The following is a 50,597-nucleotide window of genomic DNA, read 5'->3' as shown; positions in this document are numbered from 1 at the left end:
TGCCAGGCATCAAATAGAAGAACCCCGTACCGTAAGGTGCGGGGTTTTTTGCTTTGTGCCCGCCAAAACATGCCGGATGGCGGCTTCGCCTTATCCGGCCTACAAAACCTGCAGGCCGCACGATCCCACGGCAAAGAGAAACAAGAATACTAAAGAAGGGATTTATAAACGCAGAAAAGCAAAAACCCAGCCATAGGCTGGGTTCTTTAAATAGTGGTGCCCGGACTCGGAATCGAACCAAGGACACGGGGATTTTCAATCCCCTGCTCTACCGACTGAGCTATCCGGGCAACGGAGCGCATTAAACCGCAATCACGCTCTAGCGTCAACATTATTTCGGGAAAAGCTGTTCAACTGCTTAAGTTTGCGGCAATCTGGCGGTTTACGCGTCGAATACGGCAAATTTAACAGGTTCGCTTACGTCAATGCCCCGCCCATACGGCACTGAGCAAAGCGCAGAATATCTTCCGCCAGTCGGTGCGCCGTATCTACGTCGGCCTGGCTACGGTTCACCAGCATGCGGCTCAGGCAGCCCTCCAGCACCAGCTCCATCTGTTTCGCCACCATTGCCGGGTCATCCACTTCCAGCGTGGTCAGCAGCTCGTGGGTGAAGTCATGCGCCGCCCGTTTTTGCTGATCCGCCAACTGGTGGATAGGATGACCTGGGTCGGGAAAATAAGTGCAGGCGGCGATGAACAGACAACCCGGGTAACGGTTGTTGCTGACGCATTCCGTCAGGGCGGTATAGCGCGCCAGCAGCTTTTGCTCCGCGGTCAGTTCTTCATTCAGCATCAGTTGCCTGCGCCAGACATCAACCTGCTGGCTGAGATAGCGCAGGGCATCATAGAGTAGCGCCTCTTTATCCGGCCAGAAGCGCTTAAGTTCATCCAGGGGATAATCGATACGGTCGGCTACCATCTCAAGCGTGGTGCTGGCGATCCCTTGAATCTCAAGCAGTTGCAGGGCTTGTCCCAGTACGTCTTCACGTTGCACGGTTATCTCCTCCGCTATTCCCAACGGTTTGTCCCGTTTAAAGTGTTGTTTACGGTTGGCGATTGCGCAAATGCGCGCTAAATGCCGCTGCATCCATAAACCCGGTTACACGCTGCTCTGGCTGCTCCTGGCCCTGCTGATTGAAGAACAGAATGGTTGGCAGCCCGAGCACGTTAAGCTGCTTCAGCAGAGCCTTATCCTGCGCATTATTGGCGGTCACGTTCGCCTGGAGCACAACGGTCTCTTTCAGGGCGTTTTGCACCTGTGGATCGCTAAAGGTATATTTTTCAAATTCTTTGCAGGCGACACACCAGTCGGCATAGAGATCGAGCATCACCGGTTTGCCTTTTGCCTCAGCCAGGGCGCTGTTAAGTTCATCTACATTTTTTATCGGGGTGAAGTTCAGGTGTGCTTGCGTCTGACTCACCGGCGTTCCGAACGCCCAGTCCTGCAGAGGGCGTACGCTCACCAGCGCGGCAGCCAGCAGGAGGATTTGCACCAGGCGCATCCACGCTTTTTTCGCTCCCAGGCTGACGATAAACGCCCAGGCAAAGAATGCGACGCCGAGCATCGCCCACAGGCGCAAACCCCAGGCGTCGCCGACGATACGCTCAAGGAGAAACACCGGCAGCGCGAGGATGACAAAGCCAAACGCGGTTTTCACCGTCTCCATCCACGGGCCGCTCTTCGGCAGCAGTCGATTGCCGAAAACTGTGACCAGAATCAGCGGCAGGCCCATGCCCAGGGCATACAGATACAACGTTCCGCCGCCGAGCCACATATTGCCGCTCTGGGCGATATATAGCAGGATGGCGCTCAGCGGTGCGGTGGTGCAAGGGGAACAAATCAAACCGGCGATGGCTCCCATCGCGAATACCCCACCCGCCGAGCCACCCTGCTGGCGGTTACTCATCAGCGTTAAGCGAGTCTGCAAAGCCGACGGTAATTGCAGGGTAAACAGGCCGAACATCGACAGTGCCAGCAGGATGAAGACCACCGACAAGCCAATAAGCACGTAAGGATGCTGCAGTGCGGCCTGGAACTGTAACCCGGCAGCGGCAACCACAAGGCCAAGGGCTGTGTAGGTCAACGCCATGCCCTGCACATAAATAAAGGCCAACAGCAGGGCGCGTGCGGTGGAAAGCCGTTGCTTACCACCCAGCACGATGCCAGAGATGAGCGGATACATCGGGAGCACGCACGGCGTAAAGGCAATGCCAATACCGATCAGCAAAGCCCAAAGCGCTGAGAACGGAAGGTCTGTGCGCTCTTCGCTCGTCTCGCCCGAGGGGAGAGGGGAAACGGCGGCAGCCGCTTTCACTTCGCTGAGCGGCACAACCTTAGTTTCCGGTGGATAGCAGAATCCCGCGTCCGCGCATCCCTGATAGGTCACCGTCAGCGTCGCGCCTTTATCCGCCTGATTCACCGTAACGGGCACGCTTAAGCGCTGGCGGTAGATTTCACTCTTGCCGTAGAACTCGTCCTCGTGCCACTCGCCGGCGGGCAACTGCAATGCGCCCACGTTTGCCTGGGCAGGCGTAATGCTGACCTGCTTGCGGTAGAGGTAATAACCTTCTTTCACCTGCCAGGTTAGATTGAGATCGTGCTGGTTCTGCTGAAAGTCGAAAACAAACGCCTGGTCGGCAGGAATAAAGTTTGAACGGCCGGGCGCGTCAAACAACCCGGCAAAAGCTGACGTGCTGCACAGCAGCAGGATCAGCGTAAAGAAGCGTTGAGCCATGAGAGATAGTCGTTATCACCGTGGACCACTGGCAGCACCAGCAGCTCCGGGGTTTGGTAAGGATGATGAGATTTGAGGCAGTCCAGAAGTGCCTGCTGATTCGCCAAATTGGTTTTGAGCAACATCTGGACTTCGTACTCCTGCTCCAGTTTGCCTTCCCAGTAATAAAGGGAGGTGGCTCCGGGGAGGAGCGTCACGCAGGCAGCCAGTTTTTCGGCCAGCACTTTGGCGGCGAGATCCTGGGCAGAGGCTTCATCAGGGGCGGTACACAGTACGACAACAGCATCAGGCGTGTTCACAAGTCGACCTCCTCATCACGAAAGGCTTCACTATATCACGCAAGGCGGTTGGTCATTAATGAAACGGGCCGCAGAGCGGCCCGATTTTAACTATTTTTACAACCACTCACCGTTTACAGGACCACACCGCCAATGATAAAGCCGAGGATCACGCAAAGTGAAATGGCGACTACGCCTGGGATCAGGAACGCGTGGTTAAACACATACTTACCGATACGGGTTGAGCCGGTGTCGTCCATCTCCACTGCCGCCAGCAGGGTTGGGTAGGTTGGCAGAACGAACAGGGCAGAAACCGCCGCGAAAGAGGCAATCGCCGTCAGTGGGGTAACGCCCAGCATCAGTGCCGCAGGCATCAGCGCTTTGGTGGTCGCCGCCTGGGAGTAAAGCAGGGTAGCGGCAAAGAACAGCACGACCGCAAGCAGCCACGGATAGTTGTGCAGCAGGTCGCCGGCTACGGTCTGAATATCGCTGATGTGCGCTTTCACGAAGGTATCACCGAGCCACGCCACGCCGAGGACGCACACGCAGGCGCTCATACCGGATTTGAAGGTGCTGGCGTTCAGCACTTCGCTGGTGTCAATTTTACAGGTGATGCTAATCAGCGTCGCGATGGTCAGCATAAATACCACAATCGCTTCGTTACGTGGCAGGACCGGGTTCTGGATCAGGCCCACGGTATCGCTGATGGCGGTCGCATAGAACATGACGGCGACGATACCAATCAGGAACAGCAGCACGGAGCGTTTCGCGTGTGGCTTCAGCTCGAAGACCTGGCTGCCGCGCAGCCTCACTTCACCCTTGGCAAGGCGTTCCTGATAAACCTGATCGTCTTTCAGTTCAGCGCCGAGGAAGTTACACAGCACGGCGGTAATCATCACCGCAATCAGCGTCACCGGGATACAGATCGCCAGCAGCGTCAGGTAGCTCACGCCCATCGGCTCAAGGATACCGGCGAAGAAGACCACCGCAGCGGAAATCGGCGAGGCGGTAATCGCAATCTGGGACGCCACTACGGCAATAGAGAGTGGACGAGACGGACGGATACCCTGCTCTTTCGCCACTTCGGTAATCACCGGCAGCGTAGAGAAGGCGGTGTGGCCCGTACCGGCGAGAATAGTCATAAACCAGGTCACCAGCGGGGCAAGGAAGGTAATGTATTTTGGATGGCGGCGCAGCATACGCTCCGCCAGGCTCACCAGGTAGTCCATACCGCCTGCCACCTGCATGGCGGCGATAGCGGCAATAACTGCCATGATGATTTCGATAACGTCAAACGGGATTGCGCCGGGTTTAATCTGAAAGATAAGGGTAAGAACGAGCACCCCGAGACCGCCGGCAAAACCGATGCCGATACCCCCGAGTCTTGCTCCCAAATAAATCGCCAACAAGACGATGACGAGTTCTGCTCCAAACATAAGGACCTTCCTTGCTTATTAACAAGTTGATATTGAATTGTTGTATTTTGGTAACGCCTAAAAAGAAAAAAGGCACGTCACAAGTGACGTGCCTTAAGAAGCCTAGCCTGAACGGTTACTGTTCGCTTTCATCGGTATATCGTTTTGCTTTATATGCCGGGTGCATCAGGTTCTGGGCCGAGAAGATATCGTCCAGCTCGGCTTCGGTCAACAGCCCGCGCTCCAGCACCACTTCACGTACGCTCTTACCGGTTTCGGCACAAATCTTACCGACGATGTCACCGTTGTGGTGACCGATGAACGGGTTGAGGTAGGTGACGATCCCGATGGAGTTATAGACATAACCCTCACAGACTTCTTTATTCGCTGTGATGCCGTTAATGCATTTTTCCAGCAGGTTGTAGCAGGCGTTCGTCAGGATGTGGATAGATTCAAACATCGCCTGGCCAATCACTGGCTCCATCACGTTCAGCTGCAGCTGACCCGCTTCAGAGGCCATGGTCACGGTTGTATCGTTGCCGATGACTTTGAAGCAAACCTGGTTCACCACTTCTGGCACAACCGGGTTCACCTTGGCTGGCATGATGGACGAACCGGCCTGCAGTTCTGGCAGGTTGATTTCGTTCAGGCCAGCGCGCGGACCGGAAGAGAGCAGGCGCAGGTCGTTACAGATTTTGGACAGTTTCACTGCCAGACGTTTCAGGGCGCTGTGTACCATGACGTAGGCGCCGCAGTCTGAGGTAGCTTCAATCAGGTCTTCAGCAGGCACAACCGGCAGGTTAGAGACTTCAGCCAGCTTCTGTACCGCCAGCTGCTGATAGCCATCCGGGGTGTTCAGACGCGTACCGATGGCGGTTGCGCCCAGGTTCACTTCCAGCAGCAGCTCGGAGGTGCGCAGCAGGTTTTTGGTCTCTTCGTTAAGCAGCACGTTAAACGCGTGGAATTCCTGGCCGAGCGTCATCGGCACCGCGTCCTGCAGCTGGGTACGACCCATTTTCAGGATGTCCTGGAACTCAACCGCTTTACGCTGGAAGCCATCACCCAGCTGGTTGATCGCATCCACCAGTTTCACTACAGAGGCATACACCGCGATACGGAAGCCGGTAGGGTAGGCGTCGTTGGTGGACTGGCATTTGTTAACGTGGTCGTTCGGGTTCAGGTACTGGTATTCACCTTTCTGGTGACCCATCAGCTCCAGGCCAATGTTTGCCAGTACTTCGTTGGTATTCATGTTGACGGAGGTGCCCGCGCCGCCCTGATAGACGTCAACCGGGAACTGGTCCATGCATTTGCCGTTGTTCAGCACTTCATCGCAGGCCGCGATAATCGCATTTGCCGCGCTTTTAGGAATGGTTTGCAGCTCTTTGTTGGCCAGTGCTGCGGCTTTCTTCACCATCACCATGCCACGGACAAACTCAGGGATGTCACTGATTTTGCTGTTGCTGATGTAGAAGTTTTCAATCGCTCTCAGAGTGTGAACACCGTAGTAGGCATCCGCTGGAACTTCCCTGGTACCCAACAAGTCTTCTTCGATACGAATGTTGTTTAACATGTGAACCTTCTTTTCAAGCTGCCGATGGATTGTACTAAACACACAGTATTTATGTGGTTTTGAATATTTTCTGGCCGACGATTATTCCCTCAATCAGCCAGATGTTCGAGATCATATGCTGATGATAGCGAATTGCCGTAAGCTGGATCACTTATTATCGAGCCGATTCCATGATAATTATTAATCTGTGAAATGGGTCACCGCTTTAATATTTCCAAAAAAAATATCCGTGCAAACTGATTGAATTTTCGCTAACCGTCACCATTTCATACAAACGCGCGTCGCGAACACATTCAGACAGGGGCCCGACGGCCCTTGCCACACAGGAGATGCCAGTGCGCTGGATACCGTTTATTGCTTTCTTTCTCTATGTTTACATTGAGATTTCTATTTTCATCCAGGTTGCCCATGTGCTGGGCGTCCTGCTGACGCTGATTCTGGTGATTTTCACCTCCGTCATCGGCATGTCGCTGGTGCGTAATCAGGGTTTCAAAAATTTCCTGTTAATGCAGCAAAAGATGGCCGCAGGCGAAAGCCCGGCGGCGGAGATGATCAAAAGCGTATCGCTGATTATTGCGGGGCTGCTGCTGATCCTGCCGGGGTTCTTCACTGATTTCCTCGGCCTTCTGCTGCTTCTGCCGCCGGTGCAAAAGCACCTGACTATGAAGCTGCTGCCGCATCTGCGCTTTAGCCGTATGCCCGGGGGCGGGTTTAGCACCGGGCCGGGCGATACCTTTGAAGGGGAGTATCAGCGTAAGGATGAGCAGCACGACCGTTTAGACCATAAAGACGATCGGTGATGTTGTTGCCCGGTGGCGCTTCGCTTACCGGGCATCCGACAGCAGACCGCGCTTCGGCAAAAACAGCCACAGCCCTGCCAGCATGACAATCGCGTACAGACTCTTCCAGCCCACCATCGCCAGCAACAGCAGGCAAAGCATGCCCCCGACGACTGCCAGTGCTTTATAACGACCTTTCAGCAAACGACATCCCGCCAGCATGCACAGCAGATAAATCATGATGAAAATGCCGTTGGCGTAGACGATCAGCGCGTCCAGATTGATCTTCAGTACGTAGATACACAGCGTGCTCAACACGCAGCAGCCCAGTACGGCATTCAGGGCATTCAGCGGAAGCTGGCGTTTAGACAGGCGCGCGAGGCGATTCTCAGGTTTGTCGAGCGCCTGTGACCACACCAGCCGGGCAAAGCTCTGGATATAAATATTCAGGCTGGCAAAACAGGCCAGATAGCCGATGACGCAGGCGATCCACAGCGCCTTCACACCGAACAGTTTAACCACGATACCCGGCAGCGATGCCGCGGCGGAGAGATCTGCACCGAACGCGTTGAAGTGTAATATCAGCACGGTGCAGGCCCAATAGACCGTACCTGCCAGCAGCAGGCCTATCATCAGCGCGCGGGGAAAATCACGCTCAGGCTGCTTAAATTCAGAGGCCAGATGGGCAAAGGCTTCCAGGCCCACAAAACACCAGAACATGACGGAGAGCGCGGCGAAAAGTTGTGAAGGGTCGACATCTGTCATCGCCGGGAAGGGAATTTCCTTGATTGTAATATCGCCCGCCCACCAGATAGCGGCAATGAGCGCGACAATCAGCACCGAAACCAGCGTCTGCAGGTTGGCGCTGGAGCTGGCTCCGCGAGAGCCTACCCACCAGACGATTGCCAGCGTACCCAGTTCGGCCAGCAATAACTGCTCGTTATGCCAGCCAAACAGCGCCTGACCAAAGCCGGTCGCAATATGCAGCGCCGCAGGGAGACCAACCGGAATGACGGAGAGAAACAGCCAGCCGGTGACGCGCTGCAGTCGCGGACCAAAGGCCAGGCCGACAAAGTGCGCCACGCCGCCCGCGCTGGGGAAATGCCGCCCCAGGATGGCAAACACAATGGCTATCGGGAAAACCAATACAATCAGCGCTGGCCACGCCCACAGGCTGTTATTTCCAGCCGCCAGCGCCGCCAGCGCGGGTACGGCGAACACGCCCGTACCTAACAAGGAGGTTGAGAGCAATCCAACGCCCTGCGCCAGCCCCAACTCCTGCTTGAGTCCACTCATTGACATCGCCCTGCCAGTACCAAAAGAGAGGCGATGGTAACACTTTCGCAAATTTTTTTTTCGACTCCCCCTTGAAGGGGTAAAAAGCTATCCCCATCTCTCAGGGCACTAGTCGGAAAACCGCATGCGGGCCGGCGTCATCCATAACTGATAATGACTTTCTCAAAGGAGAGCTATCAATGAGTATTCGTCCGTTACATGATCGTGTGATCGTCAAACGTAAAGAAGTTGAAACCAAGTCTGCTGGCGGCATCGTTCTGACCGGTTCTGCAGCAGCCAAATCAACGCGTGGCGAAATCATCGCTGTCGGTAAGGGCCGCATCCTGGAAAACGGAACTGTGCAGCCACTGGACGTTAAAGTTGGTGACATCGTAATTTTCAACGATGGCTACGGCGTGAAATCCGAGAAGATCGACAATGAAGAAGTGTTGATCATGTCCGAGAGCGACATTCTGGCAATTGTTGAAGCGTAATTTACGCACGAGAATTTGAGGAAATAAGAACATGGCAGCTAAAGACGTAAAATTCGGTAACGACGCTCGTGTAAAAATGCTCCGCGGCGTAAACGTACTGGCAGATGCAGTTAAAGTGACCCTGGGCCCGAAAGGCCGCAACGTAGTGCTGGATAAATCCTTCGGCGCGCCAACCATCACCAAAGATGGTGTTTCTGTAGCACGTGAAATCGAGCTGGAAGACAAGTTTGAAAACATGGGCGCGCAGATGGTGAAAGAAGTTGCCTCTAAAGCGAACGACGCTGCAGGCGACGGTACCACCACCGCGACCGTTCTGGCGCAGGCTATCATCACTGAAGGTCTGAAAGCCGTTGCTGCGGGCATGAACCCAATGGATCTGAAACGTGGTATCGACAAAGCTGTCGCTTCCGCTGTTGAAGAACTGAAAGCGCTGTCCGTACCGTGCTCTGACTCTAAAGCCATTGCTCAGGTTGGTACCATCTCCGCTAACTCCGACGAAACCGTAGGTAAACTGATCGCTGAAGCGATGGACAAAGTCGGTAAAGAAGGCGTGATCACCGTTGAAGACGGTACCGGTCTGGAAGACGAACTGGACGTGGTTGAAGGTATGCAGTTCGACCGCGGTTACCTGTCCCCATACTTCATCAACAAGCCAGAGACTGGCGCTGTTGAGCTGGAAAGCCCGTTCATCCTGCTGGCTGACAAGAAAATCTCCAACATCCGCGAAATGCTGCCAGTGCTGGAAGCCGTTGCGAAAGCAGGCAAGCCGCTGGTTATCATCGCTGAAGACGTTGAAGGCGAAGCGCTGGCGACCCTGGTGGTTAACACCATGCGCGGCATCGTGAAAGTGGCTGCGGTTAAAGCACCTGGTTTCGGCGATCGCCGTAAAGCAATGCTGCAGGATATCGCTACCCTGACCGGCGGTACCGTGATCTCTGAAGAGATCGGTATGGAGCTGGAAAAAGCGACCCTGGAAGACCTGGGCCAGGCGAAACGCGTTGTGATCAACAAAGACACCACCACCATCATCGATGGCGTGGGTGAAGAAGCCGCTATTCAGGGCCGTGTTGGTCAGATCCGTAAGCAGATCGAAGAAGCAACTTCCGATTACGACCGTGAAAAACTGCAGGAGCGCGTAGCGAAACTGGCAGGCGGCGTTGCGGTTATCAAAGTTGGTGCTGCGACCGAAGTTGAAATGAAAGAGAAGAAAGCACGCGTTGACGATGCCCTGCACGCGACCCGTGCTGCGGTAGAAGAAGGCGTAGTTGCTGGTGGTGGCGTCGCGCTGGTGCGTGTAGCCGCTAAACTGGCTGGCCTGACCGCTCAGAACGAAGACCAGAACGTGGGTATCAAAGTTGCGCTGCGCGCAATGGAAGCGCCTCTGCGTCAGATCGTGTCCAACGCTGGTGAAGAGCCATCTGTGGTTGCGAACAACGTGAAAGCGGGCGAAGGTAACTACGGTTACAACGCAGCAACTGAAGAATACGGCAACATGATCGACTTCGGTATCCTGGACCCAACGAAAGTAACCCGTTCTGCTCTGCAGTACGCGGCGTCTGTCGCTGGCCTGATGATCACCACCGAATGTATGGTCACCGATATGCCTAAAGGCGATGCACCAGACTTAGGTGCTGCTGGCATGGGTGGCATGGGCGGTATGGGCGGCATGATGTAATCGTGCGTTCTACGTCGTAGAATGTGAAAAACCCCCGGGCAGAGATGCTCGGGGGTTTTTCTTTTGGTCATCTTTTAGGTATAAGATTTACACACGGACAACTACTGTCCAGCTTATTGAAAACGAGGAATAACATGCGCGTAAAAGTCTGTGCAGGGATCGTAGGAGCAGCATTGCTGCTGGCGGGTTGTAGCTCCAGCAATGAGCTGTCGGCAGCGGGCCAGGGCGTTCGCTTTGTGGAAGATAAGCCTGGCAGTGAATGCCAGCTATTAGGCACGGCAACCGGTGAGCAAAGTAACTGGATGTCAGGTCAGCATGGCGAAGAAGGTGGCTCGATGCGCGGTGCGGCGAATGCCCTGCGTAACCAGGCTGCGGCAATGGGCGGTAACGTGATTTACGGCGTGAGCAGCCCAACGCAGAGTATGCTGTCCAGCTTCGTGCCGACCGCCAGCCAGATGAACGGTCAGGTCTACAAGTGCCCGAACTGAGTTAACTTGCTGATGGCGCTGCCCCCGGACCCCGTAGGGCAGGTAAGCGTAGCGCCACCTGCCTTTTAGCACTGCCGCAGCTGCAAATCCAGCGGCGTCTTGCTTGGCTCACCGCCAATCTCGCGCGCCAGCTTCGGCACCATATAGCCTGAAACCAGCGTTAACAGTTCGCGCATAATCTTCCGGGCTTCTTCATCCGTCACCATGAAATGTGCCGCGCCCTGAACGCGATCCAACACGTGCAGGTAATAGGGCATCACGCCCGCATCAAACAACGCATTGCTCAAATCTGCCAGCACGCGGGCACTGTCATTCACGCCGCGCAGCAGCACGCTCTGGTTCAGCAGCGTCACGCCCGCTTTACGCAGCCGCGCCATCGCCGCGCGAAACGCATCATCAATTTCATTCGCGTGATTGATATGGTTCACCAGCAACACCTGCAGGCGGGACTGCTCCATGCGTGACACCAGGCCGTCCGTGACACGGGCCGGAATGACAATCGGTAAACGGCTGTGAATGCGCAAACGCTTAATATGCGGGATGGCTTCAAGCTGGGTCAGCAGCCAGTCCAGCTCATGATCTTTCGCCATCAGCGGGTCGCCGCCGGAAAAAATAATCTCATCCAGCTCCGGATGGGCGGCGATATAGTCCAGTGCGACCTGCCAGTTGCGTTTATTGCCCTGATTTTCGGCATAAGGAAAGTGCCGACGGAAGCAATAACGACAATTTACCGCGCAGCCGCCTTTTACCAGCAGCAGGGCGCGGTTGAGATATTTGTGCAGTAAACCCGGCACCACGCTGTTCTGTTCTTCCAGCGGATCGGTGCTATAACCGGGCGCGGTGACAAACTCATCCTGCGAAGTAAGTGTTTGCTTTAATAGCGGATCGTTGGGATTGCCTTTCTCCATCCGCGCCACAAACGCGCGGGGAACGCGCAGGGCGAAAAGGCGTTTTGCCTCGCGGCCTGCAAGCAACTCTGGATGCTGATCGAGGTCTAAAAGACGCAGCAATTCATCAGGACTGGTGATTACATCGGCAAGTTGCGATAACCAATCTTCTCTGGACGGGGTGTTTAGGGTTACAATATGCGCCATTTTGTGGCTTAGCTACCAGTTAACAAATTTAGAGGGCCTTATGGCAACGTACTATAGCAACGATTTTCGTGCTGGTCTTAAAATCATGATGGACGGCGAACCGTACGCGGTTGAAGCCAGCGAATTCGTTAAACCAGGTAAAGGCCAGGCATTCGCACGCGTTAAGCTGCGCCGCCTGCTGACCGGTACCCGTGTTGAGAAAACCTTCAAGTCTACTGACTCTGCTGAAGGCGCTGATGTTGTTGATATGAACCTGACCTATCTGTACAACGACGGTGAGTTCTATCATTTCATGAACAACTCTACTTTCGAACAGCTGTCTGCTGATGAGAAAGCAGTAGGCGACAGCGCTAAATGGCTGCTGGATCAGGCTGAGTGCATCGTGACCCTGTGGAACGGCCAGCCTATCGCTGTGACCCCACCAAACTTCGTAGAACTGGAAATCGTTGAAACCGATCCAGGTCTGAAAGGTGATACCGCAGGTACCGGCGGTAAACCAGCCAAACTGTCTACCGGCGCAGTGGTTAAAGTGCCATTGTTCGTACAGACTGGCGAAGTGATCAAAGTGGATACCCGCTCCGGCGAATACGTGTCCCGCGTGAAGTAATTTACGTCATGATTGAAGGCGCAGCGCCCGCTGCGCCTGATTTTTGCAGGCAGGGATGATGAAACGTACCGTTAAAATTCTGCTTCTGTTAGCGCTTTCCAGTGCATTGCTTTCCGGGTGTAACACCACCCGTGGAATGGGACAAGATATCCAGGATCTCGGTCATATCATTTCTCACGCCGCCAGCTAAGTTCGTCTAATTTTCCTAAAAATGCTTCCTTTTCCGTCAACCGGCGGGATCTTGTCTATTCTTAAGTTGCTATACACAAAACAACTTTGGCTATAAAAGGAAGATATTATGGTTAAGAAGACAATTGCAGCGATCTTTTCAGTCCTGGTGCTTTCTTCAGTGTTAACGGCCTGTAATACCACGCGTGGCGTCGGTCAGGATATTTCTGAAGGTGGTAGCGCAATCTCTGGTGCAGCAACGAAAGCCCAGAACTAAAAGTATGGACGGTACGGCATGATACTTTCACCGTACCGTCAATTCTCGACTTCCTGCAGGGATAAAAACGGGGAGAAACGCGTATCCATATGCAGTTTCATGCGGATATTGCGTTTATAGGTATAAACCGTTTTTCCGTTAATACTCAGGTGAGCAGCAATCTTCTGATTGCTCGCGCCGTCCATCCATAATGTCAGCACCTTCTCTTCCTGCCGGGTCAGCAAGGGGGCGGCGGCTGTTGGCCTTTCAGAATATGAGCGCGAGATCAATGCGTCGTTGATAACCGTTGCCACCTTTTCAAGACTGGCGTTTTTCAACAACGACGACCACACCGGGAACTGTCCGAGCCAGTCTGTCATGCCGTTGTCCTCTCCCGATTGCAGCAAAATAAACGGTAAGCGTTCACTGGCGTTGAGCAAGGACGAGAGTTGCTGAAAATGGTGGATATCCTGCCTGAAGCCGTACAGGTCAGCGATAACCAGCGTGGGTTTCCATTGCAGAATGTGCTCTCTGGCAAGGAACAGATTATTCAGCCCGGTCACAACGTAGTGTCCCGGGAACAAACCGGAATGATTGAGCCATGCTTCAAACCCCGTGCGGGTGAAGTGACAACGGTCAATCAAAAGAATTTTGAACATATTTTATTCGCAGTCGGCTAGTGGTTTGGCTTCCTGCCATCAGAAAGCACATCATCATAGAGAAGTCGGATGAGTGCTAAATGCCGGAACTACGCGCCATACTGCGGCTATTTCTTGCCTTAACGTGTTCAGCAAAAAATGATTGAAAAAAAATAGCACGCTAACCACAATATGAGGCGTAATCTCTGCCTTACGGGACGACCCGTAAGCGTTTCTTTCACCGGGGACGGCCCCAACTTGAATTAAGTTAAGGAGCCTGAAATGTCCTGGATCATTCTTTTTATTGCTGGCCTGCTCGAAGTGGTATGGGCGATTGGTCTCAAATACACCCACGGATTTACCCGTCTGACGCCCAGCGTCATTACCGTCACCGCGATGATCGTGAGTATTGTCCTGTTATCCTGGGCGATGCGCTCGCTGCCTGTGGGAACGGCTTATGCCGTCTGGACGGGCATTGGTGCGGTGGGGGCCGCCATCACCGGCATTCTGCTGCTGGGAGAGTCAGCGAGTCTGGCGCGTATCGCCAGCCTCGCCTTGATTGTGGCCGGGATCATTGGGCTGAAGCTCAGTACCCATTAATGGGGTTGTTTTACCCAGATGAGTTTTGACACATCAAACCCTTGCCGGGTCGCGACGTCCAGCATCTGCTGTTTCATTTCTGACGAAATCGTTGGCGTGCGGGAAAGTATCCACAGATAGTCGCGATCCGGTCCGCAGACCAGCGCGTGACGGTACTCTCTGTCGAGCGCGATCACGTTATAGCCGCCATAAAACGGGCCAAAAAACGAGACTTTGAGCGCGGCCCGTCGCGGGTCGCCCGTGAAGTACGCTTTCCCAATCGACTGTTGCCACATCTCCCGGTCGGGATTATAGCCCCGGTTGATCACCTGAATACCGCCATCATCCATCGGACTGTAATTCGCAGTGACCTTCTCTAGGCCCTGCTCAAACCGATGGTCGAAGCGCGCGATTTCATACCATGTTCCAAGGAAGCGCTGTGCATCAAAAGGCGTGACGACGGTAACGCCAGGCGGTGGGGTAGGGGAACTGCAGGCAACCACTAAAAACGCGGCTGTCACCGCGGCGATAACAGGCAGAATGCGCATAGGAGTTTCCTTACTGTTTTTTGTTAAGTGTAGATGACGGCAAGGAAAATGTGGTTTTTGTGCGGTGTGTTTCGCCGGGTGGCCACACCGTGGATTTTGTTGGCCGGGTAAGGCGAAGCCGCCACCCGGCAATGTTTTACTGCAGCGCGTCGAGGATATGGTATGCCGCTTCAACGCGTGCCGGGTTCGGATAGCTTTTATTCGCCAGCATCACAATGCCGAGCTGCTTTTCAGGAATAAAGGCCACGTAGCTGCCAAACCCGCCGGTTGAGCCGGTTTTATGGACCCAGGAGGCTTTTACCGGAGGCGCCGGTGGATTCACTTCTCTCGCGGGCAGCGGCGCCAGCGCCACCTTATTGCCGCTACCCTCTACCACGGTTTTGGCATCGACCGGCCAGTTAAGCATTTCCCAGCCTAAACCCTGATACATCGCTCCCACGCGCCAGTAGCGAGACTGCGCCAGGGTAATGCCTTGCCTGAGTGAAGTATCCTGAAGGGAGTCCGGCTTCATGTTGACCATTACCCAGCTTGCCATATCCTGCACGTTGGTTTTTACGCCATAGGCTTCCGCGTCGAGCATGCCTGGCGAAACGTGTACCGCTTTACCGTCGCGGTATCCCCAGGCGTAATGCGCCTCTTCCGCTTTCGGAACGTTAATCCAGGTATGGTCCAGCTTGAGGGGCTTAAAGACCCGCGTCGTTATGGCCTTCTCATAGCTCATGCCGGAAGGCTTAACCGCCAGCGCGCCAAAAAGACCGATGCTGGCGTTGGCGTAAAGACGCGTGGTGCCCGGCTTCCACTGCGGCTGCCAGTTTTGATAAAAGCGCAGCAGAGAGGCGCTATCCGTGACCTCGTCCGGTACCTGTAACGGCAGACCGCCTGCGGTATAGGTTGCCAGATCCAGCATGCGAATCCCCTGCCACTGCTTGCCTGTCAGCTCAGGCCAGTATTTGGTCACCGGATCGCCCAGCGATATTTCACCGCGAGCAATGGCATCGCCACCCAATACGCCGGTGAAGGTTTTACTTATAGAACCCAGTTCGAACAAGGTTTGTGGGGTAACGGGTTTGTTTGCCGCAATATCGGCTTTACCGAAGGTAAAGTAGTGCGGCTGACCCTCATAAATCACCGCCACCGCCATACCCGGAATGGCCTGCGCTTTCATCAGCGGCGTAACGGTACGTTCCACCACCTCAGCCAGCTGTTTTTCTGACATCGGGGCAGCCAATACCGAGCAGGAGGTGCTGAGCAGCAGGGCGCAGCAAAGGGATTTTGTCATCATCATTTATCTTCCGTAATAGCAGTTCAAGGGAGTGTCCGGGCCCGTCAGACCGCTGTAGTCTGTTGGATTTGACTATGGCTGACAAACGGTTAAATTTAGCATTAGCTGTTAATTTTTCTAACGGATGAGACCATGACGCGCAGCTATCTTCCTCTTAATTCCCTGCGGGCGTTTGAAGCGGCCGCCAGGCACCTCAGTTTTACGCATGCCGCTATCGAGCTGAATGTCACCCATTCCGCGATTAGCCAGCACGTAAAGGCGCTGGAGCAGCACCTTAATTGCCAGCTGTTTGTCCGCGTTTCGCGCGGGCTGATGTTGACCACCGAAGGCGAGAATTTGCTGCCGGTGCTAAATGATTCGTTCGATCGCATCGCCGGAATGCTGGATCGTTTTGCCAGCCAGCGCGCTCAGGAGAAGCTCAAAATAGGTGTGGTAGGGACCTTTGCTACGGGCGTTTTATTCTCGCTGCTCGCGGACTTTCGCCGCTGCTATCCGCATATTGATCTTCAGCTTTCCACCCACAACAATCGCGTCGATCCGGCGGCTGAAGGGCTTGATTACACCATTCGCTACGGTGGCGGCGCGTGGCATGGAACCGATGCTGAATTCCTTTGCCCTGCGCCGCTGTCTCCGCTCTGTACACCCGAGATTGCCTCAGTACTCAAAAGCCCGGCAGATATCCTGAAGTTTACCCTGCTGCGCTCCTACCGGCGCGACGAGTGGGCTGCGTGGATGCAGGCAGCGGGTGAACATCCTCCCTCGCCGACGCACCGGGTGATGGTGTTTGATTCGTCCGTGACCATGCTGGAAGCCGCGCAGGCAGGCACAGGGATTGCCATTGCGCCTGTCGACATGTTTACCCATTTACTCAGCAGCGAGCGCATCGTGCAGCCGTTTGCAACGCAGATTGACCTCGGCAGCTACTGGCTGACAAAACTGCAGTCGCGGACAGAAACGCCCGCAATGCGCGAGTTTGCCCAGTGGCTGGTGGGGAAGATGCAGAAATAAAAGGCCCGCCGGATGGCGGGCCAGAAGCGTCAGATGGTGACCACGGCAATCAGCGTCACCACGGTCAGGATGGTCGCCAGACCGTAGAATACCCATTTACCGCTCGGGACATGGATTTTCAGGTCATGCATCGCATGGTGAATACGGTGCAGACCACACCACAGCGGCAGGACGATCATCAGGAAGATGAACACGCGGCCGATAAAGCTGCTCGCGAACGCCAGTACGCGTTCGTAGCTCAGCGCATCGCCCGGGAACAGCCCCAGCGGCAGCATAATGCCGACCAGCAGGATGATGACGGGGGCGATGATGGCACTCCACATGCCGCCTGCGCCAAACAGGCCCCAGAAGACCGGCTCGTCAGAACGTTTTGGATTTGGATTGATCACAGGTGTCTCCTTACCAGAACAATGCGACAGACAGAATGACCACAGTGACCAAAATCGTCACTGCCCAGAGCCCTTTAATCACCGGCTCTGGCCCCATTTTCTCGTCTTTTATGATGATATTCGCCGCTTTTGGCGCCAGCTCAAACCAGGTTTTGGTATGAAGCAGCGCGGCCGCGAGCACGATCAGGTTCAGAACAACAATGATCGGGTTTTGCAGGAAACCGACAAAGCTGGCCCAGGCTTCCGGACCGTGCTTGAGGGCAAAAACGCCGTACATCAGCTCAAGGCTGAACCAGACCGCCGGTACCGCCGTGCCTTCACGCAGCATGTAGAAGCGATAAAACGGCAGGTTTTTCCACCAGGTGGACGGCACAGGTCGCACATAGGCTTTGCGTTTAGTCGTCATCATGCACTCCTTAGCGTGGTTTCAGGGTAGCGATAAGAAAGTCTTTCGAGCTTTCCACTTTACCCTGCTGAATTGCGGCGGCCGGGTCGACGTGCTTCGGACAAACTTCGGAGCAATAACCCACAAAGGTACAGCTCCAGACGCCGTTCTGGCTGTTAAGCTGCGCCATACGTTCTTTTTTACCGTGGTCGCGGCTGTCCTCGTTATAGCGGTGCGCCAGGGTAATGGCGGCCGGGCCGATAAACTCCTTGTTCAGGCCAAACTGTGGACAGGCGGCGTAGCAAAGACCGCAGTTGATGCAGCCGGAGAACTGATGGTATTTCGCCATCTGGGCCGGGGTCTGGGTATTTGGGCCCTGATCCGGCGTGCGCGGATTACCGATGATGTACGGCTTAATGGCTTCCAGGCTTTCGATAAAGTGGGTCATATCGACCACCAGATCGCGTTCAATCGGGAAGTTGCCCAGCGCTTCGACCTTAATGCCTTTGGTGTATTCGCGCAGGAAGGTCTTACAGGCCAGCTTTGGCACCTTGTTAACCATCATGCCGCAGGAGCCGCAAATCGCCATGCGGCAGGACCAGCGGTAGCTCAGGTCTGGCGCCAGGTTGTCTTTGATATAGCCGAGCGCATCCAGCAGGGAGGTTTGCTCGTCATAAGGCACTTCATAGAAAGCGCTGTGCGGCGCGGCGTCCACTTCCGGATTGTAGCGCACCACTTCAACTTTCATTTTTTGCATCTCAGCCATTCGCCTTCTCCTTCTTCTCGGCGGCTTCTGCTTCTGCACCGTACACGCGTTTTGCCGGCGGCAGCGTGGTGATTTTCACGTCGCTGTAGTCCAGACGTGTGGTGCCATCCGCATCGCGCCAGGCGAGAGTGTGTTTCAGGAAATTGACGTCGTCACGTTCGGTACAGCCTTCGTCCAGACGCTGGTGGGCCCCACGCGACTCTTTACGCGCCAGCGCAGAGTGCGCCATACATTCCGCGACGTTCAGACCGTGGCCCAGCTCGATGGTGTAGAGCAGGTCGGTGTTGAATACGCTGGAGGTATCGGTGATGCGAACGCGCTTGAAGCGCTCCTGCAGTTCCGCCAGCTTGTCGACGGTTTTTTGCATCAGCTCAGGGGTACGGTAGATACCGCAGCCTTCTTCCATCGACAGGCCCATCTCGTCGCGGATCTTCGACCAGTTCTCATTGCCTTCCTGGTTCACCAGATCTTTCAGGCGTTTTTCAACGTCTGCGACCTGCGCATCCAGCGCGGCACCGTTGGCTTCGCCTGCTGTCGCCGCCCGCTCCATCGCGCGCTCGCCCGCCATGCGGCCAAAGACGACCAGCTCTGCCAGCGAGTTAGACCCGAGACGGTTAGCGCCGTGCAGACCGACAGAGGAACACTCGCCGACGGCGAACAGGCCTTTAATTCGGGTTTCGCACTGCTGGTCGGTTTCGATCCCGCCCATGGTGTAGTGCGCGGTTGGACGCACCGGAATCGGCTCTTTCACCGGGTCGACGCCGACATAAGCTTTCGCCAGCTCGCAGATGAACGGCAGACGTTCCAGCAGCTTCTTCTCGCCAAGATGACGCAGGTCGAGATAGACCACATCGCCGCGCGGCGTGGAGATGGTGTTGCCTTTGCGCCACTCGTGCCAGAAGGCCTGAGAGACTTTGTCGCGCGGGCCGAGTTCCATGTATTTGTTCTTCGGCTCGCCGAGCGGGGTTTCCGGGCCCATGCCGTAATCCTGCAGATAGCGGTAGCCGTTTTTATTGACCAGAATACCGCCTTCGCCGCGGCAGCCTTCCGTCATCAGAATGCCGGAGCCCGGCAGGCCGGTTGGGTGATACTGCACGAACTCCATATCGCGCAGCGGTACGCCGTGGCTGAGCGCCATGCCCATGCCGTCACCGGTGACGATGCCGCCGTTGGTGTTATAACGATAAACGCGGCCCGCACCGCCTGTTGCCATCACCACAGCTTTCGCGCGGATCTGGACAAGCGTGCCTTCCATCATGTTCATCGCCACCAGGCCACGCGCCTGTCCGTCATCAACCAGAATGTCGAGGACGAAATGTTCATCGAAGCGCTGAATTTGTGGGAACTGAAGGGAGGTCTGGAACAGGGTGTGCAGCATGTGGAAGCCGGTTTTATCGGCGGCGAACCAGGTGCGTTCAATCTTCATTCCGCCAAAGCGGCGAACGTTGACGCTGCCGTCCGGACGGCGGCTCCACGGACATCCCCACTGTTCAAGCTGGGTCATTTCCGTTGGACAATGATGCACAAAGTAGTCAACGACATCCTGTTCGCAAAGCCAGTCGCCCCCTGCAACCGTGTCGTGGAAATGGTATTCAAAGCTGTCATGATCCTGCGCAACGGCGGCGGACCCTCCTTCTGCTGCCACTGTGTGACTACGCATTGGATAGACTTTTGAAATCAATGCGATTTTAGCGTTGGGATTAGCTTGTGCTGCAGCAATCGCAGCACGTAATCCAGCCCCGCCAGCGCCTATTACGGCAAGATCGGCTTGAAAAGTTTGCACGACATTCCTCCAGATTTTTGTTATTTCGCAACGCGACAAACTAAAGGTAGTTCACCCGTCCAAAAGGACGATTGCGAAAGCGTTTCCACTGCTCCTTTATGGGTAAAACAGTATAACCGTGTAGATGTCAGGGAAATTTGACGTGTTCGATTTTTTTGCTGTTCTGTCAGGCGATTTATCATGAAGATTGATGAATTACGTCACGTAATTACTCACCTAAATGAAATGCGCTTTTTTACTGCGCAAAATTTGTCTCTGCCCCTGCTAACGAGTAGACTTCGTGCCCTTGTCTGAAATCGGAGAACAACTCATGAGCGAAACGGCCACCTGGCAGCCGAGCGCATCCATCCCTAATCTGTTAAAACGCGCTGCAATTATGGCGGAGATCCGCCGTTTCTTTGCCGACCGCGGAGTCCTGGAGGTGGAAACGCCGTGCATGAGTCAGGCAACGGTAACGGATATTCATCTGGTCCCGTTTGAAACCCGTTTTGTTGGCCCCGGCCACTCTCAGGGCATGAATTTGTATCTGATGACCAGCCCGGAATACCACATGAAACGCCTGCTGGCGGCGGGATGTGGTCCGGTGTATCAGCTGTGCCGCAGCTTCCGTAATGAAGAGATGGGGCGTCACCACAACCCGGAATTCACCATGCTGGAGTGGTACCGCCCGCATTATGATATGTACCGCCTGATGAATGAGGTGGACGATCTGCTGCAGCAGGTCCTGGAGTGCTCAGAAGCTGAAACGCTCTCCTATCAGCAGGCTTTCCAGCGCCATCTGGAAATCGATCCGCTGTCGGCGGACAAAGCCCAGCTGCGCGAAGTGGCGGCAAAGCTGGATCTGAGCAACGTGGCGGATACCGAAGAGGATCGCGACACGCTGCTGCAGCTGCTGTTCACCTTCGGCGTTGAACCGCAGATTGGCAAAGATCGTCCGACGTTTGTCTATCACTTCCCGGCAAGCCAGGCGTCACTGGCGCAGATCAGTACCGAAGATCATCGTGTTGCAGAGCGTTTTGAGGTCTATTACAAAGGCATCGAGCTGGCGAACGGCTTCCACGAACTGACTGATGCCCGCGAGCAGCAGCAGCGCTTCGAGCAGGATAACCGCAAGCGCGCCGCGCGCGGTCTGCCGCAGCAGCCTATTGATGTTAATCTGCTTGAAGCATTAAAAGCCGGTCTGCCGGATTGCTCCGGCGTGGCGCTGGGCGTTGACCGTCTGGTGATGCTGGCGCTGGGCGCAGAGCAGCTAGGCGATGTGATTGCCTTTACCGTCGATCGCGCCTAATAACATGCCGGGTGGGCTGCGCTTACCCGGCCTACCATTCCTGTCAATTAACCTTTCCATTTCCGCACAACAACATTAAAAACTGCCACTTTCTCTATACACGGGTCTTTTTCTTAATTTGCTCCTTATAGGCACAATTTTTATCTGGTCTTCTGCTACCATCCGCGCAGTTTAATTCCTCTTCGGATGGTTCTATGTCCCAGTCACTCAAAAAGATGACCCTTACCGGGCTCATTCTGATGATATTTACTTCAGTCTTTGGCTTTGCCAACAGCCCGTCAGCGTTCTATCTGATGGGCTACAGCGCGACGCCGTTTTATATCGTTTCTGCTCTGTTCTTCTTTATCCCGTTTGCGCTGATGATGGCGGAGATGGGCTCGGCTTATCGGAAAGAAGAGGGCGGGATCTACTCATGGATGAATAACAGCGTCGGGCCGCGCTATGCGTTTATCGGCACGTTTATGTGGTTCTCATCCTACGTCGTCTGGATGGTCAGTACGGCGGCCAAAGTCTGGGTGCCGTTCTCAACGTTTCTTTTCGGTGCCGATAAAACGCAGGTCTGGTCTTTAGCCGGGCTGAGCTCCACGCAGGTTGTCGGGGTTCTGGCGGTAGGCTGGATGGTGCTGGTCACCCTGGTAGCGTCTAAAGGTATCAACAAAATTGCCCGGATTACCGCCGTGGGCGGGATCTCGGTTATGGGATTGAATCTGGTACTGCTGCTGGCGAGCATCGCTATCCTGTGCCTGAACGGCGGCCATTTCGCGCAGGAGGTTAACTTTGCCTCCTCGCCGAATCCGGGCTACCAGTCCGGGCTCGCTATGCTCTCCTTCGTGGTGTTTGCTATCTTCGCTTACGGCGGTATTGAAGCCGTAGGCGGCCTGGTCGATAAAACGGAGAACCCGGAAAAGAACTTTGCGAAAGGCATTATTTTTGCCGCCATCGTCATTTCCATCGGCTATTCGCTGGCGATTTTCCTCTGGGGCGTCAGCACCAACTGGCAGCAGGTGCTGAGCAACAACACCACTAACCTTGGCAACATCACCTATGTGTTGATGAAAAGCCTGGGGATGACGCTGGGACAGGCGATGAATCTGAGTCCCGAGGCGGCATCGGTAATGGGAGTCTGGTTTGCGCGTATTACCGGCCTGTCGATGTTCCTCGCCTATACCGGCGCGTTCTTCACGCTGATCTACTCGCCGCTGAAAGCGATCATCCAGGGGACGCCAAAAGCGCTGTGGCCGGGACGCATGACCCAACTCAATACCGCAGGCATGCCTGCCAACGCCATGTGGATGCAGTGTCTGCTGGTGTGCGTGTTTATTCTGCTGGTGTCATTTGGCGGCGATACCGCATCGGCGTTCTATAACAAGCTGACCCTGATGGCGAACGTGTCGATGACGCTGCCGTACCTGTTCCTGACCCTGGCATTCCCGTTCTTTAAGGCGAAGCAGGATCTTGAACGTCCGTTTGTGATTTTTAAAACCCGTGCGGCAACGCTGCTGGCGACCACGGTGGTGGTGCTGGTGGTGGCGTTTGCCAACATCTTTACCATTATTCAGCCGGTAATTGAGGCGAATGACTGGAACAGCGCGCTGTGGATGGTCGGCGGCCCAATCTTCTTCTCGCTGCTGGCGATGGGGATTTATGAGAATTACCGTCGACGCGCGATGGCGTACGTCGCAGAAGTGGCGTAGCGGGAATATTCCCCTCCCGAAAGGGAGGGGAGCAGCGTTACAAACTTCCCGCCGGGCGCGTACGCGCCGCTGACGTCAGCGTTCTTCCCGTTTTACGTCCGTCCAGAGTTTCCAGACGCATCTGGAACGGTGGGAACGGCATATCAATACCGTGCTCGCGGAAGCCCGCCAGAATCAGCTGGTGGATCTCATGGCGCAGCGGCATACGGTGGCCCATTTCGGCGGCGTAGATACGCAGCTCGAAAATCTGGATCCCCTGCTGTAAATCCACAAGGAAGACTTCCGGCGCCGGGTTGTCGATGACCAGCGAGCAGCGCTCAGCGGCGGTGTAGAGGATCTGGGTGACCTCTTCGCTGTTGGCATCCGAGGGTGCCGGTACCGTCAGCACCACACGGGTAACGGAGTCTGACAGCGACCAGTTGATGAACTGCTCGGTGATAAACGCCTTGTTTGGCACGATGATCTCTTTCCTGTCCCAGTCGCTGATCGTCGTCGCACGGGTGTTGATCTTCGTAATGCTGCCGGTCAGATCGCGGATCGTCACGGTATCGCCAATACGGATCGGTTTTTCGAACAGAATGATCAGGCCAGAGATGAAGTTGGCGAAGATCTCCTGTAAACCAAAACCCAACCCTACACCAAGAGCCGCTACCAGCCACTGGAGCTTCGACCACTCAATACCGATCATTGAGAAGCCAACCAGCCCGCCAAACAGCATGATCAGATATTTGGTAATGGTCGTAATCGCATAACCCGTCCCCGGGGTTAAATCCAGGTGCTGCAGCAGCGCCAGCTCCAGCAGCGCCGGGAAGTTGCGCACCAGCTGCGTGGTGATGATCAGCACCAGAATGGCAATCAGCACCGCCCCTAAGGTAATCGGCTCCAGGCTTTCAACACCCTGCACCGTGGACGTCACGTCCCAGAGAGAGATGTTCTCCAGGAAGCCAAATGCGGAGTGGATCTCTGACCACAGGAAGATCACCGACAGGAGGGCAATCAGCATCAGGATGGAGCGAACCAGGCGCAGGGACTGGGTGCTGATGGCATCCAGATCCAGTTCAACCTCGTCCGCATCCGTTGTGCCTTCCGTACTGTTGACGTGGTTTGGCTCTTCCTCACCCCGCGCGCGCTGGGCGAGGATCTCCGCCCGACGATGCTTGGCTCGGTCAAAGGCCAGGCGGCGGCGCTGGATCAGCATCCAGCGGCGGATCACGTGGTACACCACCAGAAGCAGGAACCAGATGGCCACCGAGGTTTCCAGCCGCGCCAGCAGCGCCTGCGCGGTTGCCAGATAGCCCACCGCGGCTGCCAGCATCGCAAACAGCGGCGCGCTAAGCAGCAGGTTCCAGAGCAGCCGGTTAAACATGTTTTCGCCGCTGCCGGATTTATCCAGATAGAGCGGAATACCCGCGCGTTTCAGGCTGAGCGTGACGATAGCCAGCGCCCCGCATATCAGCATAAAGCAGAGGCGGCCCAGCGAGCCTGAGAATTCCCGGTCGTTGAGATTATCGAACATGATCAGCGCCATAATCAGCGGCACAATCAACCCGATGCTCATCAGGTAGTAGCGCATGGCGCGCGCGACGCGATTACGCGGCCAGCCAAAGTGGGTGATGAACAGGCCATTAGGGCGTGCGAAGGTGGCGCAAATCATGACCACCCACAGCAGCGGCACCGTGGCGGTGACGCCATCGCCAATCGCGACCGCGAGCGGATAGGGCCAGGCTTCCCGCAGGCCATACCCTAGCGTCATCCACAGCACCGGCAGCGGGGAGGCGACAAGAATCGACCAGAATACGGTGCGCAGCGTCAGCCAGAAGTGATCCTGGGTGACTTTCCCGACCCTGGAGCTGGAACGCTCCAGGAAACGGGTGAAATGTCTGCGCGAGTAAATGCTGAAGCCCACCAGAATCAACGCCCCCAGCAGCGGGAATATGGTCTCTTTGCTGGTGAACATCATCACGCTGGCCTGTCCCAGCTGGCTGAAGGTGTCCAGTGAAATCAGACGGCGCAGGTCCTGAACAATCTCAATCGGCCACGAGAAGGTCATTGGACGCACGTCGGACGTCCAGAAGAGATAACGGTGCGTCGCCTCGTTCACCTCTTTCAGCGCATCTTCCAGCTGGCTGTTGGATACTTTTAGCTTGGTCAGCTCCAGAATCAACGTATCCCCGCCCTGGAGCAGAGAGTTCAGCAGTTCACGCTGGGTACGCAGCTGGGCTTCCAGAATGCGGTTTTGCTCGCTGGTCAGGGGCTGTCCGTCAGCCTGACGGATCTGGCGGATTTGCGGCTGTTTATTGAGGAGATCTTCAAAGTGCAGTCGCTGAACGCGCAGCTGGGCCATCTCGGTATCCAGCTGCTGCGGCTTCGGCATCTCCGGCAGGCGCGCGACCTGGGCGCGCAACGCTTCGCCCAGCAGGTTAGATGACCCGAGCCACTGGGACTGCTCGCGCAGGGTGTTGAGCGCCTGGCGAACCTGAAGGGTTTGATTGGTGGCCTGACGCTGCTGCGAGGCAACCAGATCCATGCGCTGCGCCTGCTGGTTCAGCGCGGCGGAAAGCTCGCGGTTGACCCTGAATTGTTCGTTGATACCGGCAGGCAGATTTTCGCTGTTTTCAGCGAGCAGTTCGGTACTTTCCAGCGCGCGCTCCGCTTCGCGTTGACGCTGGCTGTTGAGCTGGTTGCGCAGGGCCTGAAGATACGCGTCTAACTGCTCGCTCTGCTTCTGAGCGAGTTCTGAGCGCATCCGCGACAGTTCCTGGCGGTTATTGGCGGAAAGCTGCGCCAGTTCGAGCTCATCGACAAGGGCCTTCAGGCGAGCCGATTCTGCCTGCAGACCCAGATTTTGGGCCTGCGCCTGCGGCGTGTTGCCGCTTTGCGTACCCACGCGGCGCTCAACTTCATTAAGCTGGCGACGGGCGTCGGTTTGCTGTTGCGGAAGCTGACTGAGCGAGTCGGCGATTTCGCGCGCGCGCTCCTGCTCCTGCTGAGCAAGGCGGCTCTTTTCCAGAAGCTGGCTGCTGACCTGCAGGATCTCCTGGTTTAGTGCGTCGGAGGTCATCCCTGCGGGCACATCGCGCGGTTCGTCACGCAAATTATTAAGCTGCGTGCGCAGCGTCTGCGAGAGTTTGGGGAAGTTGTCGATAACCTGCTGATACTGCTGAGCGCGCTCAAGAGAGCCTTTTCGCTCCTCAAGCGCGTTCAGGGCAGCCTGGAGCGACTCGACGGTCTCTGGCTGAGCGGGTTTGGCCGCTTTTGCCTGCTCCAGTTCCTGAGTTATCTGTTTGGCGTCGGGGGCTGTCGCTGCGTACGCCCCCATGCTGAGGCACCAGGCCATCAGTAGAACGATAATCGGGCGCACGTCAGCGATCCTTCTGTTGTTAGCCTTCGTCTTTTTTGTCGTCAACCAGCGGGCTGGCGTCGTGCTCGGCCTTGATCTCTTCTTCCGGCAACGGCGCAGGCTCTGCATCTGGCGTCACGAAGGTTTCGGTAGAGACCGCCAGCGGCTGGCCCAGTTTGGTAACTGACAGGCTTTCGAGGTGTTCAGCCAGCTTCACTTTGCCCGGCGCAAACAGGTTAATCACGGTCGAGCCCAGCTTGAAGCGACCCATCTCCTGACCTTTCAGCAGGGCCACAGAGCCTTCCGCTTCACCGGCAGGCCAGGTCCAGCGTTTGATCACGCCTTCGCGCGGTGGGGTGATGGTGCCGGCCCAGACGGTTTCGATACTGCCTACAATGGTCGCACCCACCAGAATCTGTGCCATAGGACCAAATTCAGTATCGAACAGACAGATGACGCGCTCGTTACGGGCAAACAGGTTCGGCACGTTCTGCGCGGTCAGATGGTTTACGGAGAACAGGTCGCCTGGGACATAAATCATTTCACGCAGGATACCGTTACACGGCATGTGCACGCGGTGATAGTCGCGTGGTGACAGATAGGTCGTGGCAAACGTACCATTACGGAACAGATCCGCCATCAGGTAGTTACCTGCCAGCAGCGCTTCCAGACTGTAGTTATGGCCCTTCGCCTGCAGGATTTTGTCGTCTTCGATGTTACCCAACTGGCTGATCACACCGTCCGCAGGCATCACCAGCACGTTAGGGTCGGTGTTCAGCGGGCGCACTTCGTCACGCAGCGGACGCACGAAGAACTCGTTGAAGGTGCGGTAGCTGGCGGTGTCCGGCTTTTGCGCCTCTTTCATGTCGACCTTGTAATATTTTACGAAAAGATCGATGACCAGTTTGGTCAGCCAGCCCGCGCGTTTGCTTGCGCCCCAGCCCGCCAGGCGAGTGAGCCACAGTTTTGGCAGAATGTATTGAAGCGAAAGTTTAAATGCGTTTAACAAGGTAGCCTCCAGGCCATTGTTTTGTCGTTCCTGATCCGGCGTTAAGCCGCCGGAACCTGAAAAAAGGGGACGATTTTAGCGATGCTTAGCTTAGTTGTCAGTTATCAGAATCAGAAAAGTTTTTACGCGTTTTTACGTCTTCCATGCTCTCAAGAATACGGTGGTAATTCTCGAAGCGGGTTTCTGCGATCTCGCCTTTCTCAACCGCTTCACGAATAGCGCACCCTGGGTCGTTATCGTGTTTACAGTCGCGGTATTTACAAGCGCCTAAATAATCATGGAATTCGACAAATCCGTTAAAGATTTGTTCCGGCTCAAGGTGCCACAAACCGAACTCACGCACCCCTGGGGAGTCAATCACGTCGCCGCCGTGCGGGAAATGATACAGACGCGAGGCGGTGGTGGTGTGCTGGCCCAGACCCGAGACGTTGGACACATCATTAGTCAGGATCTCTTGCTGGAGGCCAAGCAGGTTGTTCAGCAGGCTCGATTTACCCACGCCGGACTGGCCCGCAAAGATGCTGATACGGTCGGTCAGCGCTTCTTCTAACGGTTTCAGGCCATCTTTGGTGTGGCTGGAGACCATCAGCACGCGATAACCAATCTTGCGGTAGATATCCATCTGCTCATTCACGAAGGCCATACCGTCGTCATCCAACAGATCGATTTTGTTCAACACGATAATCGGTTCAACCTGCAGCGTTTCGCAGGCGACAAGGTATCGGTCGATAATATTGAGCGAAAGCTCAGGTAAAATCGCCGAAACAATGACGATCTGGTTAATGTTGGCGGCAATCGGTTTTACGCCATCGTAGAAATCCGGGCGGGTGAGTACCGACGTGCGTTCATGCACGGCTTCAACGATGCCCTTAACCGTGACACCTTCAGCGGCCTCTTTACCCGGACGCCAGACCACGCGATCGCCGGTAACCAGTGAACGGATGGTGCGACGGATATTGCAACGGTGAATATCTCCGTCGGCGGATTCGACATCGGCATGCATACCGAAACGGCTGATGACTACGCCTTCTGTCGCTTCACCAAACAGGTTGTCGTCATAATCCGGCTTCTCCGAAGTGGTTTTAAGACGGCGCTGGTGGTTGGCGTTTACGCGGCGCTGCTGCCCTTTGGAGAGTTTATTTTTACTCAATCGCGCTGGCTCCTGGTCGCCCGTAAGGGGCAAAACCTCTATGATACACTCTAATTAATACTAGTTAACCTGCTACTGCCGGTTATGCGAGAAGGGTGGAAAATAACATGAGCGCGGATGAAAACAACCTGATTTGGATCGATCTCGAAATGACCGGACTGGATCCCGAGCGCGATCGCATCATTGAAATTGCAACGCTGGTGACGGACGCCAACCTGAATATCCTGGCGGAAGGGCCAACGATTGCGGTGCATCAGTCCGACGATCAGCTGGCGTTGATGGATGAATGGAACGTGCGCACCCACACCGGCAGTGGCCTGGTGGAGCGCGTGAAGGCGAGCACGTTCGGCGATCGCGAGGCGGAGCTGGCGACGCTTGAGTTCCTGAAACAGTGGGTTCCGGCAGGCAAATCGCCAATCTGTGGGAATAGCATCGGCCAGGATCGCCGTTTCCTGTTTAAGTACATGCCGGAGCTGGAGTCTTATTTCCACTACCGCTATCTGGATGTCAGCACCCTGAAAGAGCTGGCGCGTCGCTGGAAACCTGAAATCCTCGACGGCTTTAAAAAGCAGGGGACCCACCAGGCGATGGACGATATCCGTGAGTCCGTGGCGGAGCTTTCCTACTACCGCGAAAACTTTATTAAGCTGTGATTTTGAGATCCGGCGCCTTGCGTGGCCGGCTTTTTGTCGTTAAATTGTTCAGCTTGCCGATTAAATAAGCATTTGAACTTAATTTCGAAAAAATCGCTTTAAGGGGGGTTGCAGCTAAAAGGATTTCTCGTATAATGCGCCTCCCGTAACGACAGAGAATTACACGTTACGACAGCAGCAAAAGCAGTGCAGATTTGCGGGAATAGCTCAGTTGGTAGAGCACGACCTTGCCAAGGTCGGGGTCGCGAGTTCGAGTCTCGTTTCCCGCTCCAAAATTTGAAAGTATCTCCGGATACGCCCAGCACCAGAACACCCAAGCGGGAATAGCTCAGTTGGTAGAGCACGACCTTGCCAAGGTCGGGGTCGCGAGTTCGAGTCTCGTTTCCCGCTCCAAAATTTGAAAGTGCTTCTAAAGCACAGACCACCAAATCGTGGGATTTCGAGTTGCAACAAGGCGGCAACTGAACGAATCCTTGGGAGCTTACTTGAGTAAGTGACTAAGGTGAGTGAAGGCAGCCAACGCAGTGGCAGCTTGAAAGACACAGATTAAGCGGGAATAGCTCAGTTGGTAGAGCACGACCTTGCCAAGGTCGGGGTCGCGAGTTCGAGTCTCGTTTCCCGCTCCAAATTCTTCTTCATCTCTAAAGTATCCACAGCGAAATGACTCGTTGGGGACGTTTTCTATTGTCTCTGAAATACTCTTGTGAACAGAGTTATCCACAGAAACCGCGCTTACCCTGAACAGGGTTAAAACTTAGCAGGGTGAATAGTATCCATTTAAATCACTGTATTTGATGGCTAAATTTTCATTTCAAAATGTTAGTGAGATCACTTGACCTCTTCTCTAGCCCAGATGGCGCTTGAGTTTGTAATTTTATTCACAGGCTGTGAATAGTTCAGGCATCCCGCGTAAGCCCTTTTTCAATCACCCTCACCAGACGCTGTTTCTTCGGTAGCTGCACCTCGATCGTACAGGCATTACGCTTCTCAATTTGCTGCGCAATCGCCCATTCTATGTGTTCATCAAGAAGTGGGTGCTCACCTCTACGGCTTTCAAGCGCCCGCACGTTCGCTTCATCCCACGGGGCATTACCCAGCGCGACGGCAACATTACGCAGCCAGCGCAGATGACCGATACGGCGAATGGCAGAACCTTCCGTCACCTTCAGGAACCAGGCCTCGCTCCAGGCGAACAGCTCAATGAGCTGCGGGGCATGCAACGCCTTACGCGGGCTGAAATCCTCTTCGTCCGTGAGCTGCGAATAGCGGTTCCACGGGCAGATCAGCTGGCAGTCGTCGCAGCCGTAGATGCGGTTGCCAATAAGCGGTCGAAACTCTTCGGGAATGGCCCCTTCCAGTTCGATAGTGAGGTAGGAGATGCAGCGGCGCGCATCAACGGTGTAAGGCTCGACGATGGCACCCGTCGGGCAGATGGTCATGCAGGCCACGCAGCGGCCACAGCCTTCCTCTACCGGGCCGTCTACCGGCAGCGGTAAATCAATCAGCAGTTCACCCAGGAAGAAGAACGATCCGGCGTCGCGGCTGAGGATAAGTGAGTGCTTACCTGTCCAGCCAAGCCCGGCTTTTTCAGCGATCGGGCGCTCAAGAATAGGCGCAGAATCGACAAAGGGTCTAAAATTCAGCGAAACACAGTGCTGCTGAATAGTTTCCCCGAGTTTTTTTAAACGGTTACGCAAGAGCTTATGGTAATCACGTCCCAGGGCGTACCGGCTGACGTAACCCAGTGAGGGATTTTTTAGCGTGCGCGCAAAGGCCGCGTTGGCGGGCAGATAGTTCATGCGCACGCTGATGACGCGTAATGTGCCCGGCAAAAGCTCGTGAGGGCGGGCGCGCATCATGCCATGACGCGCCATCCATTCCATTTCGCCGTGGTATTGTTTGTCCAGCCAGGCCTGCAGTTTTGGCTCGCTGGCGGAAAGGTCGGTATCGGTAATGCCCACCTTCTGGAAGCCAAGCTCAGCACCCCACTGTTTTATTTTTTGCGCTAATTCATTGAGATCGAGGGGCTGTGACATGACGGACCATACGGTGAAGAAAAACCCCGCAAGTATACCACATTCCATCTGGCATGCGGATGACCTCCGGCGCGCCGAAAAAGAGGCCGCAGACAGCCTCGGGATTACCCTTTATGAACTGATGCTGCGCGCGGGTGAGGCGGCGTTTAACGTTGCCCAGAGCGCGTACCCGCAGGCCTCCCACTGGCTGATTCTGTGCGGTCACGGCAATAACGGCGGCGACGGCTACGTCGTCGCCCGTCTCGCGGTTGCGGCAGGTATTCGCGTGACGTTGCTGGCCCTGGAGAGCGATAAACCGCTGCCGGAAGAGGCCGACGCGGCGCGGGAGGCGTGGCTTAACGCAGGCGGTGTGATTCATGCGCCTGATATCGTCTGGCCAGAAGAGGTGGATCTGATTGTTGATGGTCTGCTGGGGACCGGTCTACGCAGTGCGCCTCGTGAGAACATTGCCGCGCTTATTGAACACGCAAACAGACATTCCGCGCCGGTAGTCGCCCTGGATATTCCCTCTGGCCTGATTGCACAAACCGGCGCGACGCCGGGGGCGGTCATTCAGGCTGCCCATACGGTGACCTTCATCGCCCTCAAGCCGGGGTTACTGACCGGTAAAGCGCGAGACGTCGTTGGCGTGCTGCACCACAATGCGCTGGGGCTGGAGAGCTGGCTGGCCGGGCAGGAAATGCACATCGCGCGTTTTGATGCGTCGCAGCTTGCTGCGTGGCTCCCGCCGCGCCGGCCGACGTCCCATAAGGGCGATCACGGCAGGCTGGTGATTATTGGCGGCGACCACGGTACGGCAGGTGCGATTCGCATGACCGGCGAAGCGGCCCTGCGCAGCGGTGCCGGATTAGTGCGGGTACTCACTCGCATTGAGAATATTATGCCGATCGTGACGGCCCGACCGGAGCTGATGGTCCATGAGCTTACGTCCCAGACGCTTGAAGAAAGCCTGGAATGGGCGGACGTGGTAGTAATTGGCCCGGGTCTTGGGCAGCAGGCATGGGGTAAACAGGCCCTGCAAAAGGTCGAGAATTTTCGTAAACCGATGCTGTGGGATGCCGACGCGCTTAACCTTCTGGCAATAAACCCGGATAAGCGTCACAATCGCATTCTGACGCCACACCCCGGCGAAGCCGCGCGACTGCTTAACTGCAGCGTGGCAGAAATTGAAAGCGATCGCTTACTTTCTGCTCAGCGTCTGGTAAAACGTTACGGAGGTGTTGCCGTTTTGAAAGGGGCAGGAACCGTTGTCGCCAGTGACGAGACGCAGGGCATTATTGATGCTGGAAATGCGGGCATGGCAAGCGGCGGCATGGGCGATGTGCTTTCCGGCATCATTGGCGCATTGCTTGGACAGAAACTTCCCCTTTATGATGCAGCCTGCGCGGGCTGCGTGGCCCACGGTGTCGCGGCGGATAAACTGGCCGCGCGTTACGGTACACGCGGTATGCTGGCCACCGATCTTTTTTGCACGCTGCGGCGTGTTGTTAACCCGGATGTGATTGACGTAGAAAATGACTAATCGAGCGATTCCTTTACCTGATGAACAAGCCACTTTAGAACTCGGCAAGCGCGTGGCGCAGGCCTGTCAGGGGGCAACCGTCATTTATCTGTATGGTGATTTAGGTGCGGGTAAAACCACCTTCAGCCGGGGTTTTTTGCAGGCGTTAGGGCATAACGGGAATGTGAAAAGCCCAACCTACACGCTGGTCGAACCGTACACCCTTGAAAATCTCATGGTGTACCACTTCGATTTATACCGCCTTGCGGATCCTGAGGAGCTGGAATTTATGGGGATCCGTGATTATTTTGCCAACGACGCCATTTGCCTGGTGGAGTGGCCGCAACAAGGTGCGGGTGTGCTGCCTGACCCGGATGTCGAAATTCACTTAGATTACCAGGCACAAGGGCGTGAGGCACGCATCAGTGCTGTTTCCTCATCAGGCAGTTCCTTACTGGCGCGACTGGCCGGTTAAGCGTAGGGATGACGGGATGATAAATCGCGTTAAAGGTTGGTTGTTGGCTGCCACCGTGCTGCTGTGCGCGCAGGCCGGGGCGGCAAACCTCTCAGATATTCAGGTATCAAACGGCGAAAGCCAGGCCCGGATTACGTTCAGCTTTATGGGCGATCCTGAATATGCATTTTCACAGCCAGACAGCCACAGCGTGGCGCTGGATATCAAGCAGACTGGCGTGATCCAGGGGCTACCGCTGCGGTTCAGCGGTAACAACCTGGTGAAAAGTATCCGTTCGGGAACGCCGCAGGATAGCCAGTCGTTACGCCTGGTGGTCGATCTGACCGAAAAGGGCAAAACGAAGGCGGTGAAGCAGCAAAACGGGGCGAACTATACGGTGGTCTTTACCATCAATGCCGACGTACCGCCACCGCCTCCACCGCCGCCGGTCGTAGCGAAGCGCGTGGAAGAACCGGTATATACTCCGCGTCCTTCTGAACCTGCGCGTAATCCGTTTAAATCGCAGAACGACCGCATTACCGCGGCAACCAGCAGCAATACGGTGACGCGTCCTGCGGCCAGCGCGCGACGCGCGACGGTCAGCGGTGACAAAGTGATTATCGCCATTGATGCGGGCCACGGCGGGGAAGATCCGGGGGCGATTGGCCCTGGCGGCACGCGAGAAAAAAACGTGACCATCGCTATCGCGCGTAAGCTGCGTTCACTACTCAATGACGACCCTATGTTTAAAGGCGTGTTGACCCGCGACGGGGACTACTTTATCTCCGTCATGGGACGCTCGGATGTGGCGCGTAAGCAAAACGCGAACTTCCTGGTCTCCATTCATGCGGATGCCGCACCGAATCGTAGCGCCACCGGCGCCTCGGTTTGGGTGCTGTCGAACCGTCGCGCGAACAGCGAAATGGCCAACTGGCTGGAAGAGCATGAGAAGCAGTCTGAACTGTTAGGCGGCGCGGGCGACGTGCTGGCGAACAGCCAGTCCGATCCATACCTCAGCCAGGCGGTGCTGGATTTACAGTTCGGTCATTCTCAGCGTGTCGGGTATGATGTCGCCACTAACGTATTGAGCCAGCTGCAAAGTATTGGCGTGCTGCACAAGCGTCGTCCGGAACATGCCAGCCTCGGCGTTCTACGCTCGCCGGATATCCCGTCCATCCTTGTAGAGACGGGCTTTATCAGTAACAACGGTGAAGAGCGTCTGTTGGGAAGCGACAGCTACCAGCAGCAAATTGCCGAAGCGATTTATAACGGTCTGCGCAAATACTTTGATGCCCATCCGCTGCAGTCCGCGCCGCAGAGCGGCGCTGCCCAGACGGCCAGTGCAGCGCTACCGGGTGAGATGACCGCGACCAACTAAGGAGAATTCATGCCGATTCAGGTTCTACCGCCGCAGCTCGCGAACCAAATCGCCGCCGGTGAGGTGGTGGAACGCCCTGCGTCGGTGGTGAAGGAGCTGGTGGAAAACAGCCTCGATGCGGGCGCAACCCGCATTGATATTGATATCGAACGCGGTGGCGCGAAGCTAATCCGCATTCGCGACAACGGCTGTGGCATTAAAAAAGACGAGCTGGCGCTGGCGCTGGCCCGTCACGCCACCAGTAAAATTGCCTCTCTCGATGACCTGGAAGCGATTATTAGCCTCGGTTTTCGCGGTGAAGCGCTGGCCAGTATCAGCTCGGTTTCGCGCTTAACGCTGACCTCCCGTACCGCTGAACAGCAGGAAGCCTGGCAGGCTTACGCCGAAGGGCGCGACATGGATGTGACGGTCAAACCCGCGGCGCACCCTGTCGGCACGACGCTGGAAGTATTAGATCTCTTCTACAACACCCCCGCCCGACGCAAGTTTATGCGTACCGAGAAGACCGAATTCGGCCATATCGACGAGATCATTCGCCGTATCGCGCTGGCCCGCTTCGATGTCACCATCAACCTCAGCCACAACGGCAAGGTGATGCGCCAGTACCGCGCGGTGGCGGAAGGTGGACAGAAAGAGCGCCGTTTGGGGGCGATCTGCGGTACGCCGTTTCTGGAACAGGCGCTGGCCATTGAGTGGCAGCACGGCGATCTGGCTTTACGCGGCTGGGTTGCCGATCCAAACGCAAGCAGTGCTGCGTTCGCTGAAATTCAGTATTGCTACGTGAACGGCCGCATGATGCGCGACCGTCTCATCAATCACGCGATTCGCCAGGCCTGCGAAGACAAACTCGGGGCCGATCAGCAGCCTGCTTTCGTCCTTTATCTGGAAATCGACCCCCATCAGGTGGATGTGAACGTCCATCCTGCCAAGCATGAGGTGCGGTTCCACCAGTCGCGTCTGGTTCACGACTTCATTTATCAGGGCGTGGCCACAGTATTGCAGCAGCAGGCAGAGCCAACGCTGCCGCTGGAGAACGGCGCCCCAGCCCCCCGTCCGCTGCCAGAAAACCGTGTAGCGGCAGGCCGAAACCATTTTGCGGAGCCTGCCGTTGCGCGTGAACCGGAAGCCCCGCGTTTTTCCCCCGCAGGAAGCGCACCGCGTCCAACGGGCGCAAATTATCCGAATGCTCAGCCTGGCTATCAGAAGCAGCAGGGCGCGTTGTACCGCAAGCTGCTGGAAACGCCAGCCGTGGAGCGTAAAGAGCACATTCAGGCCGCTCAGCCTTCTCTGGACGGCCATAGCCAGAGTTTTGGCCGGGTGCTGACGATTATCGCGCCGGATATGGCACTGCTTGAACGTGACGGCAAATTGATGCTTCTGGCACTGCCGGTCGCCGAACGCTGGCTCAAACAGGTGCAGCTTACGCCAGGCGAAAATGCAGCCTGCGCGCAGCCATTGTTAATTCCGGTTCGCCTGAAAATATCCTCTGAAGAAACAAGGGTATTGCAGCGCGCCGAGCCGCAGCTGGCGCAAATGGGTATTGAAACTGTGCTCGAACCACAACATGTGACAATTCGTGCAGTGCCTTTACCCTTACGCCAACAAAATTTACAAAACTTGATTCCTGAACTGATAGGCTACCTGGCGCAGCAAACATCGTTTGATGCCGCCAACACCGCGCAGTGGATCGCCCGCCATCTGGCAAGCGAACATGCGCCGTGGAGTATGGCGCAGGCCATTAGCGTGCTGGCGGAGGTGGAACGCCTCTGTCCGCATCTGGTGAAAACGCCGCCGGGTGGGTTATTACAACCTGTTGATTTACAAACGGCGATGAATGCCCTGAAACATGATTGACGCAAGTAAGGCGAGCCTGCCTAAGGCAATTTTTTTAATGGGCCCAACGGCCTCCGGCAAAACGGCGCTAGCCATTGAGTTGCGTAAAGTTTTGCCTGTAGAGTTGATTAGCGTCGACTCCGCCCTCATCTACCGAGGGATGGACATCGGCACGGCGAAGCCTGACGCAGAAGAGCTGCGTGCGGCACCGCACCGTTTGCTGGATATACTCGACCCGGCTCAGGCGTACTCCGCAGCGGATTTCCGCCGGGATGCCTTAGCCGAGATGGCCGAGATAACGGCGGCGGGACGTATACCGCTGTTGGTTGGCGGAACCATGCTCTATTTCAAGGCGTTGCTGGAGGGGTTGTCACCTCTGCCATCTGCGGATCCGGAAGTAAGAGCGAAAATTGAGCAGCAGGCGGCAGAGCAGGGTTGGGACGTTTTGCATCAGCAACTGGCGGAGATTGACCCGGTTGCTGCAGCGCGAATCCATCCAAATGATCCGCAAAGGCTTTCCCGGGCACTGGAAGTTTTTTTCATTTCGGGTAAAACTTTAACGGAACTGACGCAAACTTCAGGAGACGCTCTGCCGTATCAGGTGCATCAGTTCGCCATCGCCCCGGCGAGCCGTGAACTGCTCCATCAGCGAATTGAGCAGCGTTTTCATCAGATGTTAGCTTCAGATTTTGAAGCAGAAGTGCGGGCGCTTTTTGCCCGTGGAGATTTGCATACGGACATGCCTTCCATTCGTTGTGTGGGATACCGCCAGATGTGGTCGTATCTTGAAGGTGAGATTTCATACGATGAAATGGTTTATAGAGGTGTTTGCGCCACGAGACAGTTAGCGAAGCGCCAGATCACCTGGTTGCGCGGTTGGGACGGCGTTCACTGGTTAGACAGTGAAAAACCGCAACAGGCGTTAAACGAAGTGATTGAGGTTATTGGTGATATCGCTCACTGAATGTGTACAATTGAGACGTATCGTGCGCAATTTTTCAGAATCGCAAGGTTCTAAGTACAAAACAAGCATATAAGGAAAAGATAGAATGGCTAAGGGGCAATCTTTACAAGATCCGTTCCTGAACGCATTGCGTCGGGAACGTGTTCCAGTTTCTATTTATTTGGTGAATGGTATTAAGCTGCAAGGTCAGATTGAGTCTTTCGATCAGTTTGTGATTCTGTTGAAAAACACGGTCAGTCAGATGGTCTACAAGCACGCTATTTCTACTGTTGTTCCGTCCCGTCCGGTATCTCATCACAGCAATAACGCTGGCGGCGGCACTGGTAGTAACTACCATCATGGCAGCAGCGCGCAGGGTTCTTCAACGCCGGCGCAGGACAGCGACGAGACCGAATAAGGTTTCGCACTGTTATCCACACGGGGAGCCAGGGATCCTGCGTTCCCCGCTGATCTTTTTAGAGAGGTTTACGCTTGTTTGACCGTTATGATGCCGGTGAGCAGGCGGTGCTGGTACACATCTATTTTTCGCAAGACAAAGATATGGAAGACCTCCAGGAGTTTGAATCTCTGGTCTCTTCCGCCGGTGTCGAAGCAATGCAGGTGATTACCGGTAGCCGTAAAGCGCCGCACCCAAAGTATTTTGTTGGTGAAGGTAAAGCAGTCGAAATTGCGGATGCCGTAAAAGCAACCGGCGCGTCAGTCGTGTTGTTTGATCATGCGCTGTCTCCAGCCCAGGAGCGCAACCTGGAAGCCCTTTGCGAATGCCGTGTTATCGATCGCACGGGTTTGATTTTAGATATTTTTGCTCAGCGTGCACGTACCCACGAAGGGAAACTGCAGGTTGAGCTGGCGCAGCTGCGCCATCTGGCAACGCGTCTGGTGCGTGGCTGGACACACCTTGAAAGACAAAAAGGCGGGATTGGTTTGCGCGGCCCGGGTGAAACCCAGCTCGAAACCGACCGTCGTTTGCTGCGCGGCCGAATTACCCAGATCCTCTCACGTCTGGAACGGGTAGAGAAACAGCGTGAACAGGGACGCCGGGCGCGAACCAAAGCCGACATCCCGACGGTGTCGCTGGTGGGCTATACCAACGCCGGTAAATCCACCCTGTTTAACCAGATAACCGAGGCCCAGGTTTATGCCGCAGACCAGCTGTTTGCGACTCTGGACCCTACGCTGCGCCGTATTGACGTCGCAGACGTCGGTGAAACGGTGCTGGCGGATACCGTAGGGTTTATCCGCCACCTGCCGCATGACCTGGTGGCGGCGTTTAAAGCCACCCTGCAGGAGACGCGACAGGCGACTCTGCTGCTGCACGTGATTGATGCGGCAGACGTGCGCGTGCAGGAGAACATCGACGCGGTGAACGTGGTGCTCGAAGAGATCGACGCCCACGAGATCCCAACGCTGTTGGTCATGAACAAGATCGATATGCTGGACGATTTCGAACCGCGTATCGACAGAGATGAAGAAAACAAACCGATTCGGGTCTGGCTTTCTGCCCAGACCGGTATTGGTGTGCCACTACTTTTCCAGGCTTTGACAGAACGTCTTTCCGGTGAGGTAGCTCAGCACACGCTGCGACTGCCGCCACAGGAAGGCAGGCTGCGCAGCCGGTTTTATCAGCTTCAGGCGATAGAAAAAGAGTGGATGGAGGATGACGGCAGCGTGGGGATGCAGGTGCGTATGCCGATCGTTGACTGGCGTCGCCTCTGTAAACAAGAACCTGCGCTGGTCGACTATATCGTCTGATCAGAAAGGGGATGCCTGAATAATTCGCCCTTGCATAACAAATATGGAGCATATACATGGCGTGGAATCAGCCCGGTAATAACGGACAAGACCGCGACCCGTGGGGAAGCAGCAAACCTGGCGGCAACTCTGAGGGAAATGGCAACAAAGGTGGTCGCGAGCAGGGGCCGCCGGATCTGGATGATATCTTCCGCAAACTGAGCAAGAAGCTTGGTGGCCTTGGCGGAGGAAAAGGTTCTGGCTCGGGTGGTAATTCCACTCAGAGTTCGCGCCCGCCAATGGGTGGCCGCGTAGTGGGCATCGTGGCCGCTGCGGTAGTCATCATCTGGGCAGCCAGCGGGTTCTACACCATTAAAGAAGCAGAACGCGGCGTGGTCACCCGTTTCGGTAAGTTCAGCCATCTGGTTGAGCCGGGTCTGAACTGGAAGCCGACCTTCATTGACGACGTGACCGCGGTAAACGTGGAATCCGTGCGTGAACTGGCCGCCTCTGGCGTGATGCTGACCTCTGACGAAAACGTGGTGCGCGTTGAGATGAACGTACAGTACCGCGTGACCGATCCTGAGCGTTATCTGTTTAGCGTGACCAGCGCCGATGACAGCCTGCGTCAGGCGACCGATAGCGCCCTGCGCGGTGTGATCGGTAAATACACCATGGACCGTATCCTGACCGAAGGTCGTACCGTTATTCGTAGCGATACCCAGCGCGAGCTGGAAGAGACCATTCGTCCGTACAATATGGGTATCACCCTGCTGGACGTCAACTTCCAGGCTGCGCGTCCGCCGGAAGAGGTGAAAGCCGCATTTGACGATGCGATTGCTGCCCGTGAAAACGAACAGCAGTACATCCGTGAAGCAGAAGCGTACACCAACGAAGTTCAGCCACGCGCTAACGGTCAGGCGCAGCGTATTCTGGAAGAAGCGCGCGCGTATAAGACGCAGACCATCCTGGAAGCTCAGGGTGAAGTGGCTCGCTTTGCGAAGATCCTGCCGGAATATAAAGCGGCGCCGGAAATTACCCGTGAGCGTCTCTATATCGAGACCATGGAAAAAGTGCTGAGCCACACCCGCAAAGTGTTGGTTAACGACAGTAAAGGCGGAAACCTGATGGTTCTGCCGCTGGATCAGATGCTGAAAGGCGGTTCTGCACCAGCAGCGAAAGGCGACACCAGCGGCGCGAACAACCTGCTGCGTCTGCCGCCAGCCTCAACAGGCAGCGCCAGCACGAACACAACGCCTTCTTCGAACGATGGTGACATCATGGACCAACGCCGTGCTAACGCGCAGCGTAACGACTACCAGCGTCAGGGGGAATAAGGATGCGTAAGTCAGTTATTGCGATCATCGTCATCGTACTGGTCGCGCTTTATACCTCGATCTTTGTGGTGAAAGAAGGCGAGCGTGGGATTAAGTTCCAGTTCAGCAGCGTCGTGCGTGATGGCGACAAACGCCCGGTAATTTACGAGCCGGGTCTGCACTTCAAGGTGCCGTTCATTCAGTCCGTGAAAACGCTGGATGCGCGTATCCAGACCATGGATAACCAGGCCGACCGTTTCGTGACCAAAGAGAAGAAAGACCTGATCGTTGATTCTTATATCAAATGGCGCATCAGCGATTTCAGCCGTTACTTCCTGGCAACGGGCGGTGGCGACGTTTCTCAGGCAGAAGTGCTGCTGAAACGTAAGTTCTCTGACCGTCTGCGTTCCGAGATTGGTCGTCTGGATGTGAAAGACATCGTGACCGACTCCCGCGGCCGTCTGACGCTGGAAGTACGTGATGCGCTGAACTCCGGTACAGCGGGCACGGAAGACGAAGTGGAAACGCCAGCAGCGGATGACGCGATTGCTAAAGCGGCTGAACGCGTTCAGGCGGAGACCAACGGTAAAGTGCCGGTGATCAACCCGAACAGTATGGCCGCGCTGGGTATCGAAGTGGTTGACGTGCGTATCAAGCAGATCAACCTGCCAGCGGAAGTGTCCGAGGCGATTTACAACCGTATGCGCGCCGAGCGTGAAGCGGTAGCCCGTCGTCACCGTTCACAGGGCCAGGAAGAGGCTGAGAAGCTGCGTGCAGCAGCGGACTATGAAGTCACCAAGACGCTGGCAGAATCTGAGCGCCAGGGCCGTATCCTGCGCGGTGAAGGCGATGCCGAAGCGGCGAAGCTGTTTGCGGATGCCTTCAGCCAGGATCCTGACTTCTACGCCTTTATCCGTAGCCTGCGTGCTTACGAGAATAGCTTCCAGAGCAACCAGGATGTGATGGTGCTCAGCCCGGACAGCGATTTCTTCCGTTATATGAAGACGCCGACTAACGCAACGCGATAAACTCATGCACGTTTGAGTATTCAAACCACCGCTCTCAACGGAGCGGTGGTTTTCTTTTATAAGGAATAAAAATGAATTCAACGATCTGGCTCGCACTGGCTTTGGTCCTGGTGCTGGAAGGTCTTGGACCGATGCTTTATCCACGCGCCTGGCGTCGAATGATCGCCACGATGAGCCAGCTGCCTGATAATATTTTGCGTCGTTTTGGCGGAGGTCTTGTGGTTGCGGGCATCGTGATCTACTACATGTTGAGGAAAACGATTGGCTGATCAAAAAGTAGGCGCAATCGGCGTATTTTGAGGTCAAAAAGTGCTGTATATCTGAAAAAGCGATGGTAGAATCCATTTTTAAGCAAACGGTGATTTTGAAAAAAATGGGTAACAACGTCGTCGTACTGGGCACCCAATGGGGTGACGAAGGTAAAGGGAAGATTGTTGATCTTCTGACTGAACGGGCTAAATATGTTGTACGCTACCAGGGCGGTCACAACGCAGGCCATACTCTCGTAATCAACGGTGAAAAAACCGTCCTCCATCTTATTCCATCAGGCATTCTTCGCGAAAACGTCACCAGCATCATCGGTAACGGCGTTGTGCTGTCTCCTGCTGCGCTGATGAAAGAGATGAAAGGTCTGGAAGACCGTGGTATCCCTGTTCGTGAGCGTCTGCTGCTCTCCGAAGCCTGCCCGCTGATCCTGGATTATCACGTGGCGCTGGACGTAGCGCGTGAGAAAGCGCGCGGTGCGAAAGCGATCGGCACCACCGGTCGTGGTATCGGCCCGGCTTACGAAGATAAAGTTGCGCGTCGCGGTCTGCGCGTGGGCGACCTCTTCGACAAAGCCACCTTCGCTGAAAAACTGAAAGAAGTGATGGAATATCACAACTTCCAGCTGGTGAACTTCTACAAAGCTGACGCTGTTGACTACCAGAAAGTGCTGGATGACGTCATGGCGATCGCTGACATTCTGACCGGTATGGTTGTTGATGTGTCCGATCTGCTGGACCAGGCGCGCAAGCGTGGCGACTTCGTCATGTTCGAAGGTGCGCAGGGTACGCTGCTGGACATCGACCACGGTACCTATCCGTACGTTACCTCCTCTAACACCACTGCAGGTGGCGTGGCGACCGGCTCTGGCCTGGGTCCACGTTATGTGGATTACGTTCTGGGCATCATCAAAGCATACTCCACTCGCGTGGGTGCGGGTCCATTCCCGACCGAGCTGTTTGATGAAACCGGCGAGTTCCTGTGCAAGCAGGGTAACGAGTTTGGCGCGACCACCGGTCGTCGTCGTCGTACCGGCTGGCTGGATGCGGTTGCCGTGCGTCGTGCAGTGCAGATCAACTCCCTGTCTGGCTTCTGCCTGACCAAGCTGGACGTACTGGACGGCCTGAAAGAAGTGAAAATCTGCGTAGGCTACCGTATGCCAGATGGCCGCGAAGTGACCACCACGCCGCTGGCTGCTGACGACTGGGAAGGCATTGAGCCAATCTACGAAACCATGCCGGGCTGGTCTGAGACCACTTTCGGTGTGAAAGAGCGTAGCGGCCTGCCGCAGGCGGCGCTGGATTACATCAAGCGTATTGAAGAACTGACCGAAGTGCCGATCGATATTATTTCTACCGGCCCGGATCGTACTGAAACGATGATCCTGCGCGACCCGTTCGACGCATAATCTTCGTGAATGCTGGCCTGCGGGGTGACCCGTAGGCCGGATAAGCGTAGCGCCATCCGGCGAACGCTCCTGGATCTCCGCTTTTTCGCCCCGTCTGTCAAATAAATTAGCCGCTAACTATCTGGCTGGTTTATCATCATTAATGAATATCTCTGCGGTTTGTCCGCGATTTCCCTTTTTCCTGAGGTTGATGTGCAGTTAACAAGTTTCACCGATTACGGCTTACGTGCGCTGATCTACATGGCGTCGTTACCCGAGGGGAAGATGACCAGTATCTCTGAAGTCACAGAGGTCTACGGCGTATCCCGTAATCATATGGTCAAAATAATCAATCAACTTAGTCGTGCCGGATACGTTGCTGCCGTCCGCGGGAAGAATGGTGGGATCCGTCTCGGTAAACCGGCACAGAGTATTCGTGTTGGCGATGTGGTACGTGAACTGGAGCCGCTGTCTCTGGTGAACTGCAGCAGCGAGTTCTGCCACATCACGCCCGCTTGCCGCCTGAAAAAGGCGCTTTCAAAGGCCGTGCAAAGTTTTCTCATGGAACTGGATAACTACACGCTGGCCGATTTGGTTGAAGAGAATCAACCGCTTTATAAATTATTGCTGGTGGAATGAAGAAAATTTCCACCGGAGCTGACAACGGAGGAACCGACATGTCACATGATCCTTTCCAGGAACGCGAAGCCGAAAAATACGCGAATCCTATTCCCAGCCGCGAGTTCATCATTGAACACTTAACAAAACGCGAAAAACCCGCCAATCGTGAAGAACTTGCCGTTGAATTAAACATTGAAGGTGAAGAGCAAATTGAAGCCCTTCGCCGCCGCCTGCGCGCGATGGAGCGTGACGGGCAGCTGGTCTTTACCCGCCGCCAGTGCTACGCGCTGCCAGAACGCCTCGATCTGCTGAAAGGGACCGTCATTGGTCACCGCGATGGCTTCGGCTTCCTGCGCGTGGAAGGTCGTAAAGACGATCTCTACCTCTCGTCTGAACAGATGAAGATGTGCATCCACGGCGACCAGATCCTGGCGCAGCCGCTGGGTGCTGACCGTAAAGGCCGCCGCGAAGCGCGCGTGGTTCGCGTTCTGGTGCCAAAAACCAGCCAGATCGTCGGGCGCTACTTTACCGACGCGGGCGTGGGCTTTGTGGTGCCGGACGATAGCCGTCTGAGCTTCGACATCCTGATCCCACCTGAAGAGGTGATGGGCGCCCGCATGGGCTTTGTGGTGGTGGTGGAACTCACCCAGCGCCCAACCCGTCGCACCAAAGCGGTAGGTAAAATCGTCGAAGTGCTTGGCGACAACATGGGCACTACCATGGCCGTTGATATGGCGCTTCGCACCCATGAAATTCCGTACATCTGGCCGAAAGCGGTTGAAGAGCAGATCGAAAGCCTGCGCGAAGAAGTGCCGGAAGAGTCCAAAGCGGGCCGCGTGGATCTGCGCTCCCTTCCGCTGGTCACTATCGACGGTGAAGATGCCCGCGACTTCGATGACGCCGTCTACTGCGAGAAAAAACGCGGCGGTGGCTGGCGTCTGTGGGTGGCTATTGCAGACGTAAGCTACTATGTTCGTCCGCACACCCCGCTGGATAACGAAGCGCGCAGCCGCGGAACCTCGGTGTACTTCCCGTCCCAGGTCGTGCCGATGTTGCCGGAAGTGCTGTCTAACGGCCTGTGCTCCCTGAACCCGCAGGTTGACCGCCTCTGTATGGTTTGCGAGATGACCATCTCCACCAAAGGGCGCTTAACCGGCTACAAGTTCTACGAAGCGGTGATGAGCTCGCACGCGCGTCTGACCTATACCAAGGTCTGGCATATGCTGCAGGGCGACCAGGATCTGCGCGAACAGTACGCGCCGCTGGTTAAACACATCGAAGAACTGCATAACCTCTACAAAACGCTGGATCAGGCGCGCGAAGAGCGCGGCGGGATCTCCTTTGAGAGTGAAGAAGCGAAATTCATTTTCAACGCTGAACGCCGCATCGAGCGTATCGAACAGACCCAGCGTAACGATGCGCACAAGCTGATCGAAGAGTGTATGATTCTGGCGAATATCTCGGCGGCACGCTTCGTCGAAAAAGCCAAAGAACCGGCGCTGTTCCGTATTCACGATAAGCCGACCACGGAAGCCATTACGTCGTTCCGCTCCGTGCTGGCCGAACTCGGTCTGGAGCTGCCAGGCGGTAACAAGCCAGAGCCGCGCGATTACGCCGAGCTGCTGGAATCCATTAGCGATCGTCCGGATGCAGAAATGCTGCAGACGATGCTGCTGCGCTCTATGAAGCAGGCGATTTACGATCCGGAAAACCGGGGACACTTCGGCCTGGCGCTGCAGTCTTACGCCCACTTCACCTCGCCGATCCGTCGTTATCCTGACCTCTCTCTGCACCGTGCGATCAAGTATCTGCTGGCGCAGGAGCAGGGCCATAAAGGGAACACCACCGAAACCGGTGGCTACCACTATTCGATGGAAGAGATGCTGCAGCTGGGTCAGCACTGCTCCATGACCGAACGTCGTGCCGATGAAGCAACACGCGACGTGGCGGACTGGCTGAAGTGTGACTTTATGCTCGATCAGGTAGGTAACGTCTTTAAAGGCGTGATTGCCAGCGTGACCGGCTTTGGTTTCTTCGTTCGTCTGGACGAGCTGTTCATCGACGGTCTGGTGCACGTCTCCAGCCTGGATAACGACTACTACCGCTTCGACCAGGTCGGTCAGCGCCTGATTGGCGAATCTGGCGGCCAGACCTATCGTCTGGGCGACCGTGTGGAAGTGAAGGTCGAAGCCGTGAATATGGACGATCGTAAAATCGACTTCAGCCTGATCTCCAGCGAGCGCGCGCCGCGTAACGTCGGTAAAACCGAGCGTGAAAGGGCGAAAAAAACCGCTAACGGTAAACCGGGCGGCGGTAAACGTCGTCAGGCGGGCAAGAAGGTAAACTTCGAGCCGGACAGCGCGTTCCGCGGCGAGAAGAAACAGAAGCCGAAGGCGGCGAAGAAAGAAGCTCGTTCAGCGAAAAAACCTTCCGCTAAAACGCAGAAAATCGCTGCCGCCACCAAAGCGAAGCGCGCGGCCAAGAAAAAGCAGGCGGAGTAAATTCTCCCCTCACCCTGACCCTCTCCCCTACGGGGGGAGGGGAAATACTTATTACGAGAACCATCAATGAGTGAAATGATTTACGGCATCCACGCGGTGCAGGCCCTTCTCGAGCGCGCACCGGAGCGTTTTCAGGAAGTCTTTATTCTGAAAGGGCGTGAAGATAAGCGTCTGATGCCGCTGATCCACGCGCTGGAAGCGCAGGGCGTGGTGATCCAGCTGGCGAACCGCCAGTTCCTGGATGAGAAAAGCGAAGGCGCGGTGCACCAGGGGATCATTGCCCGCGTGAAGCCGGGTCGTCAGTATCAGGAAAACGATCTGCCGGATCTGATTGCCGAGCTGGATAACCCGTTCTTCCTGATCCTCGATGGCGTTACCGATCCGCATAACCTCGGCGCGTGCCTGCGCAGCGCGGATGCGGCGGGTGTGCATGCGGTGATCGTGCCGAAAGATCGCTCCGCGCAACTGAACGCGACGGCGAAGAAAGTGGCCTGCGGCGCCGCGGAAAACGTTCCGCTGATCCGCGTGACTAACCTGGCGCGCACCATGCGTCTGCTGCAGGAAGAGAACATCTGGATCGTCGGTACCGCCGGTGAAGCGGACCATACTCTGTACCAGAGCAAAATGACCGGCCGCCTGGCGCTGGTGATGGGTGCGGAAGGCGAAGGCATGCGCCGTCTGACCCGCGAGCACTGCGATGAGCTGATCAGCATCCCGATGGCGGGCAGCGTGTCGTCCCTAAACGTTTCCGTTGCGACGGGTATCTGCCTGTTTGAAGCGGTGCGTCAGCGAGGGTAGTCTGTTGTGCCGGGGTGGCGGCTTCGCCTTACCCGGCCTACAAAGGCACGGTACCGTAGGCCCGGTAAGCGTAGCGCCACCGGGCATTAACCTCACTCCTCTAACGACCGCAAATGGTCATCCTTCCTCAGCGTCATCAGCGCGAAAATACTCACTACCGCCGTCGCCATCACGTAATACGCCGGAATATCCAGGTTGCCCGTCTGCTTAATCAGCCCGGTAATGATTAACCCTGCACATCCCGAGAAAATCGCGTTCGACAAAGAGTAGGCCAGCCCCAGTCCCGTATAGCGCACGCGCGTCGGGAACATCTCAGATAGCATCGCCGGGCCCGGTCCCGCCAGCATGCCCACCAGACCGCCCGCAATCAATACCACACCCGCCTTCACCACCAGCGTACTCGACTCCGCCTGCAGGATTTTCAGCAGCGGTAGGGCAAGGATCAGCAGCAGCGCGGTGGCGATAATCATCACCGTGCGGCGCCCGATCCGGTCGCTCAGGATCCCCGACGGAATAATCGTCAGCGCAAACCCAATATTGGAAATCACCGCTATCAGCAGCGCCTGGTTAAACCCGGTGTGCAGCGCCGACTGCAGATAGGTCGGCATAATCACCAGGTAGGTGTACCCCGCCGCAGACCAGACCATTACGCGCCCAATCCCCATCACGATAGCCCGGAGCGTGGCGGCAGTATCCGCCTGAGCGACAGCCGGTTTATCCTGCTGCTGCACAAAGCTTGGCGTTTCCTCCATGCTGACACGAAGCCACAGCGCAACGACGCCCATGGGCAGCGCCAGGAAGAACGGAATGCGCCAGCCCCAGTCGTGCAATGCCTCAGGCGTGAGAAGGGCGGAGAGCAGCGCCACGATGCCTGCGCCCGCTAAAAGCCCCAGCGCCACGGTAAAGGACTGCCACGCGCCATAGAGCCCACGCTTGCCGCGCGGGGCGAACTCCGTCATCAGCGAGACCGCACCGCCGTACTCACCGCCCGCGAACAGCCCCTGCAGGATGCGCAATAGCGTAATAATGAGCGGCGCGGCAATCCCGATGCTGGCATAAACCGGCACAATGCCGATGGCGGCGGTAGCGAGCGTCATCAGCACCAGCACAATGATTAACGTCGGCTTACGGCCAATCCGGTCGCCGATGCGGCCAAACACCACCGCACCCAGCGGGCGGAAGAAGAAGGCGATGGCAAACGAGGCGTAGGTGAGGATTAGGCTGGTAAGACCCGCTTCGCCTTCAAGCTGGAAGAAGTTTTTCGCAATGACGGTCGCCAGAAAACCGTAGACCGCAAACTCATACCACTCGATAAAGTTACCAATGGAGCCTGCAATTAATGCCCGCTTGTGCGCATCCGGTTGCATAACGATCCTCACTGAAAAGGGTAAGAATAAATTATTCAACAAAAGCGAAGTCATGAAATAGTTTATTCTTATGTTCTGTGAGCTATTTCACGAATGATATCAGCGGGATCGTGAACGTGTGACTCTCCTCCCATGCAGCGTGTGCGCGGTCTGTCCATACTTATCGTCATTGCCACTGAAGGAGGGAGACAGCATGCACTGGCAGACCCATACGGTATTCAATCAACCTGCACCGCTTTCCAACAGCAACCTTTTCCTTTCGGACTGCGCCCTGCGCGATGCGGTCGCGCGTGAAGGGGCCGAGTGGGATATTGAGTTGCTCGCCAGCATCGGACAGCAGTTAGGCACCGCGGAATCGCTGGAGCTGGGCAGGCTGGCAAACGTTAATCCTCCGGAGTTACTACGCTATGACGCCACCGGAGAGCGGTTGGACGACGTCCGATTTCACCCGGCATGGCACCTGCTGATGCAGGGACTCTGTGCCAATCGCGTGCATAATCTGGCGTGGGAAGAGGAGGCGCGTAAAGGGTCGTTTGTCGCTCGGGCCGCACGCTTTGTGTTGCATGCTCAGGTGGAGGCGGGCACGCTTTGCCCGGTCACCATGACGTTCGCCGCCACGCCGCTGCTGCAGCAGGCGCTCCCCAAAGCATTTCACGACTGGCTGACGCCGCTGCTCAGCGATCGCTACGATCCGCATCTGGCCCCCGGTGCGCAAAAGCGCGGCCTGCTGATCGGTATGGGAATGACGGAAAAGCAGGGCGGCTCAGACGTGCTCAGCAACACTACCAAAGCGGAAAAATGCAGCGACGGCAGTTACAGGCTGGTGGGGCATAAATGGTTTTTCTCCGTCCCGCAAAGCGATGCACACCTGGTGCTGGCCCAGGCGAAAGGCGGGCTATCCTGCTTTTTTGTGCCGCGCTTTTTGCCTGACGGACAGCGCAACGCCGTCCGGCTGGAGCGCCTCAAGGACAAGCTCGGAAACCGCTCCAACGCCAGCAGCGAGGTGGAGTTCCTGGATGCTTCCGGCTGGCTGTTGGGGGAAGAGGGCGAAGGGGTACGGCAGATCCTCAAAATGGGCGGTCTGACGCGCTTTGACTGCGCGCTGGGCAGCCACGGGCTGATGCGTCGGGCGCTCTCGGTGGCGCTGTACCATGCCCATCAGCGGCAAACCTTCGGCAAAAATCTCATCGACCAGACGCTAATGCGTGAGGTGCTAAGCCGGATGGCACTGGTGCTGGAGGGGCACACGGCGCTGCTGTTCCGCCTGGCCCGGGCGTGGGACAAGCGTGCCGATCCGCAAGAGGCCGCCTGGGCGCGGCTGTTTACCCCGGCTGCGAAATTTAGCATCTGTAAAGCGGGCATCCCGTTTGTCGCTGAAGCGATGGAGGTGCTGGGTGGGATCGGATATTGCGAAGAGAGCGAACTTCCCCGCCTGTATCGCGAGATGCCAGTCAACAGTATCTGGGAAGGATCGGGGAATATCATGTGCCTGGACGTGCTGCGCGTGCTGGCGAAGCAGCCGGGCATTCACGATCTGCTTGCCGATGAGTTTGCACAGGTGAAAGGGCAGGACAGACACTTCGACCGCAGCTGGCGACAGCTGCAGCAAAAACTGCGTAAACCGCAGGAGGCGCAGGGGCGGGAGATCGCGCAGCAGCTTTTCTTGCTCGGTACCGGGAGCCAGATGCTGCGGCACGCATCGCCGCCTGTGGCGCAGGCGTGGTGCCGCATGATGCTGGACACCCGTGGCGGTACGCTGATGAGCGAGCAGGTGCAAAGTGACCTGCTGCTGCGCGCCACGGGCAGAGTCGGCTAGCCTTTTAGCTGGAACAGACTCACCAGCTGAGTCAGGTGTGAACCCTTCTCGCGCAGCGTTTGAGCCGTTTGCTCGCTGCGTGAGACGCGATCGGCATTGATATGCGACGCTTCGCCAATATGGGTCATGGCGAGGTTCACCTGGCCGATCCCGGCGGACTGCTCGCGTGAGGCATGGTTAATCTCTGTGACCAGCTGGCTGATGTTATCGATATGAACAATGATGGCGTCCATCGCCAGACGCGTCTGTTCAGA

At 56.0% G+C, this 50,597-nt stretch carries 46 protein-coding genes, 4 tRNA genes and 1 pseudogene; 30 read left to right on the top strand and 21 right to left on the bottom strand.

Annotation, left to right across the window (positions count from 1 at the left end; all coding sequences use genetic code 11):
• Positions 1 to 214 precede the first annotated feature (214 nt).
• The 6 genes from N037_RS12775 to aspA all read right to left on the bottom strand — a co-directional run bounded on the left by N037_RS12775 (position 215) and on the right by aspA (position 6,000).
• Positions 215 to 290: transfer RNA gene (locus N037_RS12775), tRNA-Phe, on the bottom strand.
• 127 nt (positions 291 to 417) lie between these two features.
• Positions 418 to 993 carry a transcriptional regulator gene (locus N037_RS12770; RefSeq protein WP_032641387.1) on the bottom strand — a complete coding sequence of 192 codons (576 nt, stop codon included), beginning with the start codon at positions 991 to 993 and terminating at the stop codon, positions 418 to 420.
• 49 nt (positions 994 to 1,042) lie between these two features.
• The gene (locus N037_RS12765) at positions 1,043 to 2,734 is read right to left on the bottom strand and encodes a protein-disulfide reductase DsbD (RefSeq protein WP_032641385.1); all 1,692 of its coding nucleotides are present in this window, start codon (positions 2,732 to 2,734) and stop codon (positions 1,043 to 1,045) included.
• Positions 2,710 to 3,033 carry a divalent cation tolerance protein CutA gene (gene cutA, locus N037_RS12760; RefSeq protein WP_014168278.1) on the bottom strand — a complete coding sequence of 108 codons (324 nt, stop codon included), beginning with the start codon at positions 3,031 to 3,033 and terminating at the stop codon, positions 2,710 to 2,712. The genes N037_RS12765 and cutA overlap by 25 nt, the downstream gene beginning before the upstream one ends.
• A gap of 113 nt (positions 3,034 to 3,146) precedes the next feature.
• On the bottom strand, positions 3,147 to 4,448 hold the full coding sequence (locus N037_RS12755; RefSeq protein ID WP_032641383.1) for an anaerobic C4-dicarboxylate transporter: 1,302 nt from the start codon (positions 4,446 to 4,448) through the stop codon (positions 3,147 to 3,149).
• A 115-nt stretch (positions 4,449 to 4,563) separates the two neighbouring features.
• Positions 4,564 to 6,000: an aspartate ammonia-lyase gene (gene aspA / locus N037_RS12750; RefSeq protein WP_003855923.1), complete on the bottom strand. Its 1,437-nt coding sequence runs from the start codon at positions 5,998 to 6,000 to the stop codon at positions 4,564 to 4,566.
• Between the two features lie 335 nt (positions 6,001 to 6,335).
• Between aspA and N037_RS12745 the strand changes: the two genes are divergently transcribed.
• Positions 6,336 to 6,800, top strand: a complete 465-nt coding sequence (locus N037_RS12745; protein ID WP_023334227.1) for an FxsA family protein — start codon at positions 6,336 to 6,338, stop codon at positions 6,798 to 6,800.
• A gap of 24 nt (positions 6,801 to 6,824) precedes the next feature.
• Here the strand turns inward: N037_RS12745 and yjeH are convergent, their stop codons facing one another.
• Positions 6,825 to 8,075 (bottom strand): L-methionine/branched-chain amino acid transporter, encoded by a 1,251-nt coding sequence (yjeH, locus tag N037_RS12740; protein ID WP_032641391.1) that lies wholly within the window; start codon positions 8,073 to 8,075, stop codon positions 6,825 to 6,827.
• Positions 8,076 to 8,254: 179 nt separating this feature from the next.
• Between yjeH and N037_RS12735 the strand changes: the two genes are divergently transcribed.
• The 3 genes from N037_RS12735 to N037_RS12725 all read left to right on the top strand — a co-directional run bounded on the left by N037_RS12735 (position 8,255) and on the right by N037_RS12725 (position 10,711).
• On the top strand, positions 8,255 to 8,548 hold the full coding sequence (locus N037_RS12735) for a co-chaperone GroES (RefSeq protein WP_003855929.1): 294 nt from the start codon (positions 8,255 to 8,257) through the stop codon (positions 8,546 to 8,548).
• Between the two features lie 31 nt (positions 8,549 to 8,579).
• Positions 8,580 to 10,223 (top strand): chaperonin GroEL, encoded by a 1,644-nt coding sequence (groL, locus tag N037_RS12730; protein WP_014882201.1) that lies wholly within the window; start codon positions 8,580 to 8,582, stop codon positions 10,221 to 10,223.
• 134 nt (positions 10,224 to 10,357) lie between these two features.
• Positions 10,358 to 10,711, top strand: coding sequence for a DUF4156 domain-containing protein (locus tag N037_RS12725; protein WP_023310115.1), 354 nt, complete (start codon positions 10,358 to 10,360; stop codon positions 10,709 to 10,711).
• 65 nt (positions 10,712 to 10,776) lie between these two features.
• On the opposite strand, the gene epmB is transcribed toward N037_RS12725, so the two are convergent.
• Positions 10,777 to 11,805 (bottom strand): EF-P beta-lysylation protein EpmB, encoded by a 1,029-nt coding sequence (gene epmB / locus N037_RS12720; protein ID WP_032641381.1) that lies wholly within the window; start codon positions 11,803 to 11,805, stop codon positions 10,777 to 10,779.
• Between the two features lie 40 nt (positions 11,806 to 11,845).
• On the opposite strand from epmB, the gene efp reads away from it, so the two are divergent.
• From efp to ecnB, 3 genes are all read left to right on the top strand, one after another.
• Complete coding sequence (efp, locus tag N037_RS12715) at positions 11,846 to 12,412, top strand: elongation factor P (RefSeq protein ID WP_010427766.1); 567 nt, start codon at positions 11,846 to 11,848, stop codon at positions 12,410 to 12,412.
• Between the two features lie 58 nt (positions 12,413 to 12,470).
• Positions 12,471 to 12,602 (top strand): entericidin A/B family lipoprotein, encoded by a 132-nt coding sequence (locus N037_RS12710; RefSeq protein WP_024907352.1) that lies wholly within the window; start codon positions 12,471 to 12,473, stop codon positions 12,600 to 12,602.
• Between the two features lie 108 nt (positions 12,603 to 12,710).
• Positions 12,711 to 12,857, top strand: a complete 147-nt coding sequence (gene ecnB, locus N037_RS12705; RefSeq protein WP_014068593.1) for a lipoprotein toxin entericidin B — start codon at positions 12,711 to 12,713, stop codon at positions 12,855 to 12,857.
• A gap of 38 nt (positions 12,858 to 12,895) precedes the next feature.
• On the opposite strand, the gene N037_RS12700 is transcribed toward ecnB, so the two are convergent.
• Complete coding sequence (locus N037_RS12700) at positions 12,896 to 13,495, bottom strand: helix-turn-helix transcriptional regulator (RefSeq protein WP_023334230.1); 600 nt, start codon at positions 13,493 to 13,495, stop codon at positions 12,896 to 12,898.
• 261 nt (positions 13,496 to 13,756) lie between these two features.
• On the opposite strand from N037_RS12700, the gene sugE reads away from it, so the two are divergent.
• Positions 13,757 to 14,074: a quaternary ammonium compound efflux SMR transporter SugE gene (gene sugE / locus N037_RS12695; protein WP_006178944.1), complete on the top strand. Its 318-nt coding sequence runs from the start codon at positions 13,757 to 13,759 to the stop codon at positions 14,072 to 14,074.
• On the opposite strand, the gene N037_RS12690 is transcribed toward sugE, so the two are convergent.
• Both N037_RS12690 and blaACT read right to left on the bottom strand, forming a co-directional pair.
• Complete coding sequence (locus N037_RS12690; protein ID WP_023334231.1) at positions 14,071 to 14,601, bottom strand: lipocalin family protein; 531 nt, start codon at positions 14,599 to 14,601, stop codon at positions 14,071 to 14,073. The genes sugE and N037_RS12690 overlap by 4 nt on opposite strands.
• Before the next feature lie 136 nt (positions 14,602 to 14,737).
• Positions 14,738 to 15,883, bottom strand: a complete 1,146-nt coding sequence (gene blaACT / locus N037_RS12685) for an ACT family cephalosporin-hydrolyzing class C beta-lactamase (RefSeq protein ID WP_032641389.1) — start codon at positions 15,881 to 15,883, stop codon at positions 14,738 to 14,740.
• Between the two features lie 132 nt (positions 15,884 to 16,015).
• On the opposite strand from blaACT, the gene ampR reads away from it, so the two are divergent.
• Positions 16,016 to 16,891 carry a LysR family transcriptional regulator AmpR gene (gene ampR / locus N037_RS12680; RefSeq protein WP_032641379.1) on the top strand — a complete coding sequence of 292 codons (876 nt, stop codon included), beginning with the start codon at positions 16,016 to 16,018 and terminating at the stop codon, positions 16,889 to 16,891.
• A 29-nt stretch (positions 16,892 to 16,920) separates the two neighbouring features.
• On the opposite strand, the gene frdD is transcribed toward ampR, so the two are convergent.
• From frdD to frdA, 4 genes are read right to left on the bottom strand one after another with little or no spacing between them, the layout of a single operon-like run.
• Complete coding sequence (frdD, locus tag N037_RS12675; protein WP_000609653.1) at positions 16,921 to 17,280, bottom strand: fumarate reductase subunit FrdD; 360 nt, start codon at positions 17,278 to 17,280, stop codon at positions 16,921 to 16,923.
• Positions 17,281 to 17,290: 10 nt separating this feature from the next.
• Positions 17,291 to 17,686 (bottom strand): fumarate reductase subunit FrdC, encoded by a 396-nt coding sequence (frdC, locus tag N037_RS12670; RefSeq protein ID WP_032641377.1) that lies wholly within the window; start codon positions 17,684 to 17,686, stop codon positions 17,291 to 17,293.
• A gap of 10 nt (positions 17,687 to 17,696) precedes the next feature.
• Positions 17,697 to 18,431 (bottom strand): succinate dehydrogenase/fumarate reductase iron-sulfur subunit, encoded by a 735-nt coding sequence (locus N037_RS12665; RefSeq protein WP_023310124.1) that lies wholly within the window; start codon positions 18,429 to 18,431, stop codon positions 17,697 to 17,699.
• Positions 18,424 to 20,214, bottom strand: a complete 1,791-nt coding sequence (gene frdA, locus N037_RS12660; RefSeq protein ID WP_032641375.1) for a fumarate reductase (quinol) flavoprotein subunit — start codon at positions 20,212 to 20,214, stop codon at positions 18,424 to 18,426. The genes N037_RS12665 and frdA overlap by 8 nt, the downstream gene beginning before the upstream one ends.
• 310 nt (positions 20,215 to 20,524) lie before the next feature.
• Between frdA and epmA the strand changes: the two genes are divergently transcribed.
• Complete coding sequence (epmA, locus tag N037_RS12655) at positions 20,525 to 21,502, top strand: elongation factor P--(R)-beta-lysine ligase (protein WP_023334238.1); 978 nt, start codon at positions 20,525 to 20,527, stop codon at positions 21,500 to 21,502.
• A 194-nt stretch (positions 21,503 to 21,696) separates the two neighbouring features.
• Complete coding sequence (yjeM, locus tag N037_RS12650; RefSeq protein WP_032641372.1) at positions 21,697 to 23,196, top strand: glutamate/gamma-aminobutyrate family transporter YjeM; 1,500 nt, start codon at positions 21,697 to 21,699, stop codon at positions 23,194 to 23,196.
• 37 nt (positions 23,197 to 23,233) lie between these two features.
• On the opposite strand, the gene mscM is transcribed toward yjeM, so the two are convergent.
• The 3 genes from mscM to rsgA all read right to left on the bottom strand — a co-directional run bounded on the left by mscM (position 23,234) and on the right by rsgA (position 28,695).
• Complete coding sequence (mscM, locus tag N037_RS12645; protein WP_023334240.1) at positions 23,234 to 26,557, bottom strand: miniconductance mechanosensitive channel MscM; 3,324 nt, start codon at positions 26,555 to 26,557, stop codon at positions 23,234 to 23,236.
• Between the two features lie 19 nt (positions 26,558 to 26,576).
• The gene (gene asd, locus N037_RS12640) at positions 26,577 to 27,545 is read right to left on the bottom strand and encodes an archaetidylserine decarboxylase (RefSeq protein WP_023334241.1); all 969 of its coding nucleotides are present in this window, start codon (positions 27,543 to 27,545) and stop codon (positions 26,577 to 26,579) included.
• 97 nt (positions 27,546 to 27,642) lie between these two features.
• Positions 27,643 to 28,695 (bottom strand): small ribosomal subunit biogenesis GTPase RsgA, encoded by a 1,053-nt coding sequence (gene rsgA / locus N037_RS12635; RefSeq protein ID WP_023334242.1) that lies wholly within the window; start codon positions 28,693 to 28,695, stop codon positions 27,643 to 27,645.
• Positions 28,696 to 28,802: 107 nt separating this feature from the next.
• Here rsgA and orn point away from each other — a divergent pair, with 107 nt between their 5' ends.
• The 4 genes from orn to N037_RS12615 all read left to right on the top strand — a co-directional run bounded on the left by orn (position 28,803) and on the right by N037_RS12615 (position 29,974).
• On the top strand, positions 28,803 to 29,348 hold the full coding sequence (gene orn, locus N037_RS12630; protein ID WP_023310130.1) for an oligoribonuclease: 546 nt from the start codon (positions 28,803 to 28,805) through the stop codon (positions 29,346 to 29,348).
• 196 nt (positions 29,349 to 29,544) lie between these two features.
• Positions 29,545 to 29,620 (top strand) — tRNA-Gly (locus tag N037_RS12625).
• A gap of 45 nt (positions 29,621 to 29,665) precedes the next feature.
• A tRNA-Gly gene (locus N037_RS12620) sits at positions 29,666 to 29,741 on the top strand.
• A 157-nt stretch (positions 29,742 to 29,898) separates the two neighbouring features.
• A tRNA-Gly gene (locus N037_RS12615) sits at positions 29,899 to 29,974 on the top strand.
• Between the two features lie 270 nt (positions 29,975 to 30,244).
• Here N037_RS12615 and queG read toward each other — a convergent pair.
• Entirely contained in the window at positions 30,245 to 31,384 is a 1,140-nt protein-coding gene (queG, locus tag N037_RS12610) for a tRNA epoxyqueuosine(34) reductase QueG (protein WP_032641369.1), read from the bottom strand.
• Between queG and nnr the strand changes: the two genes are divergently transcribed.
• From nnr to rlmB, 14 genes are all read left to right on the top strand, one after another.
• Positions 31,383 to 32,906, top strand: a complete 1,524-nt coding sequence (gene nnr, locus N037_RS12605) for a bifunctional ADP-dependent NAD(P)H-hydrate dehydratase/NAD(P)H-hydrate epimerase (protein ID WP_032641367.1) — start codon at positions 31,383 to 31,385, stop codon at positions 32,904 to 32,906. The two genes, queG and nnr, sit on opposite strands and share 2 nt — an antisense overlap.
• Positions 32,899 to 33,360: a tRNA (adenosine(37)-N6)-threonylcarbamoyltransferase complex ATPase subunit type 1 TsaE gene (gene tsaE / locus N037_RS12600; RefSeq protein ID WP_013095283.1), complete on the top strand. Its 462-nt coding sequence runs from the start codon at positions 32,899 to 32,901 to the stop codon at positions 33,358 to 33,360. Before nnr ends, tsaE begins: the two co-directional genes overlap by 8 nt.
• Positions 33,361 to 33,376: 16 nt before the next feature.
• Positions 33,377 to 34,717 (top strand): N-acetylmuramoyl-L-alanine amidase AmiB, encoded by a 1,341-nt coding sequence (gene amiB / locus N037_RS12595; protein ID WP_032641364.1) that lies wholly within the window; start codon positions 33,377 to 33,379, stop codon positions 34,715 to 34,717.
• A gap of 9 nt (positions 34,718 to 34,726) precedes the next feature.
• On the top strand, positions 34,727 to 36,571 hold the full coding sequence (gene mutL / locus N037_RS12590; protein WP_032641362.1) for a DNA mismatch repair endonuclease MutL: 1,845 nt from the start codon (positions 34,727 to 34,729) through the stop codon (positions 36,569 to 36,571).
• Entirely contained in the window at positions 36,564 to 37,514 is a 951-nt protein-coding gene (miaA, locus tag N037_RS12585) for a tRNA (adenosine(37)-N6)-dimethylallyltransferase MiaA (RefSeq protein ID WP_023334247.1), read from the top strand. The genes mutL and miaA overlap by 8 nt, the downstream gene beginning before the upstream one ends.
• Positions 37,515 to 37,599: 85 nt before the next feature.
• Complete coding sequence (gene hfq / locus N037_RS12580; protein WP_023334248.1) at positions 37,600 to 37,911, top strand: RNA chaperone Hfq; 312 nt, start codon at positions 37,600 to 37,602, stop codon at positions 37,909 to 37,911.
• Positions 37,912 to 37,985: 74 nt separating this feature from the next.
• Complete coding sequence (hflX, locus tag N037_RS12575) at positions 37,986 to 39,266, top strand: ribosome rescue GTPase HflX (RefSeq protein WP_023310136.1); 1,281 nt, start codon at positions 37,986 to 37,988, stop codon at positions 39,264 to 39,266.
• A 56-nt stretch (positions 39,267 to 39,322) separates the two neighbouring features.
• On the top strand, positions 39,323 to 40,582 hold the full coding sequence (gene hflK / locus N037_RS12570) for an FtsH protease activity modulator HflK (RefSeq protein ID WP_023310137.1): 1,260 nt from the start codon (positions 39,323 to 39,325) through the stop codon (positions 40,580 to 40,582).
• Positions 40,583 to 40,584: 2 nt separating this feature from the next.
• Entirely contained in the window at positions 40,585 to 41,589 is a 1,005-nt protein-coding gene (hflC, locus tag N037_RS12565) for a protease modulator HflC (protein WP_032641360.1), read from the top strand.
• Positions 41,590 to 41,660: 71 nt separating this feature from the next.
• Positions 41,661 to 41,858, top strand: a complete 198-nt coding sequence (locus N037_RS12560) for a DUF2065 domain-containing protein (RefSeq protein WP_003855996.1) — start codon at positions 41,661 to 41,663, stop codon at positions 41,856 to 41,858.
• Between the two features lie 104 nt (positions 41,859 to 41,962).
• The gene (locus N037_RS12555) at positions 41,963 to 43,261 is read left to right on the top strand and encodes an adenylosuccinate synthase (protein ID WP_006178975.1); all 1,299 of its coding nucleotides are present in this window, start codon (positions 41,963 to 41,965) and stop codon (positions 43,259 to 43,261) included.
• 192 nt (positions 43,262 to 43,453) lie between these two features.
• On the top strand, positions 43,454 to 43,879 hold the full coding sequence (gene nsrR / locus N037_RS12550; RefSeq protein WP_023334253.1) for a nitric oxide-sensing transcriptional repressor NsrR: 426 nt from the start codon (positions 43,454 to 43,456) through the stop codon (positions 43,877 to 43,879).
• A gap of 38 nt (positions 43,880 to 43,917) precedes the next feature.
• Positions 43,918 to 46,362 carry a ribonuclease R gene (rnr, locus tag N037_RS12545; RefSeq protein ID WP_032641358.1) on the top strand — a complete coding sequence of 815 codons (2,445 nt, stop codon included), beginning with the start codon at positions 43,918 to 43,920 and terminating at the stop codon, positions 46,360 to 46,362.
• Positions 46,363 to 46,428: 66 nt separating this feature from the next.
• Positions 46,429 to 47,160, top strand: coding sequence for a 23S rRNA (guanosine(2251)-2'-O)-methyltransferase RlmB (rlmB, locus tag N037_RS12540; RefSeq protein WP_023334255.1), 732 nt, complete (start codon positions 46,429 to 46,431; stop codon positions 47,158 to 47,160).
• A gap of 92 nt (positions 47,161 to 47,252) precedes the next feature.
• Here rlmB and N037_RS12535 read toward each other — a convergent pair whose 3' ends face one another.
• A complete protein-coding gene (locus N037_RS12535) occupies positions 47,253 to 48,527 on the bottom strand; it encodes an MFS transporter (RefSeq protein WP_032641355.1) in 1,275 nt (424 codons plus the stop codon).
• A 193-nt stretch (positions 48,528 to 48,720) separates the two neighbouring features.
• Here N037_RS12535 and N037_RS12530 point away from each other — a divergent pair, with 193 nt between their 5' ends.
• Positions 48,721 to 50,343, top strand: a complete 1,623-nt coding sequence (locus tag N037_RS12530) for an isovaleryl-CoA dehydrogenase (RefSeq protein ID WP_032641354.1) — start codon at positions 48,721 to 48,723, stop codon at positions 50,341 to 50,343.
• On the opposite strand, the pseudogene N037_RS12525 reads toward N037_RS12530, so the two are convergent.
• Positions 50,340 to 50,597 (bottom strand): annotated as a pseudogene (locus N037_RS12525) (methyl-accepting chemotaxis protein); the annotation flags it as partial. The gene N037_RS12530 and the pseudogene N037_RS12525 sit on opposite strands and share 4 nt — an antisense overlap.

The organism is Enterobacter sp. EGD-HP1, from assembly GCF_000733275.2.
In the GTDB taxonomy this organism is placed as follows: Bacteria; Pseudomonadota; Gammaproteobacteria; order Enterobacterales; family Enterobacteriaceae; genus Enterobacter.
This window is presented reverse-complemented; position numbering and strand designations above follow the sequence as displayed.

Bases quoted from the DNA above. Each gene is read 5' to 3' on its own strand.
- N037_RS12765 (WP_032641385.1), bottom strand. From the start codon at position 2,734: ATGGCTCAACGCTTCTTTACGCTGATCCTGCTGCTGTGCAGCACGTCA.
- N037_RS12755 (WP_032641383.1), bottom strand. From the start codon at position 4,448: ATGTTTGGAGCAGAACTCGTCATCGTCTTGTTGGCGATTTATTTGGGA.
- aspA (WP_003855923.1), bottom strand. From the start codon at position 6,000: ATGTTAAACAACATTCGTATCGAAGAAGACTTGTTGGGTACCAGGGAA.
- yjeH (WP_032641391.1), bottom strand. From the start codon at position 8,075: ATGAGTGGACTCAAGCAGGAGTTGGGGCTGGCGCAGGGCGTTGGATTG.
- N037_RS12735 (WP_003855929.1), top strand. From the start codon at position 8,255: ATGAGTATTCGTCCGTTACATGATCGTGTGATCGTCAAACGTAAAGAA.
- groL (WP_014882201.1), top strand. From the start codon at position 8,580: ATGGCAGCTAAAGACGTAAAATTCGGTAACGACGCTCGTGTAAAAATG.
- N037_RS12725 (WP_023310115.1), top strand. From the start codon at position 10,358: ATGCGCGTAAAAGTCTGTGCAGGGATCGTAGGAGCAGCATTGCTGCTG.
- epmB (WP_032641381.1), bottom strand. From the start codon at position 11,805: ATGGCGCATATTGTAACCCTAAACACCCCGTCCAGAGAAGATTGGTTA.
- efp (WP_010427766.1), top strand. From the start codon at position 11,846: ATGGCAACGTACTATAGCAACGATTTTCGTGCTGGTCTTAAAATCATG.
- N037_RS12710 (WP_024907352.1), top strand. From the start codon at position 12,471: ATGAAACGTACCGTTAAAATTCTGCTTCTGTTAGCGCTTTCCAGTGCA.
- ecnB (WP_014068593.1), top strand. From the start codon at position 12,711: ATGGTTAAGAAGACAATTGCAGCGATCTTTTCAGTCCTGGTGCTTTCT.
- N037_RS12700 (WP_023334230.1), bottom strand. From the start codon at position 13,495: ATGTTCAAAATTCTTTTGATTGACCGTTGTCACTTCACCCGCACGGGG.
- sugE (WP_006178944.1), top strand. From the start codon at position 13,757: ATGTCCTGGATCATTCTTTTTATTGCTGGCCTGCTCGAAGTGGTATGG.
- N037_RS12690 (WP_023334231.1), bottom strand. From the start codon at position 14,601: ATGCGCATTCTGCCTGTTATCGCCGCGGTGACAGCCGCGTTTTTAGTG.
- blaACT (WP_032641389.1), bottom strand. From the start codon at position 15,883: ATGATGACAAAATCCCTTTGCTGCGCCCTGCTGCTCAGCACCTCCTGC.
- ampR (WP_032641379.1), top strand. From the start codon at position 16,016: ATGACGCGCAGCTATCTTCCTCTTAATTCCCTGCGGGCGTTTGAAGCG.
- frdC (WP_032641377.1), bottom strand. From the start codon at position 17,686: ATGACGACTAAACGCAAAGCCTATGTGCGACCTGTGCCGTCCACCTGG.
- N037_RS12665 (WP_023310124.1), bottom strand. From the start codon at position 18,431: ATGGCTGAGATGCAAAAAATGAAAGTTGAAGTGGTGCGCTACAATCCG.
- epmA (WP_023334238.1), top strand. From the start codon at position 20,525: ATGAGCGAAACGGCCACCTGGCAGCCGAGCGCATCCATCCCTAATCTG.
- yjeM (WP_032641372.1), top strand. From the start codon at position 21,697: ATGTCCCAGTCACTCAAAAAGATGACCCTTACCGGGCTCATTCTGATG.
- orn (WP_023310130.1), top strand. From the start codon at position 28,803: ATGAGCGCGGATGAAAACAACCTGATTTGGATCGATCTCGAAATGACC.
- nnr (WP_032641367.1), top strand. From the start codon at position 31,383: ATGACGGACCATACGGTGAAGAAAAACCCCGCAAGTATACCACATTCC.
- queG (WP_032641369.1), bottom strand. From the start codon at position 31,384: ATGTCACAGCCCCTCGATCTCAATGAATTAGCGCAAAAAATAAAACAG.
- tsaE (WP_013095283.1), top strand. From the start codon at position 32,899: ATGACTAATCGAGCGATTCCTTTACCTGATGAACAAGCCACTTTAGAA.
- amiB (WP_032641364.1), top strand. From the start codon at position 33,377: ATGATAAATCGCGTTAAAGGTTGGTTGTTGGCTGCCACCGTGCTGCTG.
- mutL (WP_032641362.1), top strand. From the start codon at position 34,727: ATGCCGATTCAGGTTCTACCGCCGCAGCTCGCGAACCAAATCGCCGCC.
- miaA (WP_023334247.1), top strand. From the start codon at position 36,564: ATGATTGACGCAAGTAAGGCGAGCCTGCCTAAGGCAATTTTTTTAATG.
- hfq (WP_023334248.1), top strand. From the start codon at position 37,600: ATGGCTAAGGGGCAATCTTTACAAGATCCGTTCCTGAACGCATTGCGT.
- hflK (WP_023310137.1), top strand. From the start codon at position 39,323: ATGGCGTGGAATCAGCCCGGTAATAACGGACAAGACCGCGACCCGTGG.
- hflC (WP_032641360.1), top strand. From the start codon at position 40,585: ATGCGTAAGTCAGTTATTGCGATCATCGTCATCGTACTGGTCGCGCTT.
- N037_RS12560 (WP_003855996.1), top strand. From the start codon at position 41,661: ATGAATTCAACGATCTGGCTCGCACTGGCTTTGGTCCTGGTGCTGGAA.
- N037_RS12555 (WP_006178975.1), top strand. From the start codon at position 41,963: ATGGGTAACAACGTCGTCGTACTGGGCACCCAATGGGGTGACGAAGGT.
- rnr (WP_032641358.1), top strand. From the start codon at position 43,918: ATGTCACATGATCCTTTCCAGGAACGCGAAGCCGAAAAATACGCGAAT.
- rlmB (WP_023334255.1), top strand. From the start codon at position 46,429: ATGAGTGAAATGATTTACGGCATCCACGCGGTGCAGGCCCTTCTCGAG.
- N037_RS12535 (WP_032641355.1), bottom strand. From the start codon at position 48,527: ATGCAACCGGATGCGCACAAGCGGGCATTAATTGCAGGCTCCATTGGT.
- N037_RS12530 (WP_032641354.1), top strand. From the start codon at position 48,721: ATGCACTGGCAGACCCATACGGTATTCAATCAACCTGCACCGCTTTCC.